At 62.5% G+C, this 56239-nt stretch carries 50 protein-coding genes and 3 tRNA genes; 22 read left to right on the top strand and 31 right to left on the bottom strand.

What is annotated here, in order from left to right; all coding sequences use genetic code 11:
• Positions 1–184: 184 nt before the first annotated feature.
• The 8 genes from lon to ACQ5ID_RS12785 all read right to left on the bottom strand — a co-directional run bounded on the left by lon (position 185) and on the right by ACQ5ID_RS12785 (position 9753).
• Positions 185–2581: an endopeptidase La gene (gene lon / locus ACQ5ID_RS12750; protein ID WP_429912817.1), complete on the bottom strand. Its 2397-nt coding sequence runs from the start codon at positions 2579–2581 to the stop codon at positions 185–187.
• 192 nt (positions 2582–2773) lie between these two features.
• Positions 2774–3550 (bottom strand): hypothetical protein, encoded by a 777-nt coding sequence (locus ACQ5ID_RS12755; protein ID WP_429912818.1) that lies wholly within the window; start codon positions 3548–3550, stop codon positions 2774–2776.
• Positions 3550–4392 carry a hypothetical protein gene (locus ACQ5ID_RS12760; protein WP_429912819.1) on the bottom strand — a complete coding sequence of 281 codons (843 nt, stop codon included), beginning with the start codon at positions 4390–4392 and terminating at the stop codon, positions 3550–3552. The genes ACQ5ID_RS12755 and ACQ5ID_RS12760 overlap by 1 nt, the downstream gene beginning before the upstream one ends.
• An 8-nt stretch (positions 4393–4400) precedes the next feature.
• A complete protein-coding gene (locus ACQ5ID_RS12765; RefSeq protein ID WP_429912820.1) occupies positions 4401–5243 on the bottom strand; it encodes a hypothetical protein in 843 nt (280 codons plus the stop codon).
• Between the two features lie 98 nt (positions 5244–5341).
• Positions 5342–6619: an ATP-dependent Clp protease ATP-binding subunit ClpX gene (gene clpX, locus ACQ5ID_RS12770; protein WP_429912821.1), complete on the bottom strand. Its 1278-nt coding sequence runs from the start codon at positions 6617–6619 to the stop codon at positions 5342–5344.
• A 239-nt stretch (positions 6620–6858) separates the two neighbouring features.
• Entirely contained in the window at positions 6859–7479 is a 621-nt protein-coding gene (locus ACQ5ID_RS12775) for an ATP-dependent Clp protease proteolytic subunit (protein ID WP_371394282.1), read from the bottom strand.
• Positions 7480–7653: 174 nt separating this feature from the next.
• Entirely contained in the window at positions 7654–9204 is a 1551-nt protein-coding gene (tig, locus tag ACQ5ID_RS12780) for a trigger factor (RefSeq protein WP_429912822.1), read from the bottom strand.
• 464 nt (positions 9205–9668) lie between these two features.
• Positions 9669–9753 (bottom strand) — tRNA-Leu (locus ACQ5ID_RS12785).
• Between the two features lie 45 nt (positions 9754–9798).
• On the opposite strand from ACQ5ID_RS12785, the gene ACQ5ID_RS12790 reads away from it, so the two are divergent.
• Positions 9799–10416 (top strand): methyltransferase domain-containing protein, encoded by a 618-nt coding sequence (locus ACQ5ID_RS12790; RefSeq protein ID WP_429912823.1) that lies wholly within the window; start codon positions 9799–9801, stop codon positions 10414–10416.
• Between the two features lie 96 nt (positions 10417–10512).
• Here the strand turns inward: ACQ5ID_RS12790 and ACQ5ID_RS12795 are convergent, their stop codons facing one another.
• From ACQ5ID_RS12795 to ACQ5ID_RS12825, 7 genes are all read right to left on the bottom strand, one after another.
• Positions 10513–11187 (bottom strand): nitroreductase family protein, encoded by a 675-nt coding sequence (locus ACQ5ID_RS12795; RefSeq protein WP_429912824.1) that lies wholly within the window; start codon positions 11185–11187, stop codon positions 10513–10515.
• Positions 11187–12224 carry an L-threonine 3-dehydrogenase gene (tdh, locus tag ACQ5ID_RS12800; protein ID WP_429912825.1) on the bottom strand — a complete coding sequence of 346 codons (1038 nt, stop codon included), beginning with the start codon at positions 12222–12224 and terminating at the stop codon, positions 11187–11189. The genes ACQ5ID_RS12795 and tdh overlap by 1 nt, the downstream gene beginning before the upstream one ends.
• 309 nt (positions 12225–12533) lie before the next feature.
• Complete coding sequence (locus ACQ5ID_RS12805; RefSeq protein WP_429912826.1) at positions 12534–13313, bottom strand: hypothetical protein; 780 nt, start codon at positions 13311–13313, stop codon at positions 12534–12536.
• Positions 13313–14515: a glycine C-acetyltransferase gene (locus ACQ5ID_RS12810; RefSeq protein ID WP_429912827.1), complete on the bottom strand. Its 1203-nt coding sequence runs from the start codon at positions 14513–14515 to the stop codon at positions 13313–13315. The genes ACQ5ID_RS12805 and ACQ5ID_RS12810 overlap by 1 nt, the downstream gene beginning before the upstream one ends.
• A gap of 240 nt (positions 14516–14755) precedes the next feature.
• Positions 14756–17083 carry an ATP-dependent Clp protease ATP-binding subunit ClpA gene (clpA, locus tag ACQ5ID_RS12815; RefSeq protein WP_429912828.1) on the bottom strand — a complete coding sequence of 776 codons (2328 nt, stop codon included), beginning with the start codon at positions 17081–17083 and terminating at the stop codon, positions 14756–14758.
• Between the two features lie 4 nt (positions 17084–17087).
• Entirely contained in the window at positions 17088–17447 is a 360-nt protein-coding gene (gene clpS, locus ACQ5ID_RS12820) for an ATP-dependent Clp protease adapter ClpS (protein ID WP_371395063.1), read from the bottom strand.
• Positions 17448–17683: 236 nt separating this feature from the next.
• A tRNA-Lys gene (locus ACQ5ID_RS12825) sits at positions 17684–17759 on the bottom strand.
• A 142-nt stretch (positions 17760–17901) separates the two neighbouring features.
• Between ACQ5ID_RS12825 and ACQ5ID_RS12830 the strand changes: the two genes are divergently transcribed.
• From ACQ5ID_RS12830 to ACQ5ID_RS12840, 3 genes are all read left to right on the top strand, one after another.
• Positions 17902–18519, top strand: coding sequence for a hypothetical protein (locus ACQ5ID_RS12830; RefSeq protein WP_429912829.1), 618 nt, complete (start codon positions 17902–17904; stop codon positions 18517–18519).
• Positions 18520–18659: 140 nt separating this feature from the next.
• Entirely contained in the window at positions 18660–19052 is a 393-nt protein-coding gene (locus ACQ5ID_RS12835; protein WP_429912830.1) for a hypothetical protein, read from the top strand.
• Positions 19053–19149: 97 nt separating this feature from the next.
• Complete coding sequence (locus ACQ5ID_RS12840; RefSeq protein WP_429912831.1) at positions 19150–19704, top strand: hypothetical protein; 555 nt, start codon at positions 19150–19152, stop codon at positions 19702–19704.
• 52 nt (positions 19705–19756) lie between these two features.
• Here ACQ5ID_RS12840 and tgt read toward each other — a convergent pair whose 3' ends face one another.
• On the bottom strand, positions 19757–20887 hold the full coding sequence (tgt, locus tag ACQ5ID_RS12845) for a tRNA guanosine(34) transglycosylase Tgt (RefSeq protein WP_429912832.1): 1131 nt from the start codon (positions 20885–20887) through the stop codon (positions 19757–19759).
• Between the two features lie 39 nt (positions 20888–20926).
• On the opposite strand from tgt, the gene ACQ5ID_RS12850 reads away from it, so the two are divergent.
• On the top strand, positions 20927–22474 hold the full coding sequence (locus ACQ5ID_RS12850; RefSeq protein WP_429912833.1) for an acyl-CoA carboxylase subunit beta: 1548 nt from the start codon (positions 20927–20929) through the stop codon (positions 22472–22474).
• A gap of 642 nt (positions 22475–23116) precedes the next feature.
• On the top strand, positions 23117–23599 hold the full coding sequence (locus ACQ5ID_RS12855) for a hypothetical protein (protein WP_429912834.1): 483 nt from the start codon (positions 23117–23119) through the stop codon (positions 23597–23599).
• A gap of 35 nt (positions 23600–23634) precedes the next feature.
• On the opposite strand, the gene ACQ5ID_RS12860 is transcribed toward ACQ5ID_RS12855, so the two are convergent.
• Positions 23635–24735: a hypothetical protein gene (locus ACQ5ID_RS12860; RefSeq protein WP_429912835.1), complete on the bottom strand. Its 1101-nt coding sequence runs from the start codon at positions 24733–24735 to the stop codon at positions 23635–23637.
• Entirely contained in the window at positions 24732–25814 is a 1083-nt protein-coding gene (locus tag ACQ5ID_RS12865) for a GNAT family N-acetyltransferase (protein WP_429912836.1), read from the bottom strand. Before ACQ5ID_RS12865 ends, ACQ5ID_RS12860 begins: the two co-directional genes overlap by 4 nt.
• A 102-nt stretch (positions 25815–25916) precedes the next feature.
• Here ACQ5ID_RS12865 and ACQ5ID_RS12870 point away from each other — a divergent pair, with 102 nt between their 5' ends.
• The 4 genes from ACQ5ID_RS12870 to ACQ5ID_RS12885 are packed head-to-tail and all read left to right on the top strand — an operon-like array spanning position 25917 to position 30041.
• On the top strand, positions 25917–27446 hold the full coding sequence (locus ACQ5ID_RS12870; RefSeq protein WP_429912837.1) for a polysaccharide biosynthesis C-terminal domain-containing protein: 1530 nt from the start codon (positions 25917–25919) through the stop codon (positions 27444–27446).
• On the top strand, positions 27443–28336 hold the full coding sequence (locus ACQ5ID_RS12875) for a glycosyltransferase family 2 protein (RefSeq protein WP_429912838.1): 894 nt from the start codon (positions 27443–27445) through the stop codon (positions 28334–28336). Before ACQ5ID_RS12870 ends, ACQ5ID_RS12875 begins: the two co-directional genes overlap by 4 nt.
• Complete coding sequence (locus ACQ5ID_RS12880) at positions 28333–29115, top strand: polysaccharide deacetylase family protein (RefSeq protein ID WP_429912839.1); 783 nt, start codon at positions 28333–28335, stop codon at positions 29113–29115. Before ACQ5ID_RS12875 ends, ACQ5ID_RS12880 begins: the two co-directional genes overlap by 4 nt.
• The gene (locus ACQ5ID_RS12885) at positions 29112–30041 is read left to right on the top strand and encodes a glycosyltransferase family 2 protein (RefSeq protein ID WP_429912840.1); all 930 of its coding nucleotides are present in this window, start codon (positions 29112–29114) and stop codon (positions 30039–30041) included. The genes ACQ5ID_RS12880 and ACQ5ID_RS12885 overlap by 4 nt, the downstream gene beginning before the upstream one ends.
• Here ACQ5ID_RS12885 and ACQ5ID_RS12890 read toward each other — a convergent pair.
• From ACQ5ID_RS12890 to ACQ5ID_RS12900, 3 genes are read right to left on the bottom strand one after another with little or no spacing between them, the layout of a single operon-like run.
• Positions 30017–31273, bottom strand: a complete 1257-nt coding sequence (locus ACQ5ID_RS12890) for an O-antigen ligase family protein (RefSeq protein WP_429912841.1) — start codon at positions 31271–31273, stop codon at positions 30017–30019. The genes ACQ5ID_RS12885 and ACQ5ID_RS12890 overlap by 25 nt on opposite strands.
• On the bottom strand, positions 31270–31905 hold the full coding sequence (locus tag ACQ5ID_RS12895; RefSeq protein ID WP_371394255.1) for a hypothetical protein: 636 nt from the start codon (positions 31903–31905) through the stop codon (positions 31270–31272). The genes ACQ5ID_RS12890 and ACQ5ID_RS12895 overlap by 4 nt, the downstream gene beginning before the upstream one ends.
• Before the next feature lie 50 nt (positions 31906–31955).
• Positions 31956–33536, bottom strand: coding sequence for a GumC family protein (locus ACQ5ID_RS12900; protein WP_429912842.1), 1581 nt, complete (start codon positions 33534–33536; stop codon positions 31956–31958).
• 96 nt (positions 33537–33632) lie between these two features.
• On the opposite strand from ACQ5ID_RS12900, the gene ACQ5ID_RS12905 reads away from it, so the two are divergent.
• Positions 33633–34373 carry a polysaccharide biosynthesis/export family protein gene (locus ACQ5ID_RS12905; protein ID WP_429912843.1) on the top strand — a complete coding sequence of 247 codons (741 nt, stop codon included), beginning with the start codon at positions 33633–33635 and terminating at the stop codon, positions 34371–34373.
• A gap of 14 nt (positions 34374–34387) precedes the next feature.
• Here ACQ5ID_RS12905 and ACQ5ID_RS12910 read toward each other — a convergent pair whose 3' ends face one another.
• From ACQ5ID_RS12910 to ACQ5ID_RS12920, 3 genes are all read right to left on the bottom strand, one after another.
• Positions 34388–34660, bottom strand: coding sequence for a hypothetical protein (locus ACQ5ID_RS12910; protein WP_429912844.1), 273 nt, complete (start codon positions 34658–34660; stop codon positions 34388–34390).
• A 174-nt stretch (positions 34661–34834) separates the two neighbouring features.
• Positions 34835–36133, bottom strand: coding sequence for a hypothetical protein (locus ACQ5ID_RS12915; protein ID WP_429912845.1), 1299 nt, complete (start codon positions 36131–36133; stop codon positions 34835–34837).
• A 279-nt stretch (positions 36134–36412) separates the two neighbouring features.
• Positions 36413–37135 carry a glutathione S-transferase family protein gene (locus tag ACQ5ID_RS12920; protein ID WP_429912846.1) on the bottom strand — a complete coding sequence of 241 codons (723 nt, stop codon included), beginning with the start codon at positions 37133–37135 and terminating at the stop codon, positions 36413–36415.
• A 151-nt stretch (positions 37136–37286) separates the two neighbouring features.
• Here ACQ5ID_RS12920 and ACQ5ID_RS12925 point away from each other — a divergent pair, with 151 nt between their 5' ends.
• The 3 genes from ACQ5ID_RS12925 to ACQ5ID_RS12935 all read left to right on the top strand — a co-directional run bounded on the left by ACQ5ID_RS12925 (position 37287) and on the right by ACQ5ID_RS12935 (position 39478).
• Entirely contained in the window at positions 37287–38234 is a 948-nt protein-coding gene (locus ACQ5ID_RS12925; protein WP_429912847.1) for an isopenicillin N synthase family dioxygenase, read from the top strand.
• Between the two features lie 41 nt (positions 38235–38275).
• The gene (locus ACQ5ID_RS12930; protein ID WP_429912848.1) at positions 38276–38728 is read left to right on the top strand and encodes a hypothetical protein; all 453 of its coding nucleotides are present in this window, start codon (positions 38276–38278) and stop codon (positions 38726–38728) included.
• A 195-nt stretch (positions 38729–38923) separates the two neighbouring features.
• Entirely contained in the window at positions 38924–39478 is a 555-nt protein-coding gene (locus tag ACQ5ID_RS12935; RefSeq protein ID WP_429912849.1) for a DJ-1/PfpI family protein, read from the top strand.
• A 78-nt stretch (positions 39479–39556) separates the two neighbouring features.
• Here the strand turns inward: ACQ5ID_RS12935 and ACQ5ID_RS12940 are convergent, their stop codons facing one another.
• Both ACQ5ID_RS12940 and ACQ5ID_RS12945 read right to left on the bottom strand, forming a co-directional pair.
• Complete coding sequence (locus ACQ5ID_RS12940; RefSeq protein ID WP_429912850.1) at positions 39557–40885, bottom strand: spinster family MFS transporter; 1329 nt, start codon at positions 40883–40885, stop codon at positions 39557–39559.
• Between the two features lie 158 nt (positions 40886–41043).
• Entirely contained in the window at positions 41044–43302 is a 2259-nt protein-coding gene (locus ACQ5ID_RS12945) for a TonB-dependent receptor (RefSeq protein WP_429912851.1), read from the bottom strand.
• A 131-nt stretch (positions 43303–43433) separates the two neighbouring features.
• On the opposite strand from ACQ5ID_RS12945, the gene ACQ5ID_RS12950 reads away from it, so the two are divergent.
• The 3 genes from ACQ5ID_RS12950 to ACQ5ID_RS12960 are packed head-to-tail and all read left to right on the top strand — an operon-like array spanning position 43434 to position 46017.
• Positions 43434–44192, top strand: coding sequence for a TetR/AcrR family transcriptional regulator (locus tag ACQ5ID_RS12950; RefSeq protein WP_429912852.1), 759 nt, complete (start codon positions 43434–43436; stop codon positions 44190–44192).
• The gene (locus ACQ5ID_RS12955) at positions 44189–45058 is read left to right on the top strand and encodes an alpha/beta fold hydrolase (protein WP_429912853.1); all 870 of its coding nucleotides are present in this window, start codon (positions 44189–44191) and stop codon (positions 45056–45058) included. Before ACQ5ID_RS12950 ends, ACQ5ID_RS12955 begins: the two co-directional genes overlap by 4 nt.
• A 26-nt stretch (positions 45059–45084) precedes the next feature.
• A complete protein-coding gene (locus ACQ5ID_RS12960; RefSeq protein WP_429912854.1) occupies positions 45085–46017 on the top strand; it encodes an alpha/beta fold hydrolase in 933 nt (310 codons plus the stop codon).
• 12 nt (positions 46018–46029) lie between these two features.
• Here the strand turns inward: ACQ5ID_RS12960 and ACQ5ID_RS12965 are convergent, their stop codons facing one another.
• Together ACQ5ID_RS12965 and ACQ5ID_RS12970 are read right to left on the bottom strand one after the other, a co-directional pair.
• Positions 46030–46470, bottom strand: coding sequence for a hypothetical protein (locus tag ACQ5ID_RS12965; protein WP_429912855.1), 441 nt, complete (start codon positions 46468–46470; stop codon positions 46030–46032).
• Between the two features lie 212 nt (positions 46471–46682).
• Positions 46683–47762: an Mrp/NBP35 family ATP-binding protein gene (locus ACQ5ID_RS12970; protein ID WP_429912856.1), complete on the bottom strand. Its 1080-nt coding sequence runs from the start codon at positions 47760–47762 to the stop codon at positions 46683–46685.
• Between the two features lie 200 nt (positions 47763–47962).
• Between ACQ5ID_RS12970 and ACQ5ID_RS12975 the strand changes: the two genes are divergently transcribed.
• From ACQ5ID_RS12975 to ACQ5ID_RS12990, 4 genes are all read left to right on the top strand, one after another.
• A complete protein-coding gene (locus ACQ5ID_RS12975) occupies positions 47963–49729 on the top strand; it encodes a peptidoglycan-binding protein (protein ID WP_429912857.1) in 1767 nt (588 codons plus the stop codon).
• A gap of 61 nt (positions 49730–49790) precedes the next feature.
• Positions 49791–50477: a hypothetical protein gene (locus ACQ5ID_RS12980; RefSeq protein WP_429912858.1), complete on the top strand. Its 687-nt coding sequence runs from the start codon at positions 49791–49793 to the stop codon at positions 50475–50477.
• A 126-nt stretch (positions 50478–50603) separates the two neighbouring features.
• Positions 50604–50694, top strand: a tRNA-Ser gene (locus ACQ5ID_RS12985).
• Positions 50695–50822: 128 nt separating this feature from the next.
• Positions 50823–52088, top strand: a complete 1266-nt coding sequence (locus tag ACQ5ID_RS12990) for a DUF6538 domain-containing protein (protein WP_371393140.1) — start codon at positions 50823–50825, stop codon at positions 52086–52088.
• Here ACQ5ID_RS12990 and ACQ5ID_RS12995 read toward each other — a convergent pair.
• From ACQ5ID_RS12995 to ACQ5ID_RS13005, 3 genes are all read right to left on the bottom strand, one after another.
• The gene (locus tag ACQ5ID_RS12995) at positions 52058–52219 is read right to left on the bottom strand and encodes a hypothetical protein (protein WP_371393141.1); all 162 of its coding nucleotides are present in this window, start codon (positions 52217–52219) and stop codon (positions 52058–52060) included. The genes ACQ5ID_RS12990 and ACQ5ID_RS12995 overlap by 31 nt on opposite strands.
• 98 nt (positions 52220–52317) lie before the next feature.
• Complete coding sequence (locus tag ACQ5ID_RS13000) at positions 52318–52698, bottom strand: hypothetical protein (protein ID WP_371393142.1); 381 nt, start codon at positions 52696–52698, stop codon at positions 52318–52320.
• Positions 52698–53063, bottom strand: a complete 366-nt coding sequence (locus ACQ5ID_RS13005; RefSeq protein WP_429912859.1) for a ribbon-helix-helix domain-containing protein — start codon at positions 53061–53063, stop codon at positions 52698–52700. Before ACQ5ID_RS13005 ends, ACQ5ID_RS13000 begins: the two co-directional genes overlap by 1 nt.
• Before the next feature lie 1199 nt (positions 53064–54262).
• Here ACQ5ID_RS13005 and ACQ5ID_RS13010 point away from each other — a divergent pair.
• Positions 54263–56044 carry a KAP family P-loop NTPase fold protein gene (locus ACQ5ID_RS13010; protein WP_371393145.1) on the top strand — a complete coding sequence of 594 codons (1782 nt, stop codon included), beginning with the start codon at positions 54263–54265 and terminating at the stop codon, positions 56042–56044.
• Positions 56045–56239: the final 195 nt, after the last annotated feature.

The following is a 56239-nucleotide window of genomic DNA, read 5'->3' on the forward strand; positions in this document are numbered from 1 at the left end:
CTCGCCGTGGGTGGGGGGGTTGGTGCCTGCCTCGGGGGGGGGCCCCCCGCTTTTGTGCAATCCCCCCTCGGCCCTTCGGGCCACTCCCCCCGTAAACGGGGGGAGAAACCGGACGCCCTGACAAGACCGAAAAAAAAGCCCCGGCGAATGGCCGGGGCTTTTCCATTTTCTAACGGTGAAAACCCTAATGCGCCCTTGCCTCTCCGCTGTCTCCTGAGGACGGCAGGGCGGCCAGAGCCGCCTCGTCGGCTTCGGTCCATTCCACTGGCTCGACAGGCTCGGCCAGCGCGATGGAGAGCACCTGATCGACCGTTTCCACCGGAATGATGGTCAGGCCCTGCTTCACATTATCGGGCACTTCGGTGAGGTCCTTCTCGTTCTCCTGAGGAATGAGAACGGTCTTCACCCCGCCGCGCAGCGCCGCGAGCAGCTTCTCTTTCAGCCCGCCGATTGGCAGCACCCGGCCACGCAGAGTGACCTCGCCCGTCATGGCGACATCCTTACGCACCGGATTGCCGGTCAGAGCAGAGACGATAGCCGTGACCATGGCGATACCGGCTGACGGGCCATCCTTGGGCGTTGCGCCTTCGGGCACGTGAACGTGAATGTCGGTGCGGCGGAAAATGGTCGGCTTGATGCCCACTGACGGCGCACGCGACTGCACGAAGGAGTTCGCCGCCGAGATGGATTCCTTCATCACATCGCGCAAATTGCCGGTGACCTTCATCTGGCCACGGCCCGGCATGGTGACAGCCTCGATGGTGAGCAGATCACCGCCGACTTCCGTCCAGGCAAGCCCGGTGACAAGACCGACGCGGTCTGCCTCCTCAGTTTCGCCAAAGCGGTATTTCCTCGCGCCCAGGAAGCCTTCCAGGCTTTCGGGCGTAATCACCACCTTGTCGGTCTCGCCCTTCTCCAGCTTCACCACGCTCTTGCGGGCAAGGCGCGCCATTTCACGCTCCAGATTACGTACGCCGGATTCGCGGGTGTAATAGCGGATGACATCGCGCAGCGCGTCATCGGTCACCGACCATTCGCCGTCTTTCAGCGCGTGGTTCTTCAGCTGGCGCGGGATGAGGTGACGCCGGGCAATCTCCAGCTTTTCATCCTCGGTGTAGCCCGCGATACGGATGATCTCCATCCGGTCCAGAAGCGGCTGAGGCATGTTCAGCGTGTTCGCCGTGGTGATGAACATCACGTCGGAGAGATCGTAATCGACCTCCAGATAGTGGTCGTTGAACGTCGCGTTCTGTTCCGGGTCCAGCACCTCCAGCAGAGCCGAGGCCGGATCGCCGCGATAATCCGCGCCCAGCTTGTCGATCTCGTCCAGCAGGAAGAGCGGATTGGAATGCTTGGCCTTTTTCATCGACTGGATGACCCGGCCGGGCATGGAGCCGATATAGGTGCGCCGGTGGCCACGGATCTCCGCCTCATCACGCACGCCGCCCAGCGACACGCGCACGAAGTCACGCCCCGTGGCTTCCGCTATCGAGCGGCCAAGCGAGGTCTTGCCGACACCCGGAGGGCCGACAAGGCACAATATCGGTCCGCGGATTTTCTTCGTGCGTGATTGCACGGCCAGATGCTCGACAATGCGCTCCTTGACCTTCTCAAGACCGTAATGGTCGTTATCGAGCGTGGTCTGAGCCTTGGTCAGGTCGATCTTCGAGCGCTTGCGCTTGTTCCACGGAATGGAGAGCAGCCAGTCGAGATAATTGCGTACGACGGTTGATTCCGCCGACATCGGGCTCATCTGGCGCAGCTTCTTGAACTCAGCATCGGCCTTGGTGCGCGCTTCCTTGGAGAGCTTGGTCTTGGCGATGCGCTCTTCGAGCTCGGCCAGCTCCTCGCGGCCATCATCGCCCTCGCCCAGCTCGCGCTGGATCGCTTTCATCTGCTCGTTAAGGTAATATTCCCGCTGGGTTTTTTCCATCTGCCGCTTGACGCGGGAGCGGATTTTCTTCTCCACCTGCAGGACAGAAATCTCGCCCTCCATCAGGCCCAGAACCGTCTCCAGACGGGCCACGACATTCGGGTTGGACAACAGGCCCTGCTTTTCGGTCAGCTTGACCGCCAGATGGGCCGAAATGGTATCGGCCATCTTGGCTGCGTCAGAGATTTCGCTGACGACCGAGAGGGCTTCAGGCGGCACCTTCTTGTTCAGCTTGGCATATTCATCGAACTTGTCGGCAGCGGCACGCATCAGCGCCTCGACTTCCGACTGCGCGCCGGTGTCCTCGTCGATCAGCTCGGCTTCAGCCTCGAAATAGGCCTGGTTGTCGGTAAACGCCTTGATGGTAACGCGCTGCGAGCCCTCAACCAGCACCTTCACGGTGCCATCGGGCAGCTTCAGAAGCTGCAGGACGGAAGCCAGTACGCCGGACCCATAGATTGCTTCCGGCTTGGGATCATCATCGCCAGCGCTTTTCTGGGTGGCCAGAAATATCTGCTTGCCGCCGCGCATCACTTCTTCCAGCGCGCGCACGGACTTCTCGCGCCCCACAAACAGCGGGACGATCATGTGGGGAAACACCACGATGTCGCGCAGGGGCAGCAGCGGCAGTGTCTTGGTCTCAGTCATCTGTCTGTCTCCGTGGGCCGAAACCGGTCAGATTGCCCGCCTCAAGGCCGAAACCCGTCATCATGAGGGTCCGTCAAAAGGGTTTAACGGCGCGCTACGCACCTAGCCTCGCGCGCTTCGTCTTGCACAACAAGTGGAAGGTGAAGGCCGCAGGTTCAAGACGCAGCGCTGCCACGCCGGCCCGGCACAGCCCTAGTAAAGTTCGCCCGTCCGCCGGAACTCGAACTCACAGCTGTCCTGGTCAGGCCGTGGCGGATAACCCGGCGGCAGTGGCGGGGGTGGCTGTCCGCCCGGAAAGGCGATGCCGGTAAAGATGATATGGCCGTCTTCCACCACCCGGACCTGACCGGTCTGCTGGCCAAGCGTGAAGGCGCCCGTTTCAGGATCATAGCTGTATCTGTAATCGTCCTGATACTGGCCCATCATGCCCGGAAACCCCATCAGCACACGGCCATCGGGGCGTATGCTGATCACGCTCGGCATCTCCTCCTGCGCGCAGGAATAGCGCTGGGCCGGTATCCAGCTGCCATAGAGATTGGGCACACCGGAATCGATGACCGGGATGGTAATGCTGGTGGAATATCCGCGCGCGGTTGCCGTCAGCGTCACATCGCCCGGTGCAGCGTCCGGGCTGATATCCAGAAAACGGCGATTGGCCGAGAGCGTCGCGGCTTCCGGCGGATCAATGCGCCACTGATCCACGCACCGCAGCGGGATGTTGTAGACGGTGTGGCCCATCCCGAGATTGTGGCGCAGCTCGATCTGGCTGCCCGGCCGGCCAGCCACAGGACTGGCAACCAGATAGGCACCGCCATCGTAAATCTCGCTGCAGTCCGGCAGGTCTTGAAGATTATTGCCCGAATGCGGATCGAACAGCCCGCGCGCACCGCCGGAATAGACACCCGGATCGGTCGTGGCACACGACATCAGCAGGGCAGCAAGGCATGCCGGGATCAGTTTGGCAGACATCACTGCGGCACTTCCCCCTGCCGTCTGAAGACCAGCGTGCAACCAGCGTCCGCCGCCGAAACGCTGGACGGGGGTGCGCCGCGCTCGCGCGTCCCGAAATGCACACCCGACAGGGACAGATTGCGCTCGCCTTCCAGCACCAGCTCGCCGTTTATGGCGATGTCTGGTGGAATCTGGTTTCCGCCAGTCGGCTCAAAGCTGAAGACGCCGCTCTCTGGCAACCACGCGTAGCGGCCCCAATAATCCCAATAGCGCCCGAACGGCGTCCACGTCACCGACAGGCCATTGTCGACTTCGAAGCGTATCTCCACCGGCGGATCAATCTCGGCTCCGTCGCAGCCACGCACCGCATCGAAAGACCAGGTGCCAATCAGCTGGCGGGCCATGTCATCAATGATAACGATCCGCAAGGTTACAGACCCTGAGCCCTCGCGGCTGCCGCGCAAGGTTCCGGTCAACTGGATATCTGAACCGGGCCGGGCATCGGCGCCGATTTCGATGGAGAGGCCGTCCTGCGATATCCGCGCAGCGTCTGACGGCGATATCTCGAAGTCCATGCACTGCAGGGGCACAGGCTCGATGCCACGGCGCGGGTCAAAATGGCCCACACTGATGGGAATAGTGATCCCGGCAGGCACCACGATCCGCGAGGTCGGCCATACCGCTGGCACGTTGGGGTCCATGGCGTGGAAGACCAGAGGGGCGTCGCTTCTATTATAGCTGGCGCAATCAATAGCCGCCGCGCCCGCGACTGCCTCCTGTGCTGACACGTCCGAACCGGTGGTGGCGCAGGATGCGAGCAGAAGCGCCAGTCCTGCAGAAACAAGTCTGAATGCTGCCATCGTGTTCCTCACCTCTGCCGTCGGAAGACTAGAGTGCAGCCTGCCTCCTCCGCCGAAACGAGAGTGGACCGCCTGTCAGGCTCGCGGGTGCCGAAATGAAAACCGGATATGGCAAGCCGGCGTTCTTCCTCGACCACAAGCTGGCCGTGCGTGCTTACATCCTGCGGGAGGAGGTTTCCGCCCGTAGGCTCAAGACCGAACGCGCCGGTTTCCGGGTCCCAGCTATAGTGCCCCCAATAGTCCCAGTACCGCTCGAACACCGTCCATGCGACACGCGCAAAATTCTCCGCGTCAAAGCGCACCTCGCGCGGCGGATCAACGCTCATCCGGCTACAGCCACGCACGTCCTCGAAGGTCCAGGTCCCGATCAGCTGGCGAGACGCCTCGTCGACAATGGATATCCGCAGCGTACCGGTCCGCGTGCGCTCGCCCTCCTGGGCTATCACTGCCGTGAGCTGAACGGCTGAGCCCACAGGGAGATCATCGGCTATTGTGAGGCGCTGATCCTCCTCGGAAAGCGACGCATGGCCTGGCGGCTCTATCTGCCATTCAATGCATTGACCCGGAATACGATACACCCCGCTGGGTCCATAATACTCTCCGATACGGAAGGGGAAGCTGGCTCCCGCCACGACCGCAACGCTCGACATGGTTTCAGACGGCGAGTAACGCCGGTCCATGGCGTAAAACCCTATGGGCGCGTTACTTCGCGTAACAGCCGAGCATTCCTCGAGCGGCGCGCGAACAGCGGTCACCTGCACATCTTCCTCGACTACCGCCGAGACACAGGCGCCCGCTACAAGTGCCGTCAGGCCTGTAATCGCCCAGATGCCAGTCTTGATCCCGCTCACCAAAAGACTCCCCGTCTTGTACTTTCAGCCGAGTTGATACGAAAAACGCCCCGGCGGGAAGCCGGGGCGTTCAATATTCTAGCAAGTATCAGAGAGGCTTATGCGCCCTGACGCGGAGCCTCTTCCAGCTTGGCGCGTGCCTTGGAGTAGATGTAGAGCGGCTTGGCATCGCCATTGACCACTTCGGCGTTGACCACGACCTCTTCCACGCCCTCAAGGCTGGGCAGGTCGAACATGGTGTCGAGCAGTATGCCCTCCATGATCGAGCGCAGGCCGCGCGCGCCGGTCTTGCGCAGAATGGCCTTCTGGGCGATGGCGATCAGCGCATCCTCGGTGAAGGACAGGCCCACGCCTTCCATCTCGAACAGGCGCTGATACTGCTTGACCAGCGCGTTCTTCGGCTCGGTGAGGATCTGCATGAGTGCAGCTTCGTCGAGGTCTTCCAGCGTCGCGATGACGGGCAGACGGCCGACAAATTCCGGGATCAGGCCGAAGCGCTGCAGATCGTCCGGCTCCACCTCGCGCAGGACATCGCCCTGACGGCGCGCATCAGGGTCACGCACATCGGCGCCAAAGCCGACCGCAGAACCCTTGCCGCGCAGCGAGATGATCTTCTCAAGGCCGGCGAACGCACCGCCCACGATGAAGAGGATATTGGTCGTATCCACCTGCAGGAACTCCTGCTGGGGATGCTTGCGCCCGCCCTGCGGCGGCACAGACGCGACCGTGCCTTCCATGATCTTCAGGAGCGCCTGCTGCACGCCCTCACCCGACACGTCGCGCGTGATCGAGGGGTTGTCAGACTTGCGGCTGATCTTGTCGATCTCATCGATATAGACGATGCCGCGCTGGGCGCGCTCGACATTATAGTCCGCCGCCTGCAGCAGCTTCAGGACGATATTTTCCACGTCCTCGCCGACATAGCCGGCTTCGGTGAGTGTGGTGGCGTCGGCCATGGTGAACGGCACATCCAGGATGCGCGCCAGCGTCTGCGCCAGCAGCGTCTTGCCGCAGCCCGTGGGGCCGATCAGCAATATGTTGGACTTGGACAGCTCCACATCGGCGTTCTGGGCCGCGTGGTTCAGGCGCTTGTAGTGATTGTGGACGGCCACCGACAGCACGCGCTTGGCGTGCGACTGGCCGATCACATAGTCCTGTAGCACCTGGTAGATTTCCTGCGGGCTGGGCACGCCCTCGCGGGACTTCACCAGCGAGGTCTTGTTCTCCTCGCGGATGATATCCATGCACAGCTCAACGCATTCATCGCAGATGAACACGGTTGGCCCGGCGATGAGCTTGCGCACCTCATGCTGGCTCTTGCCGCAGAAGGAGCAATAAAGGGTGCTCTTCCCGTCGCCTGTGGTCGCCTTGGTCATGCTCGCTCCAATCGGCAGCGCCCGTTTGTCTTAACTTAGGGACCTGATCCGTCATCTGCACCGGTCTGCCGCCGGAATCAGTCCGGCAATCTACCCTGCAAGATCAGGGCCGGAGCTTGACGAAAGGTTTCCCTTCAAACGCCATTCGATCACCAGCGCGCACGTCAATCAAGCGCGAGGTGCTGCCCGCAGCGTAAACTGCGGTTTCAAAACAACAGGTGAACGGCGGCGAAATTTTGTCAGGCTTTGGATTCAGCCCGGCGCTCATAGACCGTGTCGATGATGCCAAAATCGGCTGCTTCGTTCGCGCTCATATAGGAATCGCGGTCCAGCGTTTTCTCCACCGTCGCCAGATCCTGGCCGGTATGGCGCACATAAATGTCGTACATGCGCCGCTTCATCTTCACCAGATCCTCGCCATGACGTTCGATATCGGCCGTCGTGCCGCGAAAGCCGCCATAGGGCTGGTGCATCATTATCCGCGCATTGGGCGTGGCAAAGCGCATGCCCTTTTCACCTCCAGCCAGCAGCAGCGATCCCATGGATGCCGCCATGCCGATACAGGCCGTCGCCACCGGCGAGGAGATGTATTGCATCGTGTCGTAGATCGCGAGACCGGCCGTCACCACGCCGCCCGGCGAGTTGATATACATGGCGATCTCTTTTTTCGGGTTCTCCGACTCAAGAAACAGCAGCTGGGCCACCATAAGGCTCGCCATATGGTCCTCGATCGGGCCGGTCACGAAGATGATGCGCTCCTTGAGCAGGCGCGAGTAGATATCGAACGCACGTTCGCCCCGGCTGGTCTGTTCCACGACCATGGGAACGAGGTTCATCATCACGTCCTGGGGATCTCTCATCACCGGCTCCGTTCGGAATGTGCATTGGTACTGGCGCGGACACCCGGACGGGCAACGCCTTGAGGTGCAAGCTGGTAGGCTTTGCTCAATTTGGCAAGCGAACACCGGACCCGCAAGCGGACCCGGTGTTCATCAGGCTGTCAAAGGCAGTAAGAGGCAGCGCGCAGGTGCGCACTAGCCCTTCTTGGCAGCGGCCTTCTTGGCAGGCGCTTTTTTGGCAGGCGCCTTCTTCGCTTCAGCGGCCTTGGGCGCGTCAGCGGTTTTGGCTTCCTTCTTCGCCGGAGCCTTCTTGGCGGGGGCCTTCTTCTCCGCAGCCGGCTTGGCATCCGCCTTCTTGGCAGCCGCTTTCTTGGCCGGAGCCTTTTTGGCTGGCTTCTTCGCGGGCGCCTCTTCCTCTTCGGCAAACAGCGTGTCGCGGTCGACGCTGACCTCTTTCACGTCTGCCAGCTCGATCACGTAATCGACGACCTTTTCTTCATAGATCGGCGCGCGCAGAGCCTGAACGGCACCTGGATTATTCTGGAAATACTCCACGACCTGGCGTTCCTGGCCGGGATATTTCATCGCTTCCTGGTTGACCGCGCGGGCCAGCTCTTCCTGCGTCACGTCCACATTGGCGTTGCGGCCGATCTCGGCCAGTACCAGACCCAGACGCACGCGGCGCTCGGCAATGGCGTGATAGTCAGCTTTAAGCTCGTCGTCGGACTTGTTCTTGTCCTCGTCTTCCAGCTCGCCAGCTTCCTTGGCAGCGAGAACTTCGCGCCAGATATTCTCGAACTCGGCTTCGACCATGCGGCCCGGCAGATCGATATCGCCGTGGGCTTCGTCCAGCTGGTCGAGAAGCTGACGCTTCATTTTCATGCGCGAGGCTTCACTGTGCTCCTGCTCGAAGCGCTTGGTCAGCGCATCTTTCAACGCTTCAAGATCGGACAGGCCAAGGCGCTCGGCCAGGCTGTCATCAATCTTGCTGTCCTGCGGTGCCTGAACGGACTTCACCTTGGTCTCGAACACGGCGTCCTTGCCGGCCAGGTGCTCTGCACCATAGTCCTTCGGGAAGGTGACCTTGATTTCCACATCATCACCGGCCTTCACGCCGACGAGCTGGTCTTCAAAGCCCGGAATGAATGCGCCATCGCCCAGGGCAACGCGCGAATCGGTGGCCGAACCACCGGGGAACACTTCGCCATCGATCTTGCCGACAAAATCGACCACGACGACATCGCCCTTGGCCGCCTTGGCGGTTTTGGGTTTGTCTTCATAAGAACGGCTGTCCTTGGCCAGACGCTCCAGCGCCTCATTGACCTGCGCGTCCTCGACCTTGGCGACCGGGCGCTCCAGCTTGAGTTTCTTCGGGTCGGTGGTCTCGAATTCCGGCATCACCTCGACGCTGATCTCGAAGGTGAAGTCCTTGCCGTTCTTCAGAACGTCCTCGGCATCGGATTTCACTTCGACATTCGGCTGGCTGGCCGGGCGCAGCTTGCGCTCATCCAGCGTGGACTGGGTGGCCTCAGGCACGATTTCCTGAAGGATGTCGCTCATGATCGAGGCGCCGAACATCTTGCGGATGTGGGCAGCGGGCACCTTGCCGGGGCGGAAGCCCTTGAGACGGACCTGCGGGCGGATTTCCTCGATCTTGGCAGAGAGGCGCGATTGCAGGTCGGACGCAGGCACAACCACTTCAAACGTGCGCGAGAGACCTTCGGCGGATTTTTCCAGGACGTTCATGCGTATTCAGGCCTTGTCTTGACGGGGCCGATAGGGGCCATGCCGGGGATAGTACGGCGCGGACAATGCGCGCAACAGCGCGCAATAGCCCCATACCGAAACGAGCGCGGGTTATGTCACGCGCCGCAAGTGCGCGCAACGGTCCCTGCATGCGAATTTCCACATGGGGGTTATGGACCTGCCATTTTACTGTCTGGGTTCCGGCTCTCCGCTTCGCTGCGGCCGGAATGACGAAGTGGAGGAGGCAACTATGGTTCCCGTTCGGGCGTGCGGCGGCCAAAGGCCGCCGAAGAGCGCGACTGCGCAGAGATTTCCAGTAATGCTCCGCGCATCCGTGCGTCGCCCCTCGCACGAGCTCGGGCGGCCTTTGGCCTTGCAGGCCGCAAAGCGGCCTGGAAAGCGCGAACGCGCGCCCGCGACTTTTCGCGGAACATCGCAGCCCGGATGGGCTGCGGAAACCAAAATGGTGCGGGTGAGAGGACTCGAACCTCCACGGATTGCTCCACTGGAACCTAAATCCAGCGCGTCTACCAGTTCCGCCACACCCGCAATGGCGCTATCTCTAGCGAAAGAGATCGCGACGGGAAACCGGATATGACAATGCCTGATGCTGGCGGCGCTCCCGCTGCTCCCATGGACTGGGATGCGCGCTTTCGCGCCGATGATGCGCCGTGGGAGCGCAAGGGCCTGCACCCGGCCTTCGCCCACTGGCAGGCGCTGGGCCTGCTTGAGGCCGGCAAATCCATATATGTACCGGGCTGCGGACGCGGCGAGGAACCGCTGGCGCTGACAAGGGCTGGCCTGAACGTCACCGCCATAGACCTCTCCCCCACTGCGATTGACTGGCAGCGAACCCGCTTTGATGAAGCGGGGCTTACGGCGCATCTGGAAGCGGGAGACGCCCTCGCCTACCGGCCTGACACGCCGTTCGACCTCTACTGGGAGCAGACTTTCCTCTGCGCCATACCGCCGAAACTGCGTGAGGCTTATGAGGCGGGCGCGCATACGCAGATTCGCCCCGGCGGGGTGCTGCTCGCGCTCTTCATGCAGAAGGAGGAGATGGGCGGGCCGCCCTATGGCTGCGGATTGCCTGCCATGCGCGCCCTTTTCCCGGATACGCGCTGGCAATGGCCGGATGGCGAGCCAACGGCTTTCCCCCATCCGGGCCTGAATGCCAAGGAGGAACTCGCCGTCCCGCTGGTGCGGCGTTAGCGTTCACGACGATTTCAGCGCGTTTCCCCGACGAAAGTCGGGGTCCAGAAAAAAGCTGGGCACCGGCTTGCGCCGGTGAAACGCATTTCTGGGCACCTACCCGATAAACCCGCAAATCTGATCCAGCGGCTTCTTGTCGAGCGCGTAGAGCGGCACGCGTGCACCGTCCGCCGGATAGCCGGTGACGATCAGCATGACCGGCTTTTCGTTCTCCGGGCGTCCGCACAGCTCGCTTAAGAACCCCATCGGGTTGGGCGTGTGGGTCAGCGTCGCAAGACCTGACTTGTGCAGGCTCGCCAGCAATAGCCCGCAGGCAATGCCGACGCTTTCAGAGACATAGTAATTCTTGCGGGTTTCGCCCGGCTTTGGCCCGCCCCGGCGCTGCGCGAATACCGCGATCAGCCAGGGCGCGGTTTCCAGAAACGGCTTGTCGGCGTCCGTGCCGAGCGGGGCCAGCGCGTCGAGCCATTCCGCGCCCGCCTTGCCCTCGTAGAAGGCGCGCTCTTCGGCCTCTGCCGCCTCACGCAAAGGCTTACGCAAGGGGCCGCGCCCTATCACACTGAAGAACCAGGGCTGGTGATTGGCGCCGCTGGGGGCAGCGCCAGCGGTCAGGATGGCCTGTTCAATGAGCTCGCGCGGCACGTCCCGATCTGAAAAATCCCGCACCGTGCGCCGCGTCTTCATCGCCTCACAAAAGCTGAGCGCCCGCGCGCGCATCTCGCTTTCGGGCAGTTCGGTGAAATCGAGCGGGATGGTGGGATGATCGGCCATCAGGCCGCGTCCCGCCAGTCGAGGATGACCTTGCCGGACTTGCCAGAGCGCATCGCGTCAAAGCCGGTCTGGAACTCTTTCGCCGGCAGGCGGTGCGTGATCAGCTTGGAGACATCGAGGCCCGATTGCAGCATGGCCAGCATCTTGTGCCAGGTCTCGAACATCTCGCGTCCGTAAATGCCCTTGAAGGTGATCGCGCGCATGATGAGCGAGCCCATGTCGAGGCTGAACGGCTTTGCGGGCAGGCCCAGCATGGCGATATTGCCGCCCATCACCATGTGATCGACCATCTGTTTGAAGGCGGGTTCCGCCCCGCTCATCTCGAGGCCGACATCAAAGCCTTCGGTCATTTTCAGCTCCGCCATCACATCGCGGAGTTCCTCTTTCATCGTGTTGACCGGGCGCACGCTCGGCGCCACGCGGGTGGCTAGCTCCAGCCGGTCCGGATTGATGTCGGTGATGACGATATGGCGCGCGCCGCAATGACGCGCCACGGCCGCGGCCATGATGCCGATCGGGCCAGCGCCGGTGATCAGCACGTCCTCGCCCACCAGATCAAACGCCGTCGCGGTGTGCACGGCATTGCCCAGCGGATCGAGGAAGGCGGCGATCTCCATCGGCACATTATCGGGCAGCGGCACCACGTTGAAGGCGGGGATGCGCAGATATTCCGCAAACGCGCCCGGCATGTTCACGCCAATGCCGCGCGTTTCAGGGTCGAGGTGGAAGCGCCCGGCGCGCACCGCGCGGCTCTTCTCGCCCACCACATGGCCCTCGCCGGAGACGCGCATGCCAGGCTTTACCCGCGTCACATCGCTTCCCACCGCCTCGATGACGCCGCCGAACTCGTGGCCGACCACCATGGGTACGGGCACGTTCTTCTGCGCCCAGTCATCATAGTTGTAGATATGGATATCGGTGCCGCAGATCGCCGTCATGTGGACGCGGATCAGCACATCGTCCGGACCGATCTCGGGCTTGGCCACATCCTGCATCCAGAGGCCTTCACGCGGCTCAGCCTTCACAAGCGCTTTCATCTGTGTTCCTCCGGGCAGGTGTTTTTAACTGCCCGCTATCTAGCGCATTGTGGAGGCACGGCGAAGGGGAGGGGTGCAGAGGCACATATTTCGTCGTTCCCGCGCAGGCGGGAACCCAGAGCCGCATAATTACTGCCTTCGCGCTAGGATTTCTGGATGCCCGCCTGCGCGGGCATGACGAGCGGGCGGAACTGCTGGCGTTTTCCCGGCGAACGCCGGGAGCCAGAAAGACTGGGCACCGGCTTGCGCCGGTGAAACGAAGGTATGGGGCACGTTTCCAAACGCAAAAAATACATTACCCATTGATGTTCATTTAGGCGTGCTGGTCGAGATTACGCTATCCAATGACCTAACAATTCTTTGTCCAGATAGTGCCGCTGTATCAGCGTCATCGGTATGGACGAATATGCCATCCTCTTTATTAAAATAAAATCTCGAGTGCAAACTGCCTTTCTCATTAAGTATTTCTAGATAACCTCTAACGATCGACCAAGTGGATTCGTTTTTATTTCTCCCCTTTCCGATCACGCCATCCTCTTCGAAAGTCACCTCCTTCCAACCATGAGTGCCTTGGGTCGCCTCAAATTGAGAAATTGAATAAACAAGAAACCACTGCCCATTAGTCAACATGTGGAACAGGTCTACATCCTCCGAGAGATTTTTAGCCAACCTTTGGAGAGATAATTTTTTATTAATTGAAAATACCGCGTAAAACAACGATGCTGTAATAATGAATATTGATATAAAAATAAAAGACGCGTAAAACAAATTAAGTCCGTCAAAAATACTTTTTACTGCATGCATAGCGATTGCAAAAATGACTACAAGAATTACGATTGCATCATTTGCCACCATTTGCCAGCTGGACCTGTACTCATGGCTCTGTGCGGATCTTTGTAGCAAGAATTGAATTGAATAAAAAATGCATACAGCAGTTATTACATGGCCAATTTGTTCGATATTTCCAAGGGAAATACCAAACAACGACATCCCGTCATTGGTCGAACTAACTCCCACAAAACTTACCAGCAGCAGCAAGCCGGCGTGTACAGTCAGATACCGCTTTGATTTGTAGAACTGTTCCTCCATCAAACCACCCCCAGCTTTTTCCCCACCTTCGTGAACGCTTCCACCGCGCGGTCGATCTGGGCGGGGGTGTGGGCGGCGCTCATCTGCGTGCGGATGCGGGCCTTGCCCTTGGGGACCACCGGGTAGAAGAAGCCGATCACGTAGACGCCTTCGTCCATCAGCGCGGATGCCATGTCCTGTGAAAGCTTGGCGTCGCCCAGCATCACAGGGATGATCGGATGTTCGCCGGGCAATAGCTCGAATCCGGCAGCGCTCATGCCCGCGCGGAAGCGCTTGGCGTTGTCGAACAGCCGCGCGCGTAAGTCATCGCCGTTCGCGACCATGTCCAGCGCCTTCAGGCTGGCGCCCGCAATGGCCGGAGCCAGCGAGTTGGAGAAGAGATAGGGCCGCGAGCGCTGGCGCAGAATGTCGATGACGCTCTGGCTGGCGCAGGTGAACCCGCCCATCGCACCGCCCAGCGCCTTGCCCAGCGTGCCGGTGACGATATCGACCCGGCCCAGCACGCCGCAATACTCCACGCTGCCCCGGCCCTTCGCGCCCATGAAGCCATGGGCGTGGCAGTCATCGACCATGGTGATGGCGTCATACTTCTCCGCCAGATCGCAGATATCTTTCAGCCCGGCGATATAGCCATCCATGGAGAACACGCCGTCCGTGGCGATAAGGATGTGGCGGGCGCCGGCCGCGCGCGCCTCTTTCAACTTCGCCTCCAGATCATCCATGTCCGAATTGGCGTAGCGATAACGTTTCGCCTTGCACAGGCGGATGCCGTCAATGATGGAGGCGTGGTTGAGCGCATCGGAGATGATGGCGTCATTCTCGTCCAGCAGCGGCTCGAAGAGGCCGCCATTGGCGTCAAACGCCGCCGCGTAGAGGATCGCGTCCTCATGGCCGGTGAAGGCGGCCAGCGCTTTTTCCAGTTCGCGGTGAACGCTCTGCGTACCGCAGATGAAGCGTACCGAGGCCACGCCATAGCCATAGCGATCCAGCGCGTCCTTGGCGGCGTTGATCAGCTCAGGCCGGTTGGCAAGGCCGAGATAATTATTGGCGCAGAAATTGATGACATGGCTGTCGCCACCATTCTTCGCGACATCGATCTCGGAGAATTGCTGCGAGGTGATGACCCGCTCACGCTTGTAGAGCCCCTCGGCCTCGATCTCCTGCAAGGTGCTGGCAAGGTGGGCGTAAAAACTGCTGGCCATGGCGGGGGTCTCCGGTTCTGCGTGTTCGCAACCGGGATAGGCCAAGCGCCCATGAAGGGCAATGTGAAGAGGCGTGAAACCCCGGACGCAAAGTGCTTGGCCTGATCGCCGGGGCTTTTCCCTGATCCTTCGAGACGTTCGCTACGCTCACCCTCAGGATGAGGGAAAAGTGCACAACGCCCTCATGCTGAGGAGCACGCAGTGCGTCTCGAAGCACGAGGGCTTAAGCGCTGTGAAAGCCTACCGCACCGGTTCCGGCTTGCGCTTGGCGCCGGACTTGCCCTTGCCCTGCGACTTGATGCGGTCGCCGGGGATGATCTCGAAATCGAGCCGGTCCTCGTCGGCGGCATCAACATCGACCTTCACCACACCGCCCTTGCGCAGCTGGCCAAAGAGAATCTCGTCGGCCAGAGGCTTCTTGATGTGCTCCTGGATCACGCGCCCCAGCGGACGCGCACCAAATTTCTCATCATAGCCACGCGCCGCCAGCCAGGCTTTCGCAGGCTCGGTCAGCTCGAAAGTGACGCCGCGGTCGGACAGCTGGGCTTCCAGCTCCAGAACGAATTTCTCCACGACGCGGGCAACCACATCCTGTTTCAGGCCGGCAAAGCCGATCACGGCATCAAGCCGGTTGCGGAATTCGGGCGTGAACAGCTTTTCAATCGCGGCCGTGTCCTCGCCCTCGCGCTTGCCCCGGCCAAACCCGATGGCTTCCTTGGCAGCATCGGACGCGCCCGCATTCGTGGTCATAATCAGGACCACATTGCGGAAGTCGATCTTCTTGCCGTTGGCGTCGGTCAGCTCACCATTATCCATGACCTGGAGGAGGATGTTGAAAATGTCCGGGTGCGCCTTCTCGATCTCGTCCATCAGGAGGACCGAGTGCGGGTGCTGGTCCACGGCATCGGAGAGCTGGCCGCCCTGATCGTAGCCGACATAGCCCGGAGGCGCGCCAAGCAGGCGGCTCACCGTGTGGCGCTCCATGTATTCGCTCATGTCAAAGCGCAGGAGCTCCACGCCGAGCACGGAGGCGAGCTGGCGGGCGACTTCGGTCTTGCCGACGCCGGTGGGGCCGGAGAAGAGATAGCAGCCAATGGGTTTCCTCGGCTCGCGCAGGCCCGCACGGGCAAGCTTGATCGCGCTGGAAAGCTTGCCGATCGCCTCATCCTGGCCGAACACGACGCGTTTGAGCGAGACATCGAGATCTTTCAGCACCCGCTCGTCAGACTTCGACACCGACTTGGCCGGAATACGCGCGATCTTGGCGACGACCGTCTCCACTTCCTTTACGCCAATCGTCTTTTTGCGCCTGGACGGCGCCACGAGGCGCATGGAGGCGCCCGCCTCGTCGATCACATCGATGGCCTTGTCCGGCAGCTTGCGGTCGCCGATATAGCGATCAGACAGCTCCACCGCGCTTTTCAGCGCCTCATTGGTGAAGCGCACATCGTGGAAATCCTCGAAATAGGGTTTGAGCCCCTGCAGGATCTTGATGGCGTCGGCGACGCTGGGTTCCACCACATCAATCTTCTGGAAGCGGCGGGCGAGCGCGCGGTCCTTCTCGAAATGCTGGCGGTATTCCTTATAGGTCGTCGAACCCATGCAGCGCAGCGAGCCGGACTGCAGGGCTGGTTTGAGCAGGTTGGAGGCATCCATCGCCCCGCCAGAGGTCGCACCGGCGCCGATGACGGTGTGAATTTCGTCGATGAACAGCACGGCGTTGGGCCGCGCTTCGAGCGCCTTGACCACCTGCTTGACGCGTTCCTCGAAATCACCGCGATAGCGCGTGCCAGCCAGCAGCGCGCCCATATCGAGCGAGTAGATCGTCGCCTCTTGGAGCACTTCGGGTACGCTGCCTTCCACGATCAGGCGGGCCAGCCCTTCCGCGATGGCCGTCTTGCCCACGCCCGGATCGCCAACCAGAAGCGGGTTGTTCTTGCGGCGGCGGCAGAGAATCTGCACGCAGCGCTCCACTTCCGCAGCGCGCCCGATCAGCGGATCGACACTGCCCGCCTTGGCCTTGGCGTTCAGATCAACGCAATAGGCGGCCAGCGCATCATCCTTGTCCTCAGCCACATCCTCATCGGCCTCGTCAGCGCCCGTCGGGCGGCGGCTCTCGTCCGCGCCCGGCTTCTTGGCGATGCCGTGGGAGATGAAATTGACCGCGTCATAGCGGGTCATGTCCCGCTCGGCCAGGAAGTAGGCGGCGTGGCTTTCGCGCTCGGCAAAGAGCGCGACCAGCACGTTCGCGCCGGTCACTTCCTCGCGTCCTGAATTCTGGACATGAATCACCGCGCGCTGGATGACGCGCTGGAAACCGGCAGTGGGTTTTGCGTCATCATCATTATCGATGACCAGGCTCGCCAGCTCGTTATCGACATAATCGCCGAGCGTGGCGCGCAGCTCCTCCACGTCGACTTCGCAGGCGCGCATCACCGCTGCGGCATCCTCGTCATCGCAGAGGGCCAGCAGCAGATGCTCGAGCGTCGCGAACTCGTGCCGGCGCTCATTGGCCGCCGTCAGCGCGATATGCAGGCTTTGCTCAAGGGCAGGCGAAAATGATGGCACGGGACTAGTCCTTTTCCATGGTGCACTGGAGAGGATGCTGTGCCCGGCGTGCCGCGTCCATAACCTGCGCCACCTTGGTCTCAGCTACCTCGTAGGTAAAAACGCCGCAAACCCCCACCCCATTCTGGTGAACATGCAGCATGATGCGAGTCGCGTCTTCCTGGTCCTTGTGAAAAATCACCATCAGAACCTGAATGACGAACTCCATCGGCGTAAAGTCGTCATTGAGCAGCAAGACCTTGTACATGGACGGGCGCTCGGTACGCGGGCGCGTTTTCACGGTAATGCCCGTCTGGCGCTCCGTGTCGCCCGGTCCCGGCGCCGACGGCCCCTTTGGTCCCGATGGTTTGCGCGGGTCCGTCATGCCCATTCGCCGTTTCGCCTCACCTGGTACGCCTCTTCCGGCAGAGCTTCGCTCGTCTGCAAGATTAAATAGGCATGCGGGGGCCAGTGAGAAGCCCCTTCGCGCGGCTTGTTAACAGTGCGCTGTGGCAAGGACATGGCCGCCGGGAACAAAATCGCGGCGCGCAGGGTTTTCCACGCAACGCGAACCAGACGCGGCGGAGCGCGTGAAAAACCATATCAAAGCCTTGAAATTCTTGGTGAGCCGGCCGGGGCTCGAACCCGGGACCTACTGATTAAAAGTCAGTTGCTCTACCAGCTGAGCTACCGGCTCTCATCAAGAGTGCGCGTAGATATAGAGGCCCGCACCGCCGGTCAAGGCAGTCAGGTGCGTGATGCACGCGCGTCAGGCAGGCTGTTTGCCATGGCTTTGCCATGATGGGAAGCCAACGTTTGCGCGAGGGAGGACCGGGACCATGAGATTTGCGCTTGTTGTGGCCATGTGCGGGGCGTGCCTTTCCGGGCTGGGTGCCTGCAACACCTCACGCGAGACGTTCGATGAGGCGGCAGGGCGCACCATGCCGGCGGCTTATGATGCGCTGGGCGCGCCGCGCGAGCGTCCCGGAGCCGTGATGGTGGAAGAAGGCGAGCGCACCGTCCCCACGCCCTATGGCGGCTCTGGCGCGCGCCGGGTGTGCTCCACCGTGGCCACTGATATCGCGCGCCTGACCGCTGTGCTCGGCCCGGATCGCGAACAGCCCCCTGCCCCCGACGAAACGGAGGAGGAAGCGCGCGAGCGCTCCATGTGGGATTCGGGCCAGGACCTGCTGGCACGTGCGCCGGATGCCGCGCAGGACGCCGCCGTAGACGCCTATTATTCGGCCATTGTGGGGCTGAACCCGGTCCGGCCCGTTGTCCGCTTCGTGCAGAATTCGGCGCGTATCGAGGCACAGGCGCGCGCCCAGCGCGAGATGGCGTGGTCAAGACGCGCCTATTTGCGCGGCCTGTTTGACGGCTATGGCTGCAACCGGCGCATTCTGGAGCAGACCTTCATCCGCTATGGCCTTGCTGATGATGCGTCAGCAGCGCAGTAGCGCTGCCGCTCTGCAATCGGGGTGCGCGGGGCGCATTGCACCACAGGGTCTCCCACGTTATCAGCATGGTTAACGCGGCAGCGCACGAGTTCTTGCTGTCCGATGATCCAGACATTTCCGATTGAAAGCAGGTCAGACTGATGGCTGACGATATTGCCTTCGAGCTCTTTGACGAGCGCAGGCTGATAATCATCACCTACCCTGAGCGTGCCAATTCCAGCGCCATCCGCAAGCTGATGACACTGGCAGACGAAGGTGCCATTCCCAGAGGCTTTAACGCCCTTCTGGACTTTTCGGCCACACTCTCGCTCGACTTTCCCGTCGAAGCGATGATCGAGCTGTCCATGGTCCGGCGCCGTCACCTGCCTTACCGGCCAAACGAAGTGCGCAAGACCGCCTATCTGCGCGCGCGGCCCGCTTTGCGCGACGTGCTCGATGCGTGGGAGAGCTTCTTCTACGAAGATCCGCCCGCCCTCATCTTCCGCCATTTCGATGATCGCGAGGCGGCGCTTGAGTGGCTGACCGAGCGCTAACCACCCTCCCCGCGGGGAACCTGCAGACAGAGTTAACCGTTTCTCTCATGTTGATACGCCCGGAAATCCCGTGGCGGATCAGAAGGGAGAGATGAAGATGAAACGCATTCTTGTGACGACAGTCGTCATCGCGTCCTTCGCGGGCGCTGCCCACGCCCAATTGCCCGATGTCACCGGTCAGGTCACCGGTACGGTCAACCAAACCACGGATGCCCGGCTGGGTGTGCTCGGCAGCGAAGCGATGATCGACCAGCGCACCGGGCTTGGCATCGATACCCGCCTGACCGGCCAGTTGGACCGCGCCTTGCCGCGCCATGACCGCACGGCAGCCAATGCGGCGCTGCGCACCCAGCTGGAAACCGAGTCGCGCGCCTATGTGCGCGCCAGCACGCCGAACGCCCCGCGCGCAAGGGCCAGCGCCCGCGTCCAGTACGCTCCGGTGCGGGTCTATACCCGTGATGGCTATTATGCCGGCCATGTGCATCGCACGCGCCGGTCCTCGGGCCAGTATCATGTGGTGATCCGCCCTGAGGGCAGCACGCGCACGCATGCGGTGCTGGCCAGCGACGCGGCCTTTGATGCCAGCGCCAATGCCATCGTTCTGGCGGCCACGCAGGCCGAGCTGAACTCACAACTGAACATCAACCGCTAGCAATAGCGCCTGCAATCCAGCTTCCAGCGGCCTCCCTTAGCGGAGGCCGCTTTTATGCGCGCTTGCCCGTGCCCTCTTCCCAGCGGGCAAGGAAATCTGCGCGGAACGCCTCGAACCGGCCTTCAGCGATAGCCGCGCGCATGCGCGCCATCAGGTCCTCGTAATAGGCGACATTGTGCCAGGAGAGGATCATGGAGCCGAGATACTCGCCCGCCCGCACCAGGTGGTGCAGATAGGCCTTGGAATAATCACGGCTCGCCGGGCAGTTCACCGCCTCGTTTAGCGGGCTTTCATCCTCGGCATATTGCGCGTTTTTCAGGTTGAACGGGCCGTAATCGGACCATGCCTGACCATGGCGGCCTGAACGCGTCGGCATCACGCAGTCAAACATGTCGATCCCGCGCGCCACCGCCTCAACGAGGTCAATCGGACGGCCCACACCCATCAGATAGCGCGGGCGGTCCTGCGGCAGGTGCGGCGTGGTCACGTCCAGCACATTGCACATCATTTCAAACCCTTCACCCACCGCAAGCCCGCCGACGGCATAGCCGTCAAACCCGGTCTCGATCAGGCTTTGCGCCGATTGCTGGCGCAAGTCCGGATAGACCGAACCCTGTACGATGCCGAACAGGTTCTGGGTAGCGCGTTCTCCAAACGCCTCTTTCGAGCGCCGCCCCCAGCGGATGGAAAGCTCCATGGATTTGGCCGCCGCATCGCGCTCGCACGGGAAGGGCGTGCATTCATCGAGCTGCATGGAGATGTCAGCGCCGAGAAGATCGGCCTGAATCTCGATGGAGCGCTCAGGCGTCAGCATGTGCTTTGAGCCATCGATATGGCTTTTGAAGGCCACCCCCTCCTCGCTCATCTTGCGCAGGCCCGCCAGCGACCAGACCTGAAACCCGCCAGAGTCAGTGAGGATCGGCCCGTCCCAGCGCATGAAATGATGCAGGCCGCCGAGGCGATTCACCCGCTCCGCGCCGGGGCGCAGCATGAGGTGGTAGGTATTGCCCAGAAGGATGTCCGCGCCTGCCTGCCTTACCTGATCGGGATAGAGCGCCTTTACTGTCGCTGCCGTCCCCACCGGCATGAAGGCAGGCGTGCGGATATCCCCGCGCGATGTTTTCAGGGTGCCGGTGCGCGCCTGGCCATCGACGGCGGCGATCTCAAAGGGAAAACTGGCCATGTGAGTCGGGTGTCCTGATGCGCGGGGAAAGTGGAACGGATGAGCTGGAAAGACGAAATTGACGAGTTGCGCAAGCGTCAGGCGCTGACCCGAGGCATGGGCGGACCCGAAAAACTGGAGCGCCAGCGCGCCGCAGGGCGGCTGAATGTGCGCGAGCGCATCGCCCTTCTATCCGATGAGGGGAGCTTTCGCGAGATCGGCTCCATCGCAGGCACAGCAAGCTATGACGAGGACGGCAATCTCACCGGGCTGATGCCGGCCAACTGCGTCTTTGGCCGCGCAAAGGTGCGGGGCCGCGATGTGGTGCTGGTCGCGGACGATTTCACCGTGCGCGGCGGGGCAGCCGATGCCGCCATCGTGGAGAAACAGATACAGGCCGAGGCGATGGCGCGGGACTTACGCCTGCCCATGATCCGCCTGATCGAAGGCACGGGCGGCGGCGGCTCGGTCAAATCCATTCTCGACATGGGCGCTACTTACGTCCCCTTCAATCCGGCCTGGGATCTGGTGGTGGAGAATCTCGAGACTGTCCCTGTGGTCTCATTGCTGCTGGGGCCGGTGGCGGGCCTTGGTGCCGCCCGCGCCGTTTCCAGCCATTATTCGGTGATGGTCAAAGGGCAGGCGCAGATGTTCGTCGCCGGGCCGCCTGTGGTGGCTGGCATTGGCGAGGACGTCACCAAGGAGGAGCTCGGCGGAGCGGACATCCAGCTCGCCGCTGGCGCAGTCGATGACGCCTTTGCCAGCGAGGCCGAAGCGATGGAGGCCGCGCGCTGGTTCCTCTCCTATCTGCCAAACTCCGTCCACGAACTGCCCGCACGTACCACGCCACAGGATGACCCCGCCCGCACCGATCCGGCGCTGTCCTCGATCGTGCCGCGCGACAAGCGCTACGCCTATGACATGCGTGCCATCCTCGCCTCGACGATGGACCGGGCCAGCGTCTTCGAGATGGGCCGCAATTTCGGCCAGTCCGTCATCACCGCCTTTGCGCGGCTGGATGGCTGGCCGGTCGCGGTCATCGCTTCGAACCCCAAAGTCTATGGCGGCGGGTGGACGGCAGAAGCCGCGCAGAAGCTGACGCGCTTTATCGATCTGGCCGAAACCTTCCGCCTGCCGATTGTCCATTTCGTGGATATTCCAGGCTTCGTCATCGGCACGCGCGCCGAACGCGCCGGGACGATCCGCCACGGCGCGCGGGCGCTCGCCGCGCTCTATCAGGCCAGCGTTCCCATGTGCGCGATCATCGTGCGCAAAGCCTTCGGCGTCGCGGGCGCGGCGATGATGAACCATACCGGCTTCCGCTATCGCTATGCCTGGCCATCTGGCGACTGGGGCTCGCTGCCACTGGAAGGCGGGGTGGAGGCTGCGTTCAAGGCAGCGCTGGAAACAGCTGAAGACCCGGCCGCGATGAAGGCGGAACTCTCCCGCCAGATGCGGTCCTTCTCCTCCCCCTTCAAGACAGCCGAACGCTTCTGGGTGGAGGAGATCATCGATCCGGCAGAGACGCGGCCTTTGCTCACCGAGTTTGCAAGGCTCTCTGCGCCCTTGCGGGATCGGGGAGACAAAAAACCGCGCTACAGGCCTTAGGGGTGTTCCGCTTCCCCAAACTCCAAACACTGTCATCCTCCGGCCGAGCGGCAGCGAGGTCCGGGGGACCCATGCCTGCAACGAATCCGCTAGCTCCAAGCTCTCAGGCATGGATCACCCGCATGCGCGGGTGATGAAAGCTTTTGGGATGGCCATTGACCTGTCCACCGGAGTCCCCCGCCTCGACGGGGGACCCAGAGATAAAAAGCTGGGTTCCCGCCTGTGCGGGAACGACGAAGGAGATAAACAGGCCGCCGGAGATTGATGCCTCCTCACGCGCGTTTCACCGGCAAAATCCGGTGCCCAGCCAAGTTCTCCTTCTGGACCCGGACTTTCGTCGGGGAAACGCAGAAAAAAGGGAGCGTTGAGTGATACCGGTTTCCCGGCGCGCAGCGCCGAAAAGCGCGACTGCGCGCCCGCGACTTTTCGCGGAATATCGCAACGCGGATGCGTTGCGGAACTAAAGAGGCATGGGTTCCCCGGATCGCTACGCCGCCGGAGAATGACAACGCGGAGAGGCTTGAAGATATAAATAATTCCAACATCTTACAAACCTTACCACTATCGTCAGATGCAACACGGCGCGCTTTGAGAGACGGTCCCTTCCGTTAGCTCCTTTGGGGAGTGAGAAGGAGATCTGAGATGAAACGCATCCTCTTTGCCGGGCTGGCGATGGCCGCCCTTTCGACGCCCGCCCTCGCCCAGCAGGGCCAGGTGATCCGCACCGGAGACACTGCCCTGTCCTGCCGCGAGGTGATCGTGGAAGCCAATGCTGCCGCCGAAGTCCTCGGCGGCGCGCCCGAAGGCGGCGTTTTCGATTCCACCTATGCGACCGAGGCTGCAACCGGCCTCGCGCAGCAGGCCGCGCTGATGTCAGGAGCGGGTCGGGCCATTCCCGGCATCGGCGCGGTCGGCGGCATGATGCGCCAGCGGGCGCAACAGCGCGAAGCCGAGCTGGCCGCCCAGCGCGCGGTCGCCGAGAAGCGCTGGTACTGGCTGTCAGGCCTCTATGAAGGCGGGCAGTGCGACAGCGTGCTGCGGGCCGAAGCCTCCGCCGCTGCCGCGGCAGCCCAGCCGCAATCTGATGAGCCGGTCTATGAAATGGGCGATCCGGCAGAAGAGTAAGTCCCTCCTCTTCGCACGGCGCAGGCGCGCTGCCTTCAGTCCGGGCGTACCCGGTTGCGGCTGAAGGCGGCGCGCAGCGCGTTCATGGCCTCGCGTGACAGGGTGACATTCATGCCGGTTTCGCGTGTCTCATAGGCGTCCCAGCCGCTGGGCCAGCGCCACGCCGCCCAGTTCGCGCCAGCGCTTTCCAGCGCGGCAATGCGAGTCTGGAAATAGCGGCCCAGATCCGGCGCATGCAGCGCCGCGCCAAATTCCAGACAGGCCCAGCGCGGATAGCGAGCCATCGCCTGCGCCAGATGGCGGCCATCATCATTGAGGCGCACGCCGGCGCGCGCGCCCTGATGGGTGTATTCCCACGGGGCATAGTCATGCACGTTGATGATTGTATGCGCAGATACGCTCTGCATGGCACCAAGAGCCTCTGCCCTCGCCCAGCGGTCCGGGCTGAGGATGAGCGGCACGCCCGAAGACTGTGGCCAGCCACGGTCAATCGCGGCGGCCATGGCGGGCCAGACAGACGGATGGCCCAGATCACTGCCATTGGGCTCCACCATGGCAAGGATACCCGCCAGAGCCGGATGCGAGCCAAAGCTGCGCGCGGCATGCAGGCACATGGCCACCCAGGCGGCCTGTGCCTCCTCATCGCGCCAGAGCAAATTGTTCAGCAGGCGGCGCGGATACCAGTCATCATCGGGGTGGAAAGCAAAGGCGCTGCGCCCCGGCCCGGTGCGAAAGCCGATAACCGTGTAGAGACCAGCGCGCTGGCACATCTCCAGCCAGCGCCCGATATGGTCCTCAATCGCCGGGTCAACGCCAAAGCGGCCCGTTTCGCCAAACACGCCCGCGCCAGACCAGACGGCCAGATTGGCGCCTGCCTCGGCCAGCGAGTCCAGCGCCGCCTGCGAGACCGGCGCGCCCAGCGGCCCCGGCCCCAGAAATGTTGTGCCATCCAGCTCAGGGTAGACGCGCCGCTGGGCGAAGACCGCACCGCGCAAATGCGGGCCGGTTGTATTCTCCCAGAGGGCCAAGCGGCCAGACGGCGATGAATCGTAGGAGGCAAGGCGCAGGCCCGCAGGCGCGAACGCGGCGCTGAAGGCCGCCCCGCCAGACGCCAGCAGGGTGCGCCGCGTCGTCATGCCACCCTGAACGCCGTGAACCGGTCAATGCGCCGGAAAGCCCGTCCCGGCAGGGTGGAAAGCGCGCCCAGCGGCAGGCGCTCGGCGGCATCCTCGATATGATCGGCGAGTTGCCGCGCGGCACCCAAAAGTGATGGCGCAGCGACATAGCCCGACGCCAGCGGAAACTGCCAGCTGGCCAGCTCGCGTTTGAAGTCGTACTCGCCGGGGCCAAGATGAATTTCTCTCAAGCCCTCACCCGACAGTGTCCGGGCGATTTCGGTAAGCAGGTTCAGCCCCGGCCCCAGCTTTGAAAATTCCGGGTCATAGACCGGGAACCAGTAGTGCAGGACGGTGTCCGAACGCATGCCGACATGAGCGGCGGCAAGCTGGCCATTGACCTCAAGGCTCGACACCAGCCCGGACGCATTGTCCAGCCCGCCCTTAACGAGCGTATCAATCAGCTTGCGGGTCCAGTCGACCGAGAACACGTCGAAATGGCTGGTGCGCCGGTACTGGCGTGATTTCCATTCTATCGCTTTTTCAAGGACTTCGGGGCGATCGTCCTGAATGCGGAATTTGAAGCTGACGGTTTCCTCTTCCAGCTTGCGGCGGCGCGCACGCAGATTGCGGAAAGCCTTGGGCTCGACCGCGCTGCGCGTTTCGATCCATGCGTTATAACCCGCCGACAGATCTATAACCCAGGAACCATCAACCAGCTGTGCATGGTCGCGGAACGCGGTCTGCGTACCGATCGCGCCAAAGAAGTCGAACACTTTCAGACCGGCAGCTTTCAGGACAGCCTCAAGATCGAAACGGGTGCCCGGCGCGGCGATGAAGCCATGATGGTCGCTCAGAGGTCCGCCCAGCGGCCGGGCATGGCCCAGCGCGCCCTTGTGAAAGGGAAGAAAGCCCTTGATCGCCCCCGCCTCGCGGATCACGAGCACGCGGGTATCGCGCCGCACAGCGGCCATGGCATCGAGAAATCCGAGCGAGAAATACGGACTGGCAAAGCTCGCGTCCGCCGCCTGAAAGCTGCGCCAGGTGTCACGCTCGGTCTTGCCAAGCGACTGGGCGCGGCATGTCTCGACTTGCATCATTCGCCGTCCCCTCAGATAGGCGCGCTCGCACTGCACCTGACCCATTCCGGAACGGTTTTATACGCTCCAGCCGGTTAAGGCGCTTCTTAAGGCTTGTTATGCATGCTGCGTTCCGCTGCGGCTCCGGCATCGGGCTTGCTAGCAGACACACGATGTAGCGCACCGGAACGCCTGATAATGCTGAACCGCCATCTGCTGACCTATCTGCCGGTCTATGCCGCGCAAATCCTTGTCGGATTTGGCAGCGTGGTGGTGTTCACCCGCGTCCTGTCACCGGAGGAGTATGGCCGCTACACGCTGGTTCTGGCGGGCGCACTGCTCATCCAGACCCTTGTCTTCACCTGGCTGGACGCCGCCGTAGCGCGCCACCATGCGCGCGCGACCGCCAGAGGCCGCCTCGGCGGGCATCTCGCGACCGCCTTCTCGATCTATGGCGCGCTGGCAGTGGCAAGCCTTGTCATCTTCGGCGGCGCCATCGCGTTTGCGCCCGTCAGCACCGAAATGAAGACAGTGTGCGCGTTCGCGCTGGTCTCACAGGTGCTGCGTTCGGCCATGATGCTGGCGCTCGAAACACGCCGGGCCGAGGGCGAGGCTGTGCGCTTTGCGCTGCTGGAAAGCTTTATCCTCAGTGCCGGTTTCGGCCTTGGCGTGGTGTTCATTCTGGCGGGCGGGATGGGTCCTGCAGGCCCGTTCGCAGGCATAGCGCTGGCGTGCGTGGTGGCCATACTGATCGACATTCCGGTCCTGCTTAGCAAAGCCAAGCGCGACCGGGCGGGGCCGCGCCGGGCTTTGCGCTTCTTTGCCTATGGCGCGCCGGTGGCGGTGTCGCTGGTGTTTGAACACCTGCTCTCCACCGGAGACCGCTTCGTTATTGCGGCGCTGATGGGCGAAGCTGCGACCGGTGCCTATGCCGCCGGATACGGCATTACCGACCGCTCGCTGAACATCATCTTCATCTGGCTGGGCATGACCGCCGGGCCGCTGGCCATCAAGGCGTTCGAGCACGAGGGCGCAGAAGCCGCGCGCGCCGTGCTGCGCCAGGCCGCCGGCCTGATGGGTCTGATCGCGATTCCCGCCGCCACCGGCATCGCATTGCTCTCCGAACCCTTCGCCCGGCTTCTGATCGCTGACAGCCTTGCCGGTGCCGCAGCGCCCATCATGCCGCTGATCGCGCTGGGTGCGATGCTGAACGGCTTCATGACCTATGTCTTCCATGAGAGCTTCGTGATCGGGCGCAAGCCGAAAGTCATGGCCGGGCTGATGGCTGGCAGTGCGGCGCTGAACCTGGCGCTGAACCTTGCCCTGATCCCGATGCTGGGCCTGATCGGCGCGGCGCTGGCCACCGTCCTCTCCTACGCCATTGCGCTGGCTGCGTGCGTGGTCATGGGCCGGGGTATATTCCGTCTCTCTTTGCCCATCGATGACTGGGTGAAGGCCGCTACGGCCAGCGTCATCATGGCCGCTGCGCTGATGGCGCTACCGGTGCCGGACGCCGCCTTCTTGCATCTGGCGCTCCATGTGCCTGTGGGTGTGCTGGTGTACGCGGTTGTGGCCCTTGCACTGGACGTTGCCGGGTGCCGCAGCGTGTTTGTGATGCCCGCCATGCGCCGCCTGCAATGGAGGAGCGCATGAGCACGCCCTTCCTCTCAGTCCTGATCCCGTTTCACGGTGATGACCCGTCTGCCCTGCTGGACGCCCTGCTGGCACAAGCCGGCGGCTTCACCGAAATCGTCCTGTTTGATGACGGCTCGCCCGATACTGGCGTGTTCGAGCGCCTCTCGGCGCATCCCGATGTCCTGAACGGGGCGGTGCGTGTCCTGCGCTCCGACACCAATATCCAGCGTTCCGGCGCACGCAACGCGCTGGCCGATGCGGCAAGGGGCGAATGGTTGCTCTTTCTGGACGCGGACATGGAACTGCCTGAGGGTTTTCTTGCCCGCTGGCAGGCATTGCTCGAAAGCGCGGAGTTTGACGCGGCCTATGGCGGCTATCTCGTTCCGGACGCCAGGGCGGGCCAGTTCGCCGTTCATGCGGCCCTGGCCCGCGCTGGCGATGTGGACAACGCCGCAGCGCGCGCAAAACGCGGGGCATCGGCCTTCGCAGGCTCCAACATGGCAGTGCGGGCAAGCCTGATGGCCAGCACGCCGTTTGACGAAACCTATCGCGGCTGGGGCTGGGAGGATGTGGACTGGGCGGTGCGCGCCGCCAAGGCCGGACGCCTGGCCCATATCGATAATCCGGCCGGCCATGGCGGGCTGCAGAGCGTTGACCGCCTGCTGACCAAGTTTGCCGAAGGCGGCGTCAATTATGCCCGCTTCCTCGCCCGCCATCCCGATCAGGCAAGCCTGCCCGGCGCGCGTCTCGCACGCCTGCTGGCGCAGTGGCGTCTGTTTGCTGCTGTGCAGGCGCTGGCACCGGCCCTGTCCCGGACGAACGCCCTGCCGACCCGCACGCGCGTACTGGCGCTCAAAGCCTACAAGGCAGCGTGCGCGGCAGCAGCCCTGAAGGAGGTGACGCCATGAGCGATATCTACCAGCCCGCAGGCAGTCTGTTTGGCAAGGTGCGCCGTCTGGCGGCACGCGCGGGCGTCAGGCGGCCTATCGGCGTGGCCATCGACGAGCCTATCGTCTCATTCACCTTTGATGATTTCCCGCGCTCGGCAGCGCTCAACGGCGCGCCCATGCTGGAAAAGCGCGGCTGGCGAGGCACCTTCTACACGGCGATGGGCTTTCTCGGCACGACCACGCATCTGGGCGAGATGATGCACCGGTCAGACATCGAGGCGCTGCATGCGCGCGGCCACGAGATTGCCTGCCACACCTACGCCCATCTCGATGCCAGTCATTGCGAGGCGGAGGTTTTCGCAGACGATTGCGAACGCAATTGCGCCGAGCTGATGGATCTGGGCATTTTGCGCCCGCGCACCAGCTTTGCCTTTCCCTATGGAGAGGCCAGCCCGGCCATCAAGCGCGCCCTGCAGCCGCGCTATGGCGCGCTGCGCGGGGTGCGCCACGGCATCAACCGCAAGGGCGATGATCTGAACCTGCTAAAAGCGGTGGCGCTGGATGGCGGCAAGGCCGGTCTGGAGAAGGCGTTGCGGGCCATTCACGAGGTAAGGCGCGAACCGGGCTGGCTGATCTTCTATGGCCATGATGTGCGCGAAAACCCGTCCGAGTGGGGCTGCACGCCGGAGTTTCTGGCGACCATCTGCGCGGAAGTGGACGCGCAGGATCTGCCCGTGCTGACGGTTGGCGAGACGCTGTCCATGCTGTCAGGCGCGCCTGCCCGGATACCGGCATGAGCGAAGACGTCTCCGTCAGTGTACTGATCCCCACTTTCCGCAGAGCCGAAGGGCTGGCGCGGGCGGTGGCGAGCGTTCTGGTCCAGACCCGCCTGCCCGATGAAATCGTGATTGTGGACAATGATCCGGCGGCAAGCGCGCGCGAGCAGGCTGACAGGCTGGCAGAAGGTTCGCCGGTTTCGATCCGCTATGTTCACGAGCCGCGCCCCGGTGTCGCGAATGCCCGCAATACCGGGTTCGCCACGGCCACGGGACGCTTCATCGCCCAGCTGGATGATGACGAGGCGGCCAAACCGCAATGGCTGGAAAGCCTGTTGACTACACGCAGCGCCATGGACTGTCCCATCGTGTTCGGGCCGGTCACACCGCTGGCAGTGGACGCGAGCCCGACCGCGCGGGCCTTTCTGGAACGCCTCTATGCGCGCACCGGCCCGCAAGAGGACGCATTGCGCAGCCGGGACTGGGGCTGCGGCAATTCCCTGATCGACCGCGCACGCGTTTCCCTGCCCGAACCGCCCTTTGATGTGCGCACCAATGAGATGGGCGGGGAGGACGATCTTCTGTTCGTTGCATTGCAGGATGCGGGGGTGCGTTTTGCCTGGTCAGCGGGCGCCGAGGTGATCGAGCATGTAGAGGGAAAGCGCGCACGCTGGCCGCACATGCTGGCGCGCAGCTTCGCCTATGGTCAGGGTGCCAGCCAGAACTGCATCCATGGCTCGAAAGTCGATTATCCCGGCCTGCTGGGCTGGATGGCGGTCGGGCTGGGACAGGCAATGGTGTTTGGCCTGATCGCCTTGCCTGCGCGCCTGGCCGCCGGGCCTGGGGCTGGTGCAGCCTGCCTCGACAAGGCCGTGCAGGGCATTGGCAAGCTGTTCTGGATGGAAAGCCTTGCGCCGCGCTTTTACGGCGCGGCCTCACGCGGCTGAGCAAGCTTGGCCGCTGTAGCGGTGAACATCACCCACATGAGCGAGTTCTGCTCGGCCAGATTGCTCTCGGAAAAGCTGATAAGCCCCCACATGACGAGGAAGGGCAGTGCCCAATAGGTCTCGTTGCCCCGGAACAGGCGCAAAGCTGCACTGCCAAGCGCCCCTGCATAGGCGATCAGGGCAATGCCCACCCCGATCAGCCCGGTGGCGAGCGCGGTCTCTATCCAGCCATTATGCGCGGTTGGTACCGGCCAGCTTGTTTCCAGCCGCACCCAGTGCGCCGGGCCCAACTCCACCTGCCAGAACACGCCATAGCCAAAGCCCAGCAGCGGGCGCGTGGCGATCTGGCGGAAGAGCGCCTCCCAGATGTCTGTCCGGCCGGTGAAGGTCGCATCGCGGCCCAGCGCTTCGAGCAGCACGCCCGGGCCGATTACCAGAACCAGAATGCCCAGCGAAACACCCACCACGCCTGCCATGACGGCAATTGCGGACGAGGCCGCGTCGCGGCGCGCCATCGCGATCATGCCCGGCCCGGCAATCGCGATGAAGCTTGCCAGCAGCGCCGTGCGCGAGGTGGAGAGCAGGACCAGAGCCAGCGCCGGAACAACGAGGGCCAGCCAGATCATGCGGCGCTTTGCATCGAACGCCGCCGCGCCCACAAAGGCCAGCACAGCCCAGCCCATCATCGCGCCCAGCGTGTTCTTCTCCCACCACAGGCCGCGCCAGGCACCGGGGTGGATTTGCTGCATCACGCCAAATCCCGGCACCAATGCCCCGGCAATCGCGCTGCCAATCATCAAAATGGCAAAGCTGACCGCCAGAATGGTCAGGAGAGACTTCCAGTCGAAACGCGATGCCAGCCACAGGCCGAACAGGGTCGTCATGGCCAGCGCCAGCGCGCGGCGCGATGTGATGTCCGGATCGATCGACCAGAATGTGGACAGTCCGGCCAGCACGGCCAGCAGCACGAGCGGCCATGCCCTGAACGCCGTCTCCAGAAAGGCCAGAGGGCGCATGGCGATCAGGATGAGGGTCACACCGTAAACCGGCAGCCAGACCAGACGCAGCGCCTCAGCGGCATCCGGCCTTAGCGGATCAACCAGCAATGGCCCCAGCAAAGCCTGCGAAAACAGGAGAATGGCCAGAATAGCCAGCGCCGCTTCGATCAGGGGCAGGAAGGTCAGGCGGGGAAAGGCCGAGCGCCAGATATCCGCCCGGTGGAGCGCGTTCATTGCGCGGCTCCCCTCGCCTCACCCTGCCAGTCATGGGCGCGGTTCACGATCACGCCCAGCACTTTTGCGCCCAGCTTCTCGATATGGGCGGCGAGGCGTTCGGCGTCGGCCCGCTTGTCGCGCCGTGCGTTGGCCACAAGAATGACGCCATCAAGATCAGGCGCTACGGCTGCTATGGCTGGTGAGCCGTGCGGTACATCCACCACGCTCAAGGGTGCCATGGCGCGCAATTGCTGCCAGTAGCCCGGCGCGCGCTTGTAGACGAGGCGCTCCATCTCACCGGGCTTGTGCTGGAAACGCGTGACCAGCACGTATGCCGCTTCCAGCTTGCGCAGTACCAGACGCCCTGTTCCGGCCGGTTCCGCCGCCCAGAAGGGTTCGGCTCCGATTTCGGTGGAATAGGCCGAGCCATTGAGCCGCGCCCGGCTGGCCTGCGGATTATTGGCAAAATCCAGATCAACCAGCCAGACCGGCCCGCCGGTTTCCACGGCGGCCGCCCGCGCCAGCCCGGCCGCCACGCTGGACGTGCCGGCCTTGGCCGTGATGCCGAGCATCATCACGGCTTTGCCCGGCGCCCCGGGAGGGGCCAGCCTGCGTGCCAGATCGGCAAGCTCTGTGGCGAACGGATTCACGCCGTCTGTCTCCGCTAGGGGTTCCGAAGGTAGCGCAGGTGCGGGGCCGGTCATGCCCGCCCTGCCCCGTGAATACTACCCGGACCAAAATCCCGCACGCGGGCCAGCACGGCAAGGGGCCTTGCAGCAGGTTGCGCAGACACCGGCGCTGATTGCTGGCGGCGGGCGGGCGGCGGTGCAACACTCGCCGCCTGTTTGTAAGGCGCGGGCACCGGTTCGATCTCTGCAGATGACAGATCATCGCCCCGGTCCGCTTGCACCGGGCGGCGCAGCGCGCGCGGGTCACGCGTCGCCTCGAAATAGCCTTTGAGCAGGCCCAGCAACACAGCAGCGCCCAGCGCCAGTATCCCTGCCGCCCCGATGGCCGCATTACGCAAGGAGCGCGCTTGAGCGGGCGGCGTCGCCCGCTCGACGATACGCACCGAATCCGCAATGCCCGACGCACCGCCCCGGCGCGAAGAAGCCGCGGCAAACTGCAAAGCAAGGCGGCTTGCGGCCTCGCCGCGCGACGATGCCTCACGGCTCAGCCGGTCATACTGGCTGGAAAGCCCGGCCAGCCGGTCGGCCTGTGCACGGGCAGCCTCGAGCTGCGAGGCCAGCGTGGCAGCAAGACGGGCCTGCGCAGCGGCTTCGGACTCGCGTTGAAGGCGCGCGGTGTCGAGCTCTTGATAGACCGGATTGGCGCCTGTGCGCCGCTGGCCTGCGCCCTCCGCACCGCCGGACTGCACCAGCTCGCGCAGGGCGCGGATTTCGCGGTCAATCGCCTGAACCGGCGGCGCGTCATCCTGGTAGCGCGAGGTCAGCTCGCGGCGGCGCACTTCCAGTGCGAGAAGCTGTCCTGTGACATCGTTTTCCACATAAAGCTCAATAGATTGCGGCATGTCCCGCAAACGCTGCGACAGGGCAGCCGCCCCTCCGCGCGCGGACTGTGTTGCCGCCTCTGCCGCGAGCAGGGAGTTTTCCAGCTCGGTCATGCGCGTGACCAGCGCCAGACGCTCTGCCTGAAAGTCAACGATGGCATTTTCGACCAGGAAAGTGCGCAGATTGGTCTCAGCCACGGCGGCGGCAATCTCGGCGGCGGCCAGACGCTGGCCCAGCGCTTCGGCGCCGTCCTCAACCAGCACTTCACGGCGATAGGCCAGATAGGCGTCGATGATGGCATTGAGCACATTGGCTGCCGATTGCGGTGTCTCCCCGGCATAGCTGGCATGCAGCACGCTGGCATGGGGCGCGCGCTCGACCTGGAAGCTGGTGCGCATCTCGCGCAGCACTGCAGGTTGCGGCGATCCGCCCTGACGCTCGATGGCGAGGCGGCGAACCGTCTCGGAGTTGAGGATTTCGGCCTCCGACTGCAGCACCTGATCGAGCGTGAACGCGCCGCCTGAGCCTGCCGCGCCCGGTGCCTGATCTTCCTGATCCAGCAGGACCAGAAGCCGTGACTGCGCGACATATTCAGGCTTGAGGACAAACCAGGCTGCAGCCGCCATCGGCACGAAAAGAAGAACGAAAACGATGACGATCAGCAGTTTCTGCGACCATGCCAGTGCCAGCAGGTCAAACAGGTCCAGCTCCCGGCGGGCATGCCCCGCCTGGCCAGAATTTCCTGTGCCCGATCCACGTGTTGATTCCATAAGCGCCATCTGGCGGGGGTGCGCTTAATTTTTTCTTAGCCCGGCTCGCAGAAGGCTACACTTTATCAAGTACAAGCGACTCGAAGGTGGCGACCCATGGCCGAATTTGACTGGACCCGGCGCAACGCGCTCGCTGCTCTGCTGGCTGGCAGTGCAGCAATTGGCCTTTCCGCCTGCGGCGGGCGGGCGCGTCAGACCGCCAACGGGTTCGAGCCATCGCGCTTCCAGACATGGACCAGCGGCGATCCGGTTTACCGGCTCTATCCGGGCGATGCGATTGAAGTGACGGTCCACACCGCGCCGGAATTGTCGCGCGAAGTGGAAATCGGCCCGGACGGGCGCGCCAGCCTGCCACTCGTGGGCGGGGTGATGGTATCGCAGAAAACAGCGCCGGAGGCCGCACGGGCCATCGCAGACGGGTATTCACGGGTGCTTCGCGACCCCATCGTGGAGGTGCGCCCGCTCAGCTTTGGCTCGCAGCGCATTCTGATCGGCGGCGAGGTGAATGCGCCCGGCCCCTACCCGTTGCCAGATGGCAGGACAGGCGTGCTCGAAGCCATCATGTTCGCCGGCGGTTTCCAGCCAACCGCCCGGCGCAATTCGGTCGTCGTCCTGCGGCGTGCGCCCGATGGCGGTGCGATGATGCGCACCGTTGATGTGCGCTCCGCACTGCGCGGACAGCCGACCGACATGATCCCGCTTGCCCGGCACGATGTCGTGTTCGTGCCGCGCTCAGGCATCGCCGAGGTCAATCTGTTCGTCGACCAGTATATCCGGGGCATCCTGCCCCTGGATTCCGGGTTCAATTACCTGCTGTTTGAGGCAACCCGTAACTGATCAGGCAGACCGGCCTAGTGACGGGTGGAGAGCCACTCGCGCGCCGCACGCTGTGCCGCCGCAATGTCTTCTGTACCCATCTCGCTGGACACTTCCTTGCGGTAGTGCTTGGCGGGCTCAGAGCCCATCAGCGCAGCCAGGTTGAACCATTTGTGTGCCTCGACATAGTCGACAACGCCGCCCTGGCCCGTCGAGTAGAGCAGGCCGAGCTTGCACAAATCCTCGCCGGTCGGATCGGTATTGATCGCGTCGTGAACCTGACGGGTTTCCACATCGGTGAAAGCCATTTGTCTTCCCCATTCCATTTGGGTTCTGCGGGGCTTTGCCCTCGTCTCGAACCCGTGATTGACACCCCACCACCCACGCAAGGTTTTGCGTTTGTGTGAGAGCATATTCGCGGGGAATGGTATCCACAGGGTTAAGGCAAACTAAGAATAATGCATTTTAAGCATTTATTTTTGTTAGACTTTCCTACCAAGAAGTAACTCACGCATCGCGATATCGATGCGCTGGCCGAGACCGGCCCGGCCGGTTACGCGCACGCTGAAAGCCGATGTCAGCGCCGCCAGCACAATGCCAAAAGCCAGCGCGGCAAACACGCCTGCCAGCACAAATCGCTCCCAGGCTTCGGCGGTGACCGGGCTGGGCAGAATATCCTCACCGCGATCCAGCGCCAGCGCGCCGCGCCCGTGAAAATGCGCCAGCGCCAGCGTGCGCGGTCCGGCCTCCAGCGACAGGCGGCGCAGGCGCGCGGCGTCCTGCGGTGTTTCCAGCAGGGCTGTCAGCCGGATGGCATCAATGTTGGAGGTGTAGCGCGCCACCGCGCCCAGCTCACTGGCAATGGCGCGAAGTGTCTGTTCATTGGCCAACTGAAGTTCTGACCGGAAGGCGTCATCCACCTGCCCGGCCAGCAGCGCGGCGCGCAGCAGGCGCGCGCCCTGTCCCGCCCCGGCATCACGGCCCATGCGCGCCAGCGCGCATTCCAGTGCCTCTCCAGCCGGGCAATGGGCAAGAGTGGCCATCTCGTCGGACTGAAGCCAAAGCTCGCCTGTTCCGGCTGACAGGCCGGGCAGCAGGGCGAGATTAAGCGCGCCGTCCTCATGGCCGGCAAAGAAAGCCGCGTGTGAAGCGTGAATTGTCTCATAGAGACGCGAGGCGCGGTTCAGCCGCGTTCTCACCGTCGCCGGGGCCATCCCGGCGGCTGCTTCACTGGCCGCCAAGGCAGCGGCCTGGCGCATGCGCTCGTTCCACACGCTGTCCAGTTCCTGCTGCCTCACCCAGACCGGCAAGGCGCGAAGGACGGCCTCCGCTTCGCCCGGCGAGCGGGCGTGCAGCTCCGCCCAGATCAGGCTGGAGAAGCGTTCCCGGCCAGCGATCGGCTCGAACGCGGCGAGCAGGCTGGCCGCCAGCGCATTGTCGGGCGGCAGACCGGCACGCGGCTGCATGGCGGTTTCCAGCTCATTGCTCCAGATCGAGGCGGCTGTGGCCGCGTCCGGTGCCAGTGACGCAAAGGCGTCGTTCACGCGTCCGGCGCGGTCAGGCATATCGGCTACAGGGTTCAGATGGCGCATGCCGTCAAACGCCGAGAAACCGGCCAAGGCTACCAGAACAGCAAAGGCGGCAGGGCGCGCGAGAGCTGCCAGCGCCTGCCAGCTCCACCATATCAGGCGTCGCGGCAATCCGGCTTCACGCGGGTGACGCACGCGCCGCGCGCGCGCCTGCACCCTCTCAAGGCTGTATCTCGATCCCCGTCGTGCCACGCTTTCCCCCTTGCGCACGCCCTATCCAAGCATGACGGGCGGGAGGCTTCAACGTATTGCAGAAAGGTGTCATCCCCCGCTTTATGCGGGGGACCCATGCCTCTTTTGGTTACGCAACGCATCCGCGTTGCGGTGTTCCGCGAATACCCGCCTGCGCGGGCACAGGCAGTCGCGCTTTTCAAGCTACTCCGCGGCCTGAATAGACGCTGCTAGCTCGAAACTCTCAGGCATGGGTGGCCTGGACAAGCCGGGCCATGACAACATGGAAGAACTGAGGTCCTACAGCGCCTTCTGGCCGAACAATATCGCGCGGGCTTTCTTCGCCTCCTCGGAATCCTCGGCGAGGTTTGAGCGAAATTCCTTGCCCGCATCGCGGCCCCGGCGCAAAGCCGGGCGCTCTTTCAGCCGCTCGACCCAGGCTTTCAGGTTAGGGAAGTCCTCAAGGTTCTGGCCCTGCCCCTCAGGCAGTATCCACGGCCAGGCGGCCATGTCGGCGATGGAGTATGGCCCGGCGAGATATTCCCTGTCCGCTAGCCGCCGGTCGAGCACGCCATAAAGCCGGTTCACCTCATTGGTGTAGCGGTTCGCGCCGTATTCCAGCTTGCTTTCATCTGGCTCGATCTTTTTCGCGTAGGAGCGGAAATGGTGCGCCTGGCCTGCCATCGGCCCCAGCCCGCCCATCTGCCAGTGCAGCCATTGCTCCACCTCGGCCTGCTCGCGCGGATTGGCGCCGTAGAACTTGCCCGTCTTGCGGGCGAGATATTGCAGGATCGCGCCGCTTTCGAAGATGGAGATCGGCTGACCGTCCGGGCCTTCAGGGTCGGTGATGGCGGGCATACGGTTATTCGGGCTAATGGCCAGAAATTCCGGCCTGAACTGCTCGCCCGTGCCGATATTCACCGGCCGGATCACGTAAGGCAGCTCCATCTCCTCCAGTGCGATGGAAACTTTCCAGCCATTGGGCGTCGGCCAGTAAAAGACCTCGATGGGGGACTGGGACATAGGACATCTCCTGCTCAGCGCGACATTGGGCCGCGTGATTATGACTGGCAAGTCGTCCGCCATCGCTGCATCGTCAAGGGTGAGCGCCCTTCATCTCTGCCATAAGACGCGCTAAATGCCCTGCCCCTTTTCCCAAGCTGGTAGACCGACCATGACCGCCATCCTGCAAGACCTGATAAAGCCCGTTTCTTTCGCGCAGGCTGCGCGCGACCCGCAGGGCTTTGCCGATGCGCTGTGCGGCAGTTTCCGCGAATACGGTTTTGCAGTCGTCAGCGATCACACGATCGATCAGGGCGTCATCGACCGCGCCATTGCCGACACAAAAGCCTTCTTCGCGCTGCCAGATGACACCAAGCGGCAATATCACCAGCCCGGCGGCGGCGGGCAGCGCGGCTATACGCCTTTCGGCGTGGAAGCGGCCAAGGGCGCTGCGGCTGTGGATCTGAAGGAATTCTGGCATCGGGGCCGCGACCTGCCCGAGGGTCACCGCTATTCAGATGTGATGCCCGCGAACGTATCGGTCAGCGACATTGCTGGCTTCAACGAGACGACGCGCGATCTGTTTGATGCGCTCGACGCGATGGGCCGCATCCTGCTGAAAGCCATCGCGCGCCATCTGGATCTGCCGGAAAACTGGTTCGAGGCGCGCGTCGCCGAAGGCAATTCCATTCTGCGCCTCCTGCACTACCCGCCCGTCAGGGGCGAGCCGGACGGCGTGCGCGCCGGCGCGCATGAAGACATCAATGTCATCACACTGCTGCTGGGCGCGGAGGAAGCGGGCCTGCAGGTGAAAACCCGCTCTGGCGAGTGGCTGGCCATCAACCCGCCGCCGGGCGCTCTGGTGGTCAATGTGGGCGACATGCTGCAGCGCCTGACCAACCATGTCCTGCCCTCGACCACGCACCGCGTGGTGAACCCCAGCGCAGAGCGCATGGCCTTCTCACGCTATTCCACGCCCTTCTTCCTGCACTTCGCGCCGGACGTGGAGATCAAGACCCTGCCGCAATGCGTCAGCGCAGATAATCCCGACCGCTATTTGCAGCCCATCACCGCCCATGAGTATCTTATGGAGCGGCTGCGCGAGATTCGCCTCGCTTAAGGGTTTCCTTGCGCTCCGGCCGCCAAAGGGGAGGTCAGCGCATGGCAGGGCAGCGCAGTCCGGAAGACAGCATCCAGATCATCCGCCTGATGACGCGGCTGAACGGCATTGCCATTATCGCCTGGCAGGGCGGAGAAGCTCTGACCCTGGTAGGCGGGGCGGGCCTTGGCGTCGGCTATCTCGCCTCCGGCATCGGGTTCGGGGTCTGGCTGGTCAGCGCAATTTTGTGGATATGGATCGTGATTTTCGCCCGCCAGCGCTGGAAGCTGGACATTCTGGGCGATGCAACCGCCCGGCAGGTCTTCATCCGCACCGGGCGGACCGCTTTGCCTGTACTGGTTACCTGCCTGGTTGTGGGCGGGGCAGTGACGATGTTCACCGCCATCTCCGGCGAAATCGCCTTGCGTATTTCCATAGCCGCAGTGGCCGGGACCGCGCTTCTGGCTGCGGCAGCCTATGACCGCCAGCTGCGCACCAGCCCTGCCTTGCCATAGGCTTTGACGGCCCCCGCCCGACTGCATCAAGCGCGGCGCGGGGCGGGCTTCTAACAGGCAATCCGGCTTCCCGGCTGAGGGAAAACCTGCGGCGCGGCGTTGAATCTGCACGCCTTAACCCCTACCTTTAGCGGCACACACTGACATCTGTTCACAAGCAGCCTTGCGCGAGGGCGCGCGAGGCCAGGAGGATTTATGACCCCATCAAAACGCCATTTCCGTCATCAACGTGAGCCCCGTCTGGATATTGCCCGTGTCGGGGAATCCGGCACCGTTCTGGCGCTTGCTGCCGCCGGATTTTCGGTCCCTGATCTGAACGCTGCCGCCAGCGCGGCCGAGCGCGCAGGGTACCGGCTGAAGGTTATTTCAAGCGCGCGGGCTCTGGTCTCGGGACGCACCGAAACCGGCGAGGAGATGAACTTCGTTGTCGATAGCGGAATTGACGATGTAACGGCCGATGAAGCGGCCGGACTGATATTGCCGGGCGGACGGCGCGCGGTTGATGCGCTGAACGATTCCAACGCGGCGCTGCGCCTCGTCCAGGACATGTTCGCCAGCAAGCGCCCCATCTTTGCAGCCGCAGAATCGCTCGCCATGCTGGCGGAAGTATCAGGCAAGGAGATCGGCGAAGCTGACGCAGCACTCGCCCTGAACGGCGAGGTGTTTGCAGCCAGCGGCGAAACCGCCCGCGATGATGTCGCCAAGGTGTTTGCTGAATCGCTGCAGACGCAGGCGTCTGAAGCCGCATAGCGCGCGCCGGCCCTGAAACAGGAAAGCCCCGGAGCATCACGCTCCGGGGCTTTTTTGTCCGGGATTGGCGATAAAGCCCTATCCTTCCCAATTCCTTGGCAGCCAGCGCGCCGCGAGGAACATGAAGCCAGCCGCGACCAGATAGAGGCTCGACCCGATCAGGATAGAATAGCGCAGCGATTCATCGCCAAACGTGGGTGCCAGCATCGTCGACAATTCGCCGAGCACATAGATCCCCACCCCGATCCCCAGCAGATTATTGATGAGCAGGAAGATGGATGAGGCCACGGTGCGCATCGTGGCCGGCACCAGATTCTGGAAGGCCGACAGGACCGGCCCCAGCCAGGCCAGTGCCAGCGCGTTGGGGATGATGAACACGAAGAAGGCAATCGTTGCGTTCGGTGCCAGCACGCCTACCGCATAGAAGGGCATGGTGAACAGGAAGGCGATACCCGGCACCAGCGCGTACCAGGCCTTGGACTTCTTGCCGACCCAGTCGGAAATGAAACCGCCAAGCACGATCCCGGCGCTGCCGCCGATAATAAGAAGGCCACCGAACATCCAGCCCGTGGTGACCAGATCAAGGCCATAGGAGCGCGCAAAAAAGCTTGGCACCCAGAAGAACACGCCATAGCCCATCATGGACGAGCAGGTCGCGCCGAAGGTGAGGAACCAGAAGGCGGGCTTCTTCAGCAGAACGCGGATGACGGCAAAGAAGCTCGGCTTGGCCGCCTTGACGTCCAGCTTGACGGTATCCAGCTGGCCACGCGCAGGCTCGCGCACTGTCAGGCGGAAGATCGGCGCAAGCAATACACCGGCAAGACCGACAATGATGAAGGCCCAGCGCCAGTCCAGCCCCTCGCCGATATTGCCGCTGGCAATCTGCGCGCCTGCGATGACGCCAAACGCACTGCCGAGCGGAATGCCGAGCGAATAGAAAGCGAGCGCGCGTGCGCGTGCCTGCGGCGGGAAATAGTCGGCGATGAGGGAGTAGGACGGGGCCACCCCGCCTGCCTCACCCACGCCTACGCCTACACGCGCAGCAAAGAGCTGCCAGAAATTCTGGGCCATGCCGCAAAGCGCGGTAAAGCCACTCCATACGGTGAGCGAAACGGTGATGATCCATACCCTGTTGGTGCGGTCGGCCAGCCAGGCAATCGGCACACCAAGGACGGAGTAGAGGAGCGCAAAGGCAATGCCGCCCAGAAGGCCGAGCTGGCGGTCGTCCAGCCCCAGCTCCTCGCGTATCGGGATGGCGAGGATGGAAATGATCTGCCGGTCGAGGAAGTTGAACGCATAGACCAGAAACAGCATCACCATCACATACCCGCGATACAGGTTGGATGGTGGCTTGGGCACGGTGGTCGCAGCGGCTACACCCGGCGCGCCCGGCAGCGTCTCACTCATGGAATATCCCCCGGCAGGTAATGGTCCCGTGCTGATCGCGTCAGCATCTCTTCATGGCATTCTGACCCGCTGGCCTCAGTGTGCAAAAGAAAAACGCCGCCGGAGCTGCAAAGCATCCGGCGGCGTCTTTCCAGCCGTCCCCCGGCCTTTAGGCTGTCCTAGTAGCGGGCGGTGAAAACCAGCCGCCAGGTACGCGGCGCGCCGTAATAGACGGTGCGGATATTGCCCACCGAGGAGAAGTCCTGACCATCGGTGCGATAGACTTCATCGGAGAGGTTACGTCCGTAGAGGCCGATCGAGTAATTGCCGTTCCGGTTGGTCCAGACGGCGTTGGCGTCATAGAGCCAGTAGGCGTCCTGGAACAGGCCCTCGATCTCGACATTCGAGTCCACCGGCGTGTTGTCCACCGCCAGCGCCATGCGCGAGCGGTAGCGGGCCGAGCCGGACAGGCGCAGCGTGCCGTTGTCGGCGAGATCGAAGTCGTAAGCCGCGCCGAAACGCGTGGTCCATTCCGGCGAGAATGCCGGTGTCTGGAACGCGCGGCTGCCACCAAAGCTGACGAAGCGAGCATCGTCGAATTCGCCATACTCCGCGTCCAGATAGCCGATCTGGGCATCCAGAAGCAGCTCGGGAACCGGGCTCCAGGCCAGCTCGGCCTCAAAGCCGGAAATCTCAAGGCTGCCCGCATTGAGAACCGTCAGCTGCGGAACCGGCAGGCCGGTACCCGGATCGGTCACGAGGCCGGACACACGCGCCTGGAAGTCGGTATAATCGTTGTAGAACACCGTGAAGTTGGCCCGCAGCGTGTTGTCGAGCCAGTCAGTCTTCACGCCGAGTTCATAAGACGTGACGGTCTCGGGATCGTAGGGGGCCTGCTCACCGGGATTGTTGGCGCGCCCATTAAAGCCGCCTGACTTGAAGCCCATCGCGATACGGCCATAGACCAGCACATTGTCCGAGGCCCGGTAGTCCAGCGAAATCATGGGAGAAGTGTCGGTCCAAGTCTGGCGGATATTGAATGCCAGCGCCGGATCGACGGTCAAGCCGGGGAAGTCGGAGAAGGTCGACGTGGTGCGGAAGTAGTCCTTGCGTTCCTCGGTATAGCGCACCCCACCCGTGATGGAGAGACGGTCAGTCAACGCGAATGTCGCGTTGGCGTAGAGCGCCCAGCTGCGGGTCTCCAGATCATCATCGATCGTGCGCAGGAACGTAAATCCGCCCGGACCGGTCAGCAGGTCATCGGCGAACGCTTCCTGATGCGATGTGATATTTTCCAGCATGTAGAACACGCCGCTGACCACCGTCAGGCGTTCGCCCTCATAGTTCAGCTGGAATTCCTGACTGATCTGATCCTGGTCGACGGCCACGAGCACATCACCGGTTTCGAGCGGCGTGGCATCGATATCGATGTAATCTTCGTACTCCAGCTCGCGGTAGGCCGTGATGGAGCGCAGGGTGAGATTGTCCGACAGCTCCCAGTTCATGGTGAGCGCGGTGCCCCAATGGGTCATCTCGGTAGAGTTGGGGAGTCCTGGTGTCGGGGTGGCGGTGAAGTCATAGGCCGGAACCGGCGTTGGCACCGGGAAAATCGGCACGCCGAACAGTGTCGTCAGCGTATTGATCGGCTGGCCCATGACCAGCGCGTTGTTTTCACGCGACCAGTCGGCATTCCAGTCCACGGAGAAGTTCGGGGCCGCATCCCAGGCCAGCGCCACACGCGCCGCCGAGGCGTTGCGGTCATTATAGTCTTCACCGGTGACGGGATTGGTGACGAAACCGTCCCGGCCCGTGCCAAACAGGGCGACGCTGCCGGCCAGGTTTTCGGCCAGACCGCCGGAAACCGATGCGCGTGCCTCCCAGAGTGAGTAATTGCCCAGCCCGACCTGGAACTGGCCACGTGTCTCCTGGCTGGGGCGGCGGGTGATGACGCGAAGGGCGCCGCCAATGGTGTTCTTGCCGTAGAGCGTGCCTTGCGGGCCACGTAGAACCTCGATGCGTTCAATGTCGAACAGATCAAGCTGCGTGCCGCGAATACGCGAGAAATAGACATCATCGACATAGAAGCCGACCGCCGGATCAAAGGTCTGCAGCGCATCCGGCTGGCCTATGCCGCGGATATAGATGTTGGTGGCGTTCGACGAACCCCGGCCCTGAACAATGTTCAGGTTGGGAACTGCGCCCTGCAGGCCCGTGGAGTCCGTTACGTCGATCCGCTCCAGCGCGGCTTCGGAAAACGCCGATACAGCACCGGGAACATCCTGAAGGCTCTCTTCAGTACGCCGCGCCGTAACCACGATCACTTCGCGGTTTGCGCTGGCACCCGTCTCCTGAGACAGGGCAGCCGGTGTCATGAAGGCAAGCGGTGACACGCCGGCAAGCGCAGCGGCCACACCAAATGTGCGCAGTTTCGTTTTCATGGTGATCCTCCCAATCGAATCATCTGGCGCCTGATCCATGCCAAGCGTCTCGCCGCGAATTACTTTCAACGTTGAATGAAATGTCAATTGGTATCACACTCGAAGCGAGTCACGAGCTGAGGAGTGAGGCTATGCGGCAACAGATTGCCATCGACGCGCGCGGCGAAACGGCTAAAAGTCGCGCCATGGCCACACGTACAAAAACCCGCCCGCAAAACCGCCGTGGCGAGAAGACCCGCGCTGCCCTGCTGGACGCCGCCGAATCCCTGTTCGCGGAGACCGGGTTTCACGCCGTGACCGTGCGCGAGATCGCGCGCAAGGCGGGCGCTGACCCGGCCCTTGTCACATATTATTTTGGCGGCAAGCGCGAGCTTTTCGACGAGGTGCTGCTGCGCCGCGCGACCGAGCTGAACGCCATCCGCCTTAAAGAGCTGGAAGAGCTGGAAGCCAATGCCGGCCCGGACGGCCCGACGGTGGAGGAGATCATCAACGCCTTCACCCACCCGCTTCTGGACCGTACCGCCAATGGCGGGCCGGGCTGGAAGAGCTATTTTGCCCTGATCGGCCAGATCACCAATACGCCCGAATGGGGCGCGGCGGTGATGAACAAGTATTTCGATCCCATCGTGATCCGGTTCCTCGAAGCGCTGCGCCCGAGAATCCCGGACTGCACGGAGGAAGACCTGTTCTGGAGCTATCACTTCCTGTCAGGCGTGCTGGTCCTGACCTTCGCCCAGACCGGCCGGATTGACGTGTTGTCGAAGGGCTTATGCAAATCCTCGGATATTGCCAGCGTGCACGAGCGCATGCCCGGCTTCATCGCGGCAGGCATATTGTATCTGCAGGAGCGCTCACGCGCGCAGAAGAATGGCGGAGCAACCAGGGCATGAGCGTGTTCTCACAGCATTATTTCACGGCACCTGACGGCATCTGCACCGCCTACCGGCGCTATGATGCAGGCCAGAGCGGCAAGCTTCCCGTGCTCTGCCTGCACGGGCTGACGCGCAATAGCCGCGATTTCGAGGAGGTTGCGCCGCGCGTCGCCGCGATGGGCCACACCGTCATAGCGGTGGATGTGCGCGGGCGGGGCCTGTCGGATCGCGGCACACCGCCGGACAGCTATAACCCGGAAGTCTATGTCAATGACGTGCTGGGCCTTCTGAAGAGCGAAGGGGTCGACAAGGTGATCTCGCTTGGCACTTCGATGGGCGGGATCATGACCATGATCCTTGCCGCCAAGCGCCCCGAATTGCTCGCTGGCGCCCTTATCAACGATATCGGGCCGGAGCTGGACCCGGCGGGCCTGAACCGTATTGCAGGTTATGTCGGCCGCACCACCAGCGCATTTGAGAACTGGCACGAGGCGGCAGAGGCTATCCGCGCGGTCAATGGCGAAGCATTCCCCGACGAGACGGGCGAGGCGTTCTGGCTGGCCTTTGCGCGGCGCACCTGCCGGGAGCTGGAAAGCGGGCATGTCGAGCTGGATTATGACCCGGCCATTGCCGAGCCCTTCCGCCAGCCCGACCGCGCTCTGCCGCCTGACATGTGGCCGCTCTATGATGCGCTGGCCGGTGTGCCGCTGGTAGTGGTGCGTGGTGCGATCTCCGACCTGCTCTCCCGCGAGAGCTTTGAAAAGATGAAGGCCCGCCATCCGGACTTTACCGGGGTGGAGGTGCCGCGCGTGGGCCATGCGCCGCTACTGACCGAGCCGCCTGCACGCGCCGCAATTGACGGCCTGCTGGCACGGCTGAGCTGACAGGCAAGCAACAGGGGATAGGGGCGATGCGCGGATTTCTGCTGACCATTCTTGGCATTCTCATCCTGCTGGCGGTGGTGGCCATTGCCGCCTTTGTCTGGCTAACGCGAACCCCTGAGCCGGCACCGCCGCCCGAGCCTGCCGCTGGCGAACGCACCGTAGAGGCCGCCGGGATGAGCTGGCGAGTACGCGAAGACGGACCGGCAGACGCACCGGCCATCGTGCTGATGCACGGCTTCTCACACTCGCTGGAAGGGTTTGAGGGCTGGGCCGAAGCCCTGTCGGACAGCTATCGCGTGATCCGCCTTGACCTGCCGGGCCATGGCGTGACCGGCCCGCACCCCGGCGGCGCCTACTCCAATGAAGACACCGCCGCCCAAGTGGCCGAACTGCTCGACGCGCTGGCGCTGGAGCGGTTTGTCATTGGCGGCAATTCGCTGGGCGGTCTGGTCGCCTGGCGCTATGCGGCGGCCCACCCGGAGCGCGTGGCCGGGCTCGTCCTGGTCAGCCCCGGTGGCTATTCAATCAATAATGTCGGCGATGAACCCGTAGAGGTGCCGCTGCCGGTCCAGATGTATCTGCGCCTCGCGCCCGATGCGGGCGTGCGCATGGCCACCGAGACGCTCTATGGCGATCCGTCACGGCTGAGCGACGCACGCGTGGCGGAAATCGCCCAGATGATGCGCCAGCCTGGCATTGGCGAGGCGCTGATCGCCCGGCTGCAACAATTCACCCTGCCGGATCCGCAGCCCGTACTGGCCACTATTGCGGCCCCTGCCCTGATCCTCTGGGGCGCGGAAGATCGCATGATCCCCGCAGAGCATGGCGAGCGCTTTGCCGACGCCATGCCCGACGCACGCCTCATCACCTATGAGGGCGCGGGCCATGTGGCGATGGAAGAAATCCCGGCCGAGACAGCCGCCGATGTGCGGGCGTTCCTTGAAGAGGTGGAGTGGTAGAAGACGGAATCACTACAACAAATCAAGGCATATCACCAAAGCAAAAATGCCCGTTGAAACGATCAAAATGGAAGCCAAAGACCACAGTATATTTTGTGTTTTTTTGTACCCTGAACCCGTGCCTATCCCTTCAAAATAATTTAACTTTTTATCTTTTTCAAGTTTATACATTTCATTTATATTGAGCGCCTTCATTGCCGCGGTATAGTCCTTTCCGAAGCGCTCATAAGAGGAATGATCAGAATCAATTTTATCACACGTGACTTTGCATATTAAAATTGAGAAAAATAACACAAACAAAAACAAGCCAACAGCAATGTACTTCTGATTTTGGGGTGGATTTTCTGGAAATAATATGGACAACACAATTGCGCCTGATGCCGCCGCAATGCTCATTAATATGATAACTGCGTTATTGTTGTGACTTATTTCCGATTGGTGATAGGCTCTCATCCCGTCGAACAATTCTCTTTTGTGTGATATAAGTGTGTTTCGGTCCAATGCATCCTCCTCAGCGCACATATGCTTACCTCCCACTACTTTTCGACAAGCACTAAAATCTGGGCACAAAAAAGTGATTTAGTCGCACTCAATATTGTCAATTAAAATGAGTCAACGATTAAGCATGGAGTATAAATTAACTCCGATGCTCCACAATTGGAGCCCTACTCCTCGAACACGATCTCCGGCGCCGGGCGGTTCGCCGTCCGGGCCGTCTCCAGCATGGCGCTGGCTGCGCGCTCGAACGCACCGGCCAGCGGCCCGTCCTCCAGCGCGACAAGGCGGCCCGCATCGCTAGCTTCACGCAAAGACGGGTGAAGCGGTATCTCGCCCAGAAACGGAATGCCCATCTGTTCGGCCTCGGCGCGCGCACCGCCGCGCCCGAAAATCTCGCTTCCCTCACCGCAATGCGGACACAGGAAGAAGCTCATATTCTCGATCATGCCGAGCACCGGAATCTCGGTGCGTTCAAACAGGGCCATCGCCTTGCGCGCATCGTCCAGCGCCACGGTCTGCGGCGTGGAGACGATCACCGCGCCGCTGATCGGCATGCCTTGCGCGATAGCCAGCTGTGCATCGCCAGTGCCAGGTGGCATATCGATAATGAGTACGTCCAGCGGACCGTCGCCGCCATCCCAGTCGACTTCGCTCAAGAACTGACGGATCGCGCCCGTCACCATCGGCCCGCGCCACACAACCGGCTCACGCTCGCCAACCAGAAACCCGGTCGAGACCAGCTTCACGCCATGCGCGCGCAGCGGTTCGATACCGGCATCGGTCTTACGCAGACCGGGCGCATCCGTGAGGCCGAACAGGCGCGGCGCGCTGGGCCCGAACACATCGGCGTCCACCAGCCCGGTACGCAGACCCTGGCGCACGCAGGCACCGGCCAGATTGGCCGCCATTGTGGACTTGCCTACCCCGCCCTTGCCGGAACCAACGGCGATAATCACCGGTGCGGGCGGCCTGACGGGCGCAGGCTCGCTGCGTCTGGCGGAGGGCGCGGACTGACGTTCGCTCTCAACGATGACCCTGACCCGCTCAATATCCGGAATTTCCAGCAATGCCGCCTCGACAGCGTTGCGGACACCGGCTTCATCGGTGGCACTCGCATCCTCCGGCGGCGCAAGAACCACAGTGGCTACACCCTTGCGCACATCAATGGCTGAAACCCGCTGATGCACCTGGGGGAGCTGCGTTTCGAGCGCGCGGCGGGCTGTCTGGGCTGAATCGTCCTGCATCATTTGCTGATAGACCAGCTCGCCTCGCGCATCTACCGGCGCTAGCGGCTGCCTTTATGGTTAATTTTTATGGATCGCATGCAAAGCTGGTGCGTTTCCACTTCCAGAGGAAGGCCCGCACCGCTATGGTTAACAGATGATTACCGCGTGCGGGCTGAGGGGAAAGGCTGGCTACGGTAGCCGCGAGGGGAGTTACAAGCACAATGTCGAGGGAGGGCGATTCCCGGTATTCGCGGCGGCAGGACGACCCGGTCAATCCGATGGTCGTGCTGTTGTCGGTCATCGTGCTGCTCGTCATTATCGTGATCGCGGGCTACGTGATGTGGCCGTGCAGCGACCGGCCCGGCAGCTTCAAACCCTGTCAGATTGACCGCTTTCTCCTCGGCACGGCGGTAGAGGATGCCTGCCGGCGCGAGGGGCAGTTCACACAGTTCGGCGACCTTCAGCACAGCTCGTTCAGCGCTGATCCCATTCAAATTCCGTCCCGCTATGCCGGATCGCACAACGGGTTTGCGTCCCACCGCACGCCGGGACCGGAAGTGCTGGGGCGCTTGCCATCAGGCCGGCCTGGCGTCGGCACGCTGCGCCAGCGCGAACGCGCCACGATCAACTGCGGATGCGTGAGGGACCAGCTTGTTTCACTGGGCGGAAGGGGCGGCCTGTCACCGGAAGCCGAACTTATCATTTACCGGCTGCTGGAGGTGGAACGGCGTCCCCTGTCGTTGACCAATCTGATGCAGTTCCTCCCTCCGCGGGACACCGCCAGGGTGCAGCAGGCCATGTACAATCCCGCCCCCGGCGGCTGCCGGGAGCACATTCCCCCGCTTGGCGGCACCTACCCGCCCCGGCCCTGGTATGTGCGCTGGGACATGTGCGGCTTTGAGGATGGCGACCAGCACCGGCCACGCGCGGCCCTCTATGTCGATGTCAACCGCGACTATTATGAATGCATGTCGCGGGAAAATGCCGCCCGGCTATATGCCGAAGGCGCGCGCTACTGGCTGCTGCTGGGTGATGCAGAGCTCGCCCGCACCGACATTCAGTGCGTATGGGACAGCGAATATGACGGGTTCTGCCCCGGCGGTTTCCGCGACGGCTATACCTATCTGCGCCATAATGACTACGAACCTGTCCAGACCGCGCTGGATCTTGCCATGCAGAACTGGCGGCGTGCGTCCGACTGGGGGCGCCATTTCGGCGCGCAGGCATCGCTGATGGCCCAGCGGCGGCTGCAGGCGCATACCGTGCAGTGCCAGAGCTCCCTGGACGGTTCCAGCCTGCGCCGGATATCACGCTTCGGCCCGGACGGGGTTGGCGAAGTGATACGCTTGTCCCTGCGCCAGCGTGCGCTGACCTCGCTGGGCTACCATTCCGGGCCGATAGACGGCTATTACGGCCCCGAAACACGCGAGGCGGTGCGCGGTTTCCAGCGCGAGCTGGGCTTTGACGAGACCGGCGCCCTCACCCCCCGCCAGACCACGCTATTGATCTGCCATGCGGCCCAGACCGCCCGCGAAGCCAGCGTGCAGAACACGCTCGGCATCATGTATGCCACCGGGCTGGGCGTGGAGCAGAACACCGATCTGGCGCTGGAATGGCTGGAAACGGCTGCCCGGCGCAATGATGAAGACGCCTATTTCAACCTCGCCATCATCTACGGAACCGGCGCGGTGCTGGGCAGCTACCGGCTTTGCGGCATTATCGAGAATTTCGAACGGGCCGAGTCCTATCTGGCGGAGGCGGCCCGGCTCGGTCACCCGGTCGCCCGGCGCTGGCGGAGCAGCCCGGAATACAACCGCCTGCCCTCACCGCGCGCACGCTGGGAAACCATAGCCGAGCGCATCCGGTCAGCGGCCATCGAGGGCGGGGGCGTGTTCTACCTTGAGTGGGAGGACCGCCATGTGCGCCTTCCCGACATTGATCTTCTGCCGCCCGGCTGTCTGGACGCCGAGCGGTTTCAGGGGCGCTGACAATGATCATGCACGCGCTGTCAGACCCTGTGCGCCAAACCCAAGTTGAAGGATGTATGCCATGAGCCTGGTCCGGATTTCAGCCACTCTTGTAGGCTTTTCGCTACTGGCGGCCTGCGCTGCTCCCCAGCAATCGGTCCCGGCCCGCGATGTCCATGCGCTCGAGACGGCCGAACGCATCTGCAATATCGGCAGCCTGACGCAGGAGTATAACCGTCTGCGCAACGAGGCGCGCACCGTGGTCACGCCCTCGCACTGGACCTCCAACTGGATACTCGCGCCCTGGCCGAGGACCTATTTGGACAGCCATTCCAGCCAGTCATCGAGCCGGGATGAAGACGTGAACATCCGCCCGCCCTTCGGCCCGTCCACCCCGACCATCGATCTGGTGCGCACCTTCGAGGTTGACCTGGACGCGTCATACCGGGCCTCCACCTCGTCCTGCCAGGCCTATGCCGCGTGCATGTATCAGAACCGCTATAGTGAAGTGCATTGCCAGCGCTCCGCCGCAGACTGGCAGATCGCACAAGACCGCTTCCAGAACCTGTCCTACCGCCTGGCCGATGTGCGCGTGCAGATGGCCCAGATATGTCCCGACTGCCCGCCGGCCATTATCGTTCCCCGCCATCGCCATTACGGCTATGGCCATGGCTATCCGCCGCGCCACTACGCGCCCTACCGGCGCGCGCGCCATTGCGAGGATTATATCGGGGGTGTGTTCACCACCAGCTCCTGCCGGCGCTACTAGCCCCCTGCCGGACCACCAGGTTCAAGGCCAAGGCGGGCGACGCCAGCGCACGCGGTGACCACTTTGTCAGCGTACGCGGATATATGGGCTTGATCGCCCTTTGCCATAGCGGCTAAACCGGCCAGTGGAGAGGTGGCCGAGTGGTCGAAGGCGCTCCCCTGCTAAGGGAGTATACGCCAAAAGCGTATCGAGGGTTCGAATCCCTTCCTCTCCGCCAGATTTCCGCAAAAACCACACCCGCAAATAATTGATTGTAATCACAATTTATGGAAATTAACTTTTCCACTCGATTTGCATTGCTTCGATGTGCTACACATTTTGCTGCACAATTTGCGGGGCAGAGCGATGAATATCACCCGGCGTGGGAGCACGTTTTATCTCGTCCGGCGGGTACCGAGACGCTATCAGCGGGTCGAAAAGCGCGCCACGATCTGGATAAGCCTGCACACCGATTCTGAAAGCGAGGCGCAGCGCAAGGCTCCGGCCGCTTGGAGCCTGATGGAAGCTGCTTGGGAAGCGCGGCTTGCTGGAGACAGCGATGATGCCGAGCGCCGCTATGAAGCGGCCCGCGATCTCGCGGCCATGCGCGGCTTTCATTATCTGCCAGCGCAGAAGGTGGCAGCCTTGCCCCGTGAGGAACGCCTGCAACGCATGGAAGCTGTCCTGCGCGATGGCGAACCGGACCGGGTTGAAGCATCGGCCCTTCTTGGCGGCGTTGAACAGCCTGCCATCACGGTCAGCCGCGCGCTGGAACTGTTCTGGACGCTCGCGAGGGACCGCACTCTTGGAAAGAGTGAGGATCAGCTGCGCCGCTGGAAGAACCCGCGCATAAAGGCGGTCCGCAATTTTCTTCAGGTGGTGGGCGACAAGGCGATCAGCGAGATCACGCCCGATGATGTGCTCGAATTCCGCCAATGGTGGATCGACCGGATTGAAGCCGAAGGGCTGACCGCCAACAGCGCCAACAAGGATTTCACGCATCTGGCCGATATGCTGAAAACCGTGAACCGGATGAAGCGGCTGGGTCTGGTTCTGCCCTTTACCGATGTCGCCCTGAAAGAGGGCGAGAAACGCACGCGCCCGCCCTTCTCGGTGGGCTGGATCAGGACGCGGCTGATGGCTCCCGGTGCGCTGGATGGGCTGAACACCCAAGCGCGCTGCCTGGTGCTGGGCATGATCAATACCGGCTACCGGCCAAGCGAGGCGGCGGGGCTTTTAGCCGAGCATATCCGGCTCGATACCGATATTCCCCATATCTCGATCGAGCCGGCCGGGCGTCAGCTGAAAAACGCCACCAGCAAACGCGTCATTCCGCTGGCCGGGATTTCGCTGGAGGCGTTCCGGGCCTGTCCTGACGGATTTCCGGCTTATCGCGGCAAGGACAAGATCAGCGCGACCGTGAACAAATATCTGCGCGAGAATGGCCTTCTGGAAACGCCCGCACACAGTCTTTACGGCCTGCGTCACAGCTTCGAGGACCGCATGATCTCTGCGCACGTGGATGAGCGCGTGCGCCGTGATCTTTTCGGGCATGCCTATAACCGCGAACGCTATGGCAAGGGGGCTGATCTGAAGCATCTTCACAAGGTCGTTTCCAGTGTCGCCTTGTAGGCGCGCTCAAGCGCTTCCAGCTCCTCCAGATCCCGCTCAAAGGCGCGGAATATCGGCAGATAGACCGGATCCTCGCGCACCAGCTTTGCTGCCGCGATATGAGCGCGCCGCACACGGGCAAGTTCGCTCAAACCCTGCGCCGGTAAAGCCCCTCGCCCCTTCCCGGTCTGGCCGGAGTGTTGCGGCGCCGAACGGGCAGGCTTGGCCCCTGGCGGGGCGCAAGTGCGGTTCATATCCCGCCCTCCGGCCTGACCCTTTGTCCCGCAGGACGCACGCTAAATCCGGGAGGGATTTGAGGCCCAATGCCGATGCGTTCGGCGGGCATGCGCACATTGCTTCTGTCATGGCGTGCGACGGCAAATTCGCGGTTCGAACCAAGCGCGGTATTCAGCCGCGCCATGTTCACTGACATCCAGTTCTGCTGGTCGACCGGGTTGGCGTGCTGAGTGATCAGATAGAAGGCTGTGCCCATCGTAGTGATGACGCAGAGCACGGCCATAAGGCGCACGATCTGGAGCGACATGCGCGCCGTATGGATGAAGACCTGACCGCCGCGCAGCCATGAGGAATGGGCAGCATTGCTTCCAAGAGAGGTGTCGTGCCTTCTCATTATGCGCCCTCCCCCTCGATCCATTTTTCAGGATTGAGGGCGCTGATCGCGGTACACAATTCGAGCGGCGTGAGGACGTTATCGGCGCCCATTCTCACGGCCGCCTGGACCACATCTTTCTTGTGAGAATCGGGCCAGTTTTCGACCTGGGCGGCGATGAGTGCGAAGCTCAGCCAGCGCAAGGTTTTGAGCATTTCCCGGCGTTCGGATGCGCCCTTGAGATGCTCGCGAATAGCGGTTCGGATCAGCTCTGGCCGGGAATTGGCCAGCCCTGACTGAACGCCATAATCAAGCTGCTGAAGAAGATCCGCATCGATACGGAAGCGCACTCTGGGCGCGCTATCGAGGTCGGGGAGATTAGTCATATTGCCACCCTTACTGGTTATGTAAGGACAGCGGGACTTGAGACAGCTTCATTCAAGCATAGGGATAGCCGGGACGCAACTCGTCGAGCGGCAAGACACAGCCGCTGAGAGGGGGAGGGCCGCGTGCGGCCCTGGGGGAGGCCGGGACCGGCCCATGTGGGGGCCGCCAGCGGCCTAACCTAAGCCATTGAATTTACTGAAGTACAGAAAAACGTCCCATTCGGACCTTAAGGCGTTGTCGCCTTGGCCCTGAAGTCGCGTATCGCATATGTCCATGTAATAACAGTTCCTTTTCGTCTTGCGCAGCAAGACGGCACGGCGTGCATACTGTGTGATAAAAAACCAATGCGCTGATGCGCGGGCGGCGCAGCCGCCCGTACCGGCTAACAGTCGCAAAGGGGAACGGGGCCACATCGTCAGAACTGTTGTCGCGATATTGCCGGTGGCGAAGACTGGATCGGTACGCATGGCGACCAACCTCTCCGTCTGGACGGGAGAGGATCACACCCCTCATAGGGATGTGAACACGTCAGCGTTCTATCGGTGCGGATCGCGGCGGGCCGAAATGGGCGCTCATGTCGCGTGCGCGCGTTCACCCGGTGCCGCGAAAAAACCGCTCCGGGTAAGCGGAAGAAAACCGTCGCGCACCATGCCCAAAAACGAAGCCCAAACGGCCCACGAGCTGGCCCGAAAAACATCCCCGCCAAAGTGGATTTGCCGGAGAGAATGGACGCAAAAAACTAGTCCCCGGCGATCAGCGCACCTCACAGCGCCATACGGCCCTGCGCGTCGATACCGGTGGGCTTACGCCGCCACTTCCCGGGAAGGCGTTGGCAAGGCACAGCGGGTTCACAAAAGGCTGGGGATGGGATAGACTGAGGGAGTGGGGATTGAGCTTTCGCCCGACCCCCGTTTCTCTAGAACGCGATGAGAGAGACCCGGAGTCTAACTTGCCAGCTAGTCCGGGTCTTTTTCATTGGAAAAGACGCCGCCGGATTGGCGTCAATCCGGCCATCAGCGGCAGCGGCATACAAAACCAGTTCGCAGCATATCGCCGCCGTAAGGGACGTACGCTGAGCGCGCATCCCGGTGCGCTGGGGAACAGAATTTGATTGCGCTCTTAACGCCCTCACCTCCCCACATGCTTTGGAAGCAGGCTTAGGGTAGCATCGGCACGGATCCGATGACATGGTCTCGAAATGTGGGCAGATGCTGAAACCGATGTCGATTATCTGAACTACTCCGAAATTGCGGAGCTGGTCACCGAACTTATCACGGACCCCGATCTTCTACCCATCTCGCTGGGCGTTTTCGGCGGATGGGGTACAGGCAAATCCAGCACATTAAATCTAGTGGAGGCGCAGCTCGCAGCTGCCGACTCGCCCCCCATCATCGTCAAGTTCGATGCTTGGCTCTATCAAGATTTCGATGATGCCCGCGCGGCATTGATGTCAGTGATTGCTCGCTCGCTTTATGCGGCAGCACCAGAAACCCTAAAGGACAAGGCCGTAGGCCTCATTAAACGGGTCAACAAGCTCAGACTTCTGGGTTTGGCCGCAGAAGTTGGCGCGCTCGCCTTCGGCGCACCGGCCTTTGGCGTTGCGGCACGAGGCGTCGAGGCTCTGGGAGATGTCGCCAAAGGTAAAGCAGACGCCAAAGATATCGAAGCTATCCGCACCGCGGCCGAAGATGTACGGGAGCGTCTGACGGAGCTCGTCGGACCAAAGTCTGATCGGACACCGCCTGATGAAATTGATGCCTTCCGAAAGGAGTTCGGGGATCTATTGGGTGCCCTGGACCGTCAGCTAGTGGTCTTCATCGATAATCTAGACCGATGTCTACCCACCAACGCCATACATACACTGGAGGCGGTACGGCTATTTCTCTTCATTCCACGCACGGCCTTTGTCGTCGCGGCTGATGAAGATATGATCCGGCACGCGGTGGCCCAGCACTTCAGTAATCCAGCCAAGCGGCATGTCTCCGACTATCTGGACAAACTGATCCAGGTCCCAGTACGCGTTCCTCGGGTAGGGGTGCAGGAGGTCAGAGCCTACCTATTCATGCTCTATGCAAGCCGGTCCAAGGTCGAACCAGAGAAACTAGAGAGCCTGCGGCAAGCTCTGATCGGCAACTTGCAACGAACTTGGCAATCCGACGAGCAAATAACAGTCGATTCTGCTCTGAGCAGGCTCAGCCGAAGTGGCGATGAGGAATTGCAGCAGGCATTCAGCATGGCCGACCGAATGGCGCCGTTGCTGGCAAAGGCTGCACGAGTATCAGGCAATCCGCGCATCGTTAAACGGCTCCTAAACGTAGTTCGGATGCGGTCCTCAATCGCGCGGCGGCGATCCATGCCGTTGGACGACGCCGTTATCGCAAAACTCGCTTTGTTCGAGCGATGCACGGACGAGGCCGCATCCCTAGCGCTTCATACGCTGATCAATCAGGCTGAGGGAGGCAAGCCAGATGCGCTACGCCGCATCGAACAAAACCAGCCGGTATCCGCGACCGATACGTTGCCGGAAGCTTGGACTAACCATCTACCGTTTATAAAAGATTGGGCGATCCTTGAGCCGCGCCTGTCGGGCGTCGACTTACGTCCGGCAGTTTACCTCGCGCGTGAGACCGTGCCCGTCCAGATCGCGACTTCTTCGGCATCTGCCGCGCTAATAGCGGCCGTCGACATTCTTTTGAAGGTTGCGACGATAGCATCACCTGCTGCAAAGGAGGCTTTGGACGCGGTCCCAGCCATAGAACATGTAGCTCTCATGGAAGCGGTCATTGCTGAGATGCGCAAGAATTCGGATTGGGCCAAGGCTCGATCCGACTTCCGCGGGGCGACCTTGATTGCATCTCGCTCACCAGAGGCGGGATTCCTTTTGGCGAGATTTATTCGTTCGCTACAATTGTCCCGGTTGCCACCTTGGATGTCGACGATGCTCAAAGATGCCGACTGGTGGAAAAATACCGCGAAGTAGGGAGTGAACATGGGGACATCTTCATCGAGAGGCGGGCGGTCAAGTGATCGACCATTGGTTCCAGCCCATGCCGACGCTAATCCCGATCAGCCATTGCCGCAGCCCGAAGGCCAGCGCTTTCGTGGATTCCGGACAGAGTTTGGTCGCGCAGTAGCAGGAGCGGGCCTGGGCTCGTTCAACTCCGCACTCGGAAAG

Origin of the sequence: Glycocaulis sp. (assembly GCF_050485565.1) — a bacterium.
GTDB lineage: Bacteria > Pseudomonadota > Alphaproteobacteria > Caulobacterales > Maricaulaceae > Glycocaulis.

What these genes read in the sequence shown, in the direction of transcription:
- lon (WP_429912817.1), bottom strand. Translation starts at nt 2,581, where the DNA reads ATGACTGAGACCAAGACACTGCCGCTGCTGCCCCTGCGCGACATCGTG.
- ACQ5ID_RS12755 (WP_429912818.1), bottom strand. Translation starts at nt 3,550, where the DNA reads ATGTCTGCCAAACTGATCCCGGCATGCCTTGCTGCCCTGCTGATGTCG.
- ACQ5ID_RS12760 (WP_429912819.1), bottom strand. Translation starts at nt 4,392, where the DNA reads ATGGCAGCATTCAGACTTGTTTCTGCAGGACTGGCGCTTCTGCTCGCA.
- clpX (WP_429912821.1), bottom strand. Translation starts at nt 6,619, where the DNA reads ATGACCAAGGCGACCACAGGCGACGGGAAGAGCACCCTTTATTGCTCC.
- ACQ5ID_RS12775 (WP_371394282.1), bottom strand. Translation starts at nt 7,479, where the DNA reads ATGAGAGATCCCCAGGACGTGATGATGAACCTCGTTCCCATGGTCGTG.
- tig (WP_429912822.1), bottom strand. Translation starts at nt 9,204, where the DNA reads ATGAACGTCCTGGAAAAATCCGCCGAAGGTCTCTCGCGCACGTTTGAA.
- ACQ5ID_RS12790 (WP_429912823.1), top strand. Translation starts at nt 9,799, where the DNA reads ATGACAATGCCTGATGCTGGCGGCGCTCCCGCTGCTCCCATGGACTGG.
- ACQ5ID_RS12795 (WP_429912824.1), bottom strand. Translation starts at nt 11,187, where the DNA reads ATGGCCGATCATCCCACCATCCCGCTCGATTTCACCGAACTGCCCGAA.
- tdh (WP_429912825.1), bottom strand. Translation starts at nt 12,224, where the DNA reads ATGAAAGCGCTTGTGAAGGCTGAGCCGCGTGAAGGCCTCTGGATGCAG.
- ACQ5ID_RS12805 (WP_429912826.1), bottom strand. Translation starts at nt 13,313, where the DNA reads ATGGAGGAACAGTTCTACAAATCAAAGCGGTATCTGACTGTACACGCC.
- ACQ5ID_RS12810 (WP_429912827.1), bottom strand. Translation starts at nt 14,515, where the DNA reads ATGGCCAGCAGTTTTTACGCCCACCTTGCCAGCACCTTGCAGGAGATC.
- clpS (WP_371395063.1), bottom strand. Translation starts at nt 17,447, where the DNA reads ATGACGGACCCGCGCAAACCATCGGGACCAAAGGGGCCGTCGGCGCCG.
- ACQ5ID_RS12830 (WP_429912829.1), top strand. Translation starts at nt 17,902, where the DNA reads ATGAGATTTGCGCTTGTTGTGGCCATGTGCGGGGCGTGCCTTTCCGGG.
- ACQ5ID_RS12835 (WP_429912830.1), top strand. Translation starts at nt 18,660, where the DNA reads ATGGCTGACGATATTGCCTTCGAGCTCTTTGACGAGCGCAGGCTGATA.
- ACQ5ID_RS12840 (WP_429912831.1), top strand. Translation starts at nt 19,150, where the DNA reads ATGAAACGCATTCTTGTGACGACAGTCGTCATCGCGTCCTTCGCGGGC.
- tgt (WP_429912832.1), bottom strand. Translation starts at nt 20,887, where the DNA reads ATGGCCAGTTTTCCCTTTGAGATCGCCGCCGTCGATGGCCAGGCGCGC.
- ACQ5ID_RS12850 (WP_429912833.1), top strand. Translation starts at nt 20,927, where the DNA reads ATGAGCTGGAAAGACGAAATTGACGAGTTGCGCAAGCGTCAGGCGCTG.
- ACQ5ID_RS12855 (WP_429912834.1), top strand. Translation starts at nt 23,117, where the DNA reads ATGAAACGCATCCTCTTTGCCGGGCTGGCGATGGCCGCCCTTTCGACG.
- ACQ5ID_RS12860 (WP_429912835.1), bottom strand. Translation starts at nt 24,735, where the DNA reads ATGACGACGCGGCGCACCCTGCTGGCGTCTGGCGGGGCGGCCTTCAGC.
- ACQ5ID_RS12865 (WP_429912836.1), bottom strand. Translation starts at nt 25,814, where the DNA reads ATGATGCAAGTCGAGACATGCCGCGCCCAGTCGCTTGGCAAGACCGAG.
- ACQ5ID_RS12870 (WP_429912837.1), top strand. Translation starts at nt 25,917, where the DNA reads ATGCTGCGTTCCGCTGCGGCTCCGGCATCGGGCTTGCTAGCAGACACA.
- ACQ5ID_RS12875 (WP_429912838.1), top strand. Translation starts at nt 27,443, where the DNA reads ATGAGCACGCCCTTCCTCTCAGTCCTGATCCCGTTTCACGGTGATGAC.
- ACQ5ID_RS12880 (WP_429912839.1), top strand. Translation starts at nt 28,333, where the DNA reads ATGAGCGATATCTACCAGCCCGCAGGCAGTCTGTTTGGCAAGGTGCGC.
- ACQ5ID_RS12885 (WP_429912840.1), top strand. Translation starts at nt 29,112, where the DNA reads ATGAGCGAAGACGTCTCCGTCAGTGTACTGATCCCCACTTTCCGCAGA.
- ACQ5ID_RS12890 (WP_429912841.1), bottom strand. Translation starts at nt 31,273, where the DNA reads ATGAACGCGCTCCACCGGGCGGATATCTGGCGCTCGGCCTTTCCCCGC.
- ACQ5ID_RS12900 (WP_429912842.1), bottom strand. Translation starts at nt 33,536, where the DNA reads ATGGAATCAACACGTGGATCGGGCACAGGAAATTCTGGCCAGGCGGGG.
- ACQ5ID_RS12905 (WP_429912843.1), top strand. Translation starts at nt 33,633, where the DNA reads ATGGCCGAATTTGACTGGACCCGGCGCAACGCGCTCGCTGCTCTGCTG.
- ACQ5ID_RS12910 (WP_429912844.1), bottom strand. Translation starts at nt 34,660, where the DNA reads ATGGCTTTCACCGATGTGGAAACCCGTCAGGTTCACGACGCGATCAAT.
- ACQ5ID_RS12920 (WP_429912846.1), bottom strand. Translation starts at nt 37,135, where the DNA reads ATGTCCCAGTCCCCCATCGAGGTCTTTTACTGGCCGACGCCCAATGGC.
- ACQ5ID_RS12925 (WP_429912847.1), top strand. Translation starts at nt 37,287, where the DNA reads ATGACCGCCATCCTGCAAGACCTGATAAAGCCCGTTTCTTTCGCGCAG.
- ACQ5ID_RS12930 (WP_429912848.1), top strand. Translation starts at nt 38,276, where the DNA reads ATGGCAGGGCAGCGCAGTCCGGAAGACAGCATCCAGATCATCCGCCTG.
- ACQ5ID_RS12935 (WP_429912849.1), top strand. Translation starts at nt 38,924, where the DNA reads ATGACCCCATCAAAACGCCATTTCCGTCATCAACGTGAGCCCCGTCTG.
- ACQ5ID_RS12940 (WP_429912850.1), bottom strand. Translation starts at nt 40,885, where the DNA reads ATGAGTGAGACGCTGCCGGGCGCGCCGGGTGTAGCCGCTGCGACCACC.
- ACQ5ID_RS12945 (WP_429912851.1), bottom strand. Translation starts at nt 43,302, where the DNA reads ATGAAAACGAAACTGCGCACATTTGGTGTGGCCGCTGCGCTTGCCGGC.
- ACQ5ID_RS12950 (WP_429912852.1), top strand. Translation starts at nt 43,434, where the DNA reads ATGCGGCAACAGATTGCCATCGACGCGCGCGGCGAAACGGCTAAAAGT.
- ACQ5ID_RS12955 (WP_429912853.1), top strand. Translation starts at nt 44,189, where the DNA reads ATGAGCGTGTTCTCACAGCATTATTTCACGGCACCTGACGGCATCTGC.
- ACQ5ID_RS12960 (WP_429912854.1), top strand. Translation starts at nt 45,085, where the DNA reads ATGCGCGGATTTCTGCTGACCATTCTTGGCATTCTCATCCTGCTGGCG.
- ACQ5ID_RS12965 (WP_429912855.1), bottom strand. Translation starts at nt 46,470, where the DNA reads ATGAGAGCCTATCACCAATCGGAAATAAGTCACAACAATAACGCAGTT.
- ACQ5ID_RS12970 (WP_429912856.1), bottom strand. Translation starts at nt 47,762, where the DNA reads ATGATGCAGGACGATTCAGCCCAGACAGCCCGCCGCGCGCTCGAAACG.
- ACQ5ID_RS12975 (WP_429912857.1), top strand. Translation starts at nt 47,963, where the DNA reads ATGTCGAGGGAGGGCGATTCCCGGTATTCGCGGCGGCAGGACGACCCG.
- ACQ5ID_RS12980 (WP_429912858.1), top strand. Translation starts at nt 49,791, where the DNA reads ATGAGCCTGGTCCGGATTTCAGCCACTCTTGTAGGCTTTTCGCTACTG.
- ACQ5ID_RS12990 (WP_371393140.1), top strand. Translation starts at nt 50,823, where the DNA reads ATGAATATCACCCGGCGTGGGAGCACGTTTTATCTCGTCCGGCGGGTA.
- ACQ5ID_RS13000 (WP_371393142.1), bottom strand. Translation starts at nt 52,698, where the DNA reads ATGAGAAGGCACGACACCTCTCTTGGAAGCAATGCTGCCCATTCCTCA.
- ACQ5ID_RS13005 (WP_429912859.1), bottom strand. Translation starts at nt 53,063, where the DNA reads ATGACTAATCTCCCCGACCTCGATAGCGCGCCCAGAGTGCGCTTCCGT.
- ACQ5ID_RS13010 (WP_371393145.1), top strand. Translation starts at nt 54,263, where the DNA reads ATGTGGGCAGATGCTGAAACCGATGTCGATTATCTGAACTACTCCGAA.